Below are 57671 nucleotides of genomic sequence, written 5' to 3' on the forward strand. Positions count from 1 at the left end.
GCGCTACGACAAGCTGGCGGCCACCTTCATGGGCTTCGTAACCCTCGCCGCCATCATGCTATGGCTCAAATAGCTAAATCGTCACCACAGCCTAGTCCCTGCCCTGGCTACTTGTGCGCCGCCCTTTCACAATCGGCCGGTTGCGCTCCGATCCCGTAAATGGGAATTTATTCCAACAAAGACGGCTCAGAAAGTCGCACCCAAATGTGGGAAAATATTCCTATCGAGTTGCCGCAACGATTGAGGCGGCGACAGGATTTGTCTGTCGGTCGTCGCGGTCTTTGCCAGTGTCCCCGCCTTCTCGCGGCCATAGTTGGCGGCGCTGCACCGCCGCTGATGTGGTCCAGCGAGGCGAACTGGCAGGCGACGTTGAACGGCTCGCCGTAGCTGACCGTCAGGGTCGCCACGAGCCCGGCTTCAGTTGACGCTTGTCGGTCATGGGATGTCTCCGATCTATTCGGCGGGAACCAGGGTAATGTCGCGGACGGCTTCGAGGACGGGGTCCGCCTCGGTGCGGACCAGCCAGTCGGGGCTGACGTCGACGAAGCGCACGACCCGCTCGTGGTCGATGACGACGACGGCGGGCTGGGGCAGCTCCCAGGTTCCCGTGCCGGTCGTGTCGCCGATGAAGCCGCCCTTGACGCGCTGGGCTGCCTGGCTGGCCTCGTCGGCCGTGTAGAGGATGCCGAATCGGCGGCCGAGGGCGTTATCCGGGTCGGAGGCGACCTTGAACGACAGGCTGTGGCGGGTCTTGATCTCGCCCAGGCGCTCGGGGACCTGCGGACTGACCGCCACCAGAGTGGCGCCGAGATCTCGCAGACCGGGGGCCAGCGCCTCCTCGTAGTATGGCAGGGCGATGTTGCAGGCCGGGCAGCCGGCGAAGCGGAAGAACACCAGCACGGCCGGACCGCGCTGGATCAACGCCTCCAGCGGCAAGTCGCCGCCCTCGACGTCGCGCAGCACGAACGGATCGAGACGGTCGCCGACCTGGACCCATCGAGCGGGGTCGGCGGTCTCGACCAGCGTGCGTCGCTGGTCGATATTGATCTTCAGCGCGGCCGGGTCCCAGGTGCGCACGCGCTCGGCGTGCAGGTCGGCCAGGCGGTCCTTCAGGCTCTTGCGGTTCATGTGGAGCTTCCTTCCTCGGTGCGAGCGGCCTTGGCGGCGGCGAGTTCGATCGCCTGCAGGCGGGCGCGCTCGAAGATCGCCCCCATCCGCCAGTGTTGATTGGTGCGGTTCGCCGCGTGCTCGCCCCAGCCGTGGTCGCGCCGGAAGGCGCCCAGCTGGCCGGACGCCAGGGCCTGCTGCGCGGTCACGCCCGCGACCCGCTCGGTCTCGGGCCAGACGAACAGGGCGTCGGCCGGGCAGTAGAGCTCGCACAGCAGGCAGGTCTGGCAGTCGGCCTGGGCGGCGATCACCGCCTTGCCCCCCTCCCCCAGCGCCAGCACGTCGCTGGGACAGGCTTCGACGCAATCGCCGCAGCCCGAGCAGCGGTCCTCGATGACGACCTCGATCATCAGGCCACCTCCGCCCTAAGCGGGTCTGGGGCCGGCGCGGGCTCGAAACGGGTGAAGACGCGGTCCAGCCCCTGCGCCCGCTGGCGGCAGGAGAGGCGTGGATCCAGGCCCGGCGCGTCCTCGCGGCGGTGCATGCCCCGGCTCTCGCGCCGCGCCAGGGCGGCCGCCTTGCTCCAGCGCCCGGCGGCGACCAGGGCGGCGGCCTCGCGCAGCCGCAGACCCGCGCGACCTTCGGCCCGGCCATGGTCGGCCAGCTCTTTCCAGATCCCGTCCAGCCGCGCCAGCGAAGCCTCAAGCGCCTCGCCCTGGCGGAAGATGTTCTTGTCGTAGGCGTTCAACTCCTCGCGCACGGCCTGGACGGCGCCGGCTGTGTCGACGGGCCGAACGTCGCGCCGCGGGATCAGGCCGGCCCGGCCCGTAGTGATCGCCAGGTCGGTCGCCCGCGCCCCGGTCGAGCGGGCGCGCCGCGCAGCCGCCGCGCCCGCCCACTGGCCCGACGACAGGGCCCAGGACGAGTTGACCGCCCCGCCGCCCGAGATCGCGCCGGTCACCAGCTCACGACTGGCGTTGTCGCCCGCGACATAGAGACCGGGCACGGCGGTCTGGCAGTCCTGGTCGTCCACGCGCAACCCGCCGATCCCGCGCACCGTGCCCTCCGCGTGCAGAACGACCTCGAAGCGCTCGCCATAGGCGTCGATCCCCAGACGCGCAAAGGGCAGCACGAAGTTGGGCTGTACCTGCGGCATCACCGCTCGAATGTCGTCGGGCACGCGATCCAGCCGGCAGAACAGCGGCCCTTTCAGCAGCGCTCGCGCCAGGTGCGGGGTGACGTCCGGACCGTTCGGGATGTCGAGCTCGCGGTCGTCGGCGTCGAACCAGCGGGCGAAGCTGTAAGCCATCGAGCGAGCCATGTTCGTACCAGCCAGGGCGGGCGTATAGTAGTTGGTGAACTCCATGCCCGAGAGATCGGCGCCGGCCTCGGCGCCCATCAGCAGGCCGTCGCCAGTATTGGTCGCCGAACCCAACAGGCGCGAGGCGAAGGCTGTGCCGCCCGCCGCCAGCACCACGGCGCCCGCCCGGATGGTCCACGGCCGCTCGCCGCGCAGGGCGATCCCCGACGCGCCGGCGATCGAGCCGTCGCCGTGGCGCAGCAGCTGCAGCGCCGGATGGTGGTCCAGAATCCGGGCGCCCGCCGCGACCGCGTACGCGCGCATGGCCCGCATGTATTCCGGGCCGCGCAGCGCACGGTGCTGGATCTCGCCCCGATCGTCGGTCGAGAACGCGTAGTGGTCGGCCAGGCCCGGCAGGCTGGTCCAGGTCAGGTCCAGGATCCGGCCCATCCAGTCCGGATCGCCGAGGCCCAACGAGCGCTGCAGTCGGTCGGCGACGGCGGTTTCACGACGGTCCGGAGGCACCCACCAGTGGCCGGGACCGGCCGTGGCGGTGACGCCGCTGGTCCCGCAATGGCCCTTGTCGACCAGTACGACGTCCGCGCCCTCCCGCGCCGCCGCCACGGCCGCCCAGGCGCCGGCAAGACCGCCCCCGATGACCAGGACCTCGGTCGCCAGGGTCAGCACCTCGCTCACGCCAGCGCCCCGTTGAACGAGGCGTCGAAGGCGCCAGCGGGATCGCGCGTGGTGTTCACCCCTCCGACGGACCGGAAGCGGTCGAGTACAGCGCGGCCCTCCTCGATCGCGACGGCGTCGATAGGAACAGGCCGGAAGCGGTAGCTGCGGGCCGTGTAGAGCGCCACGTCGTCGGAAAGGCCGGTTTCCCGGGCCAGCACCTTCGCGAACGTATCGGGATTGTTCAACGCCCAGCGGCGCGCCTTGGCCAGCCGTTTCAGAAAGTCCTCGATCTGCGGCCGCTTGGTCGCGATCGCCGTCTCGCTGGCTGCCTCATAGCCATAGCCGCTGAGCAGTCCGTCGCCGTCGACGAGGACCCGCGCGGTGTCGTGCAGGGTGGCCAGGCCGATGTACGAGCCCCAGGTCACCCATGCGTCGATCGAGCCGGCCGTGAAGGCCGCCTTGGCGTCTCCTGGATTGAGGAAGACGACCGAAACGTCGTCGGCCTTGAGGCCGGCCTTCTCGAGCACACGCAGCAGCAGGTAATGGCCGATCGATCCCTTGCCCGTGGCGATCCTCTTGCCGCGCAGGTCGCCAGGCGACCGGATCGGAGAATCCTTGCGCACCAGGATGGCCGTGGCGGAGCCGCCGCTGCGCCCGGCCTGCACGGCCTTGATCCTGGCTCCGCCGGCATAGGCGAACAGGAACGGCGCATCGCCGGCCTCGCCCAGGTCGACCGCGCCGGCCGACAGGGCCTCCAGCAACGGCGCGGCGGCCGGGAATTCGCTCCACTCGATCTTGTAGGGAGCCCCCTCCAGGACCCCTGACGCCAGCAATACGGCCTTGGTGCTGCCCCTTTGGCTGCCGACCTTGAGGACGGTTAGCCCCCCCGTCCTTGAGCAGGCGGCGAGACCCGCGAAGGCCAGGCCGGCGACGAGAAGCTGGCGTCGATCCATCCCGCCCTCCCTCAGAACTGCTGGGTCAGGCGGGCGTAGTAGTAGCCGCCGGTGATGCCGAAGGGCGAGAAGATGCCGAACTGGCCCGTGCCCAGGTCGGCGTTGACGATTCCGATCTTGTCGGGATGCTTGTCGAACAGGTTGTTGGCCCCGATGGCGACGTTGGTGGACGGACGGACCTGCCAGGCGATGTCCAGGTCGGTGACCCACTTGGGGCTGAACGTCCGGTCCAGGCTGGCCGACGTGCCGGCCTCGGTGTAGCGGCCATAGCGGGTGTTGCGCAGGCTGGCGCTCCAGTCGCCCAGCGACCACTGGGCGCCGACGATGATCTTCTCGCGCGGGGTGCCGATCGTCAGGTCGGCGATCTTCTGGCGGTCGAACAGGACCAGGTTAGGATTGACCGCCGTCAGGACTGCTGGCGTGGCCTTCAGCTTGGTGACCTTGGTCTTGTTAAAGGTGTAGGCGGCGTTCAGGTTCAGACGCCCGAACTCGCCCAGGCTGAAGCCGTACTCGCCGACGAAGTCCAAGCCCGTCGTCCGGGTGGAAACCGCGTTGGTGTAGTAGGTCGCCGTCAGCCCCTGCGGGAACCGTACCAGCAGCGGCGCCAGGTCCGCGCGCGACGACAGCTGCGCCACCGACAGGTCGAGATTGCTGGTGTCGACGATGCGGTCGTCGATCTGGATCTCGTAGGCGTCCAGGGTCAGGCGCAGGCCGGCGAGCGGCTCGGCGGTGACCCCGAAGCTGTAATTGGTCGAGGTTTCCGGCTTGAGCGTCTCCGCGCCCAGCGCTTTCGCCTCAGCGCTGTCGGTGCGCAGCACCTTGGTTGGGAAGGTCAGGTACTCGCCGGCTGCGCAGGGCGCGCCCCGGAAGATGTTGTTGGGCGCGGCCGGGCACAAGCTGCCGTTGATGGTCGAGGTGGCGAACAACACCTGGCCCAGCGATGGGGCGCGGAAGCCGTTGCTGACCGTGGCCCGCACGGCGTAGCCCGGCAGGAACTCCCAGCGCGTGGTCAGCTTGCCGCTGAAGGTGTCGCCCACTCCTTTGCCGTATTTCTCGTACCGGCCGGCCAGGCCGACGTACCAGCCGTCGGTGACGTTGGTCCCGACATCGACATAGGCCGCGCCGCTGTGGCGATGGGTCGAGCCGGCGTCTTCCGGCGCGGTGCCGGCATAGGAGGCCAGGCCTGGGTTCGGGCGCAGGCCGGCGAACGGCTGGCCGGCCGGGATCGCGTAGTCGCCGACGACGTAGGAGGCCGCGTCCCCCGCCTCGATCAGGAAACGCTCGTAGCGATGCTCCAGTCCCCAGGAGACCTGCAGCGGATGCGGCAGCCAGCCCGGCGTCACCTCGCGGGTGACGTCCAGATTGTTGGTCCACTGCCGGAACTCGTGGGTCGACAGGTGGAAGTAGGTCGGACTGGACGGGCCCAGCGTGGCGTTCAGGGTGTTCTGGCCGTCCAGCTGGGCGTGGTCCTGGGCCAGGGTCGTCGACAGGTCCCACGCCCAGCCGGCCTTCTCGCCGCGCGCGCCGAAGCTGGTCTGGAAGTCCAGCTCGAAGATCCTGCGCTGGGCGTTGAAGCCGTTCGGATAGACCTCGGGCAGCGAATTTCGGTTCAGCGGCCGCCCCGCCGTGACGCCGGCGACGGGCGCCAGGTTGGGCAAGAAGCTGCCGGTGACCTTCCGCGACGAGCGGTGGCTGAGCGTGCCCGACGAATAGAGCTTTAGATCTCGCCAGGGCAGTTCGGCGTTGTACGAGGCCGCCAGGATGTCCTCCTCGCCCGGCCCGTAGCTCTGCCCCCAGAAGTAACGGTCGGCGGTCGCGTCGCGTGGGTCGGGCGTCACCGTGGTCACGCCGCCCACACTCGTGACGGTCGGTTGATAGATGTATTGCGCACGCGAGGGCACGGCGCGGCTGGCCGCCTCGTTGTTCTTCCAGTTCAGGGCCAAGCTGAGGAAGCCGCCATTCTCGCCCAGCGGCCGACCCCAGTTGAGCGTGGCGGCGCGGGTGTCGCCGTCGCCCAGATAGTTCTGGCCGCCGGTGTAGCTGAACGAACCGCCTTCGGAATCGTCCTTCAGGATGATGTTGACCACGCCGGCGATGGCGTCGGAGCCATACTGGGCCGAGGCTCCGTCGCGCAGCACCTCGATCCGCTCGATCGCCGAGGCCGGGATGAGGTCGAGGTCGACCGGCGCCCCGCCCCGGCCGACGCGGGCCAGGTTGTTGATCAGGGCGGTGCCGTGTCGGCGCTTGCCGTTGACCAGGAACAGGGCCTGATCGCCGTTCAGGCCGCGCAGGGTGATGGCCCGCACTGTCCACGAGGTGCCGCCACCGTTGACGCCCGGCAGGTTGAACGACGGGATCAGGGTGTTGAGCACCTCCTTCAGGCCCACCTTGCCGGTGGCCAGCAGTTGCTCGCCGCTGATCACATCGACGGGCGCGGGGCTGTCGGCGACGGTGCGGCGCACACCCCGCACGCCGGTGACGATGACGCTGTCGAGCGCCGTCACGCCTTCGTCGGCGGTCGGCGCCGGCGTCGTTTCGGCCGCATGAACGGCGCCGCTGCTCAACGCCAGCACCGAGGCGCAGGTCAGCAGCGTCAACTGGAAGCTCAGCTTGAAAGGATTCAGTCGGACCGCGGTCCGCGCTGGAAGCAAGGTCAAAGGTCTACCCCCGCGCTCGGTCACGCCGGGCGTCGTCTTGTGGTCTTGAAGTTGGAAGCCCCGTTCCCGGAGCGACTTGGATCGGACGCGGCGACCATGGCGACCGGGCCGCCGCTGCGCGATCGAGTATTTCTCTGAATAAATTCAGAGTTTTATATATCGCGTCGGGCAATAAGCGACATTTGCCGCACGCATAGCGTCAAGGCGGCTTGCGGGATGTCGAGCGATGGTCGAGAAAATCCTATTCTTCTTATAGAGTTTCCCCATGCCCCCTAGACCAGCACCTGTCATCGCCGTGGTGGGCGCGGGGTTCAGCGGGGTGACGACGGCCCTGAACATCCTCAAGCGCTCGGCCGACGCCAAGGTGATCCTGTTCGAGCGGCGTTCGCCTGTCGGCCTTGGGGCGGCCTACGCTTCACACAATCCGGGTCATCGCCTGAACGTGCGGGCAGGCAACATGAGCGCCTGGCCGGACGATCCCGAACACTTCGTCAGATGGCTGAGCCGTGAGCGGTTCGCCCTCGGCCCGGCGGACTTCGCCACGCGCGCGGACTATGGTCGCTATATCCAGCAGCAGGTCGTCGAGATCGTCGAAAGGGCCGCCGGCGCCGCCCGCCTGGTGGTCGCGCCAGACGCGGTGATCGGGATCGAGCCAGGCGGCGACGGCTGGCGGCTGCGGTGCGCCATGGGACGGGCGGTCACGGCCCATGCCGTCGTCCTGGCCCTGGGCAATCCGCCGCCGGCGCGACCGCCGGGGATCGACGAGACCTTCGCCGCCTCGGAGGCCTATGTCGCCGATCCCTGGCGTTGGAACGCGACCGATCTGCCGGCGGGGCCGGTTTTGCTGATCGGCACGGGCCTGACCATGGTCGACGTGGCGCTGTCGCTGAACGACGCGCAACCGGGCCGCCCCATGCTGGCGTTGTCGCGGCGCGGCCTGGCGCCGCTGGAGCACGACGGCGCGCCGCCGCTGATCCTCCCGACGCCGCCGGCCAACGATCTGTCGCCGCTGGAGGCGTTCGGCTGGCTGCGCGCCGCCGCCGCCGACCACGGCTGGCGTACCGCGATCGACGCCATTCGGCCGGCGACCCAGGCCTTGTGGCGCGGCTGGTCGACAGCGCAGAAACAGGCCTTCCTGCGTCACGCCCGTCCGTTCTGGGACATCCACCGCCACCGCCTGGCCCCGCTGGTCGCCCGCAGGATCGGCGCCCTGCGCGGCACTGGCCAACTGGTCCTGGCGGCCGGCAAAATCCGCAGCCTGAAGCTCGAAGCCGACGGCTTCGCCCTGTGCCGCTGGCGCGGGCGGGGTCAGGAGACGGGCTACGCCTTCCGCGCGGCCAGGGTCATCAACTGCACCGGTCCGACCGGGGACGTACTGACCTCGTCCGATCCGTTGATCCAGGACCTGGTTCAGCGCGGCCTGGCCCGGCCCGATCCGTTGCGCCTTGGCTTCGATGTCGACGACGACAACCGCGTGCGCGACGTCTCCGGCCAAGCCTCGCCGACTCTGCTGGCCGTCGGCCCGGCGACGCGCGGAACCTCGTGGGAGATCACCGCCGTGCCGGACATCCGCATCCAGGCCGCCGCCGTGGCCGAGGGGGTGCTCGCGGCGCTAGCCTAGAGGTCCAACGCCGCGGCATGGATCAACTGCCCCAGCTTGACGATGGACGCGTGCGGGGTGTCGTTGATCCGCTGGACATAGGCCACGTCAGGCAGCGACGGCAGATGGTTGCTGGCCAGCGGCGCGCGCTCGGGCAGGAACAGGGCGGTGCGGCAGGTGACCGCCAGGCCCGCCTGCACCGCGGCGCGCAGGGCCGAGAGGCTCGGCGTTTCCAGGGCCACCCGGAACGGCCGCCCGTCCCGCTCCAGCGCGGCCAGGGCGGCGTCGCGAAAACGGCAGGGCGATTCCAGGATGGCGACCGGCAGGACATCGCTCTCGGCCAGGGCGGCGTCGCCATGCCACGCCATCGGGACCACGCGCGCGGCGCGCGGATCGTCCGCCGCGCCCATGCACAGGACCACGTCCAGCCGATCGGCCTCCAGCAGGCTCAGCAGTTCCGGCGATCCCGCCACCCGCACCTGCAGCTGAGTGTCGGGATTGAGTTGGGCGAACCGCGCCAGTACGCCCGACAGCAGGGTCTCGGCGAAGTCCTGCACGAGGCCGACGCGCGCCGGCCCGGCCAGGGCGTCACCGGTCAGGGCCACGACGGCGCGGTCGTTCAGCGCCAGGATCTCCCGCGCCCTCGGCAGCAGGGTCTGGCCCGCCGGCGTCAGGACCAGGCGCCGCCCCTCGCGATGGAACAGCGGCGTCAGCACCGTCTCCTCCAGGCGCTTCATCTGCAGGCTCAGCGCCGACTGGGTGACGAACACCCGCTCGGTCGCCCGCAGCATCGAACCGGAGTCGACGATCGCCACGAAACTCCGCAGCAGTTCGGTCGGCAGGTTGGTCACCATGGGCGTCCCCTTGAGAAATGCTAATAAGGCGTGTGAGGATAAGTCTATTGATCAGATAGGAATTCAACGTCCTTCTTTCTGGACCCGCGGCGCTTGCGTCGCAACGGTTTCCGACGAGAGAGGGCCGCAGTGTCTCTGGCGACGACCTACAGAAATTCTGAAACTTGGCCGTGGCGCTGGCCCAGTCTGGCCCGGGCGCGCTGGCTGTCTCCCCTCTTGTTGCTGGCCTTGTGGGAGCTGGGCGCACGCACGGGCGTGATCCCGCCGCGTGTGCTGGCCGCACCGTCCACCGTGCTGGAGACTTTCTGGGACCTGACCGTCTCTGGCGAGCTGCCTCGTAACCTCCTGGTCTCGCTGGCCCGCGCCGGTGCGGGGCTCGGCGTCGCCCTGGTCCTGGCCACCACCTTGGGCTTGATCTCGGGCCTGTCGCGTTGGGGCGAGACGCTGGTCGACCCGCTGATGCAGATCAAGCGGACCATTCCGGTCCTGGCCCTGACGCCGCTGTTCATCGTCTGGTTCGGCATCGGCGAGACGCCGAAGATCCTGCTGATCACCGTCTCGGCGACCTTTCCGCTGTACCTGAACCTGTTCGCCGGCATCCGCGGCGTCGACGTACGCCTGGTCGAGGCCGCCCGCAGCTTCGGCCTCAGCGGCTGGAGCCTGGTGCGCGAGGTGATCCTACCCGGCGCCCTGCCCTCGTTCTTCGTCGGCCTGCGCTACGCCCTGGGCGTGGCGGTGCTGGTGCTAGTGATCTCCGAGCAGATCAACGCCCAGGCCGGGCTCGGCTACCTGGTCAACAACGCCCGCGACTTCATGCGGACCGACATCATCGTCGTCTGCCTGGTCGTCTACGCCCTGCTCGGCCTCGGCGCCGACGCTCTCGTCCGCACGCTGGAGCGCAAGGCGCTGGCGTGGCGCCCCAGCCTCGTGGAGCAATGATCATGGCCGTATCGCAACCGCGCCTCCCCCGTCCCGTCGTCACCCGCCCGCCTCAGCAGGCCGCCGAACCCGCCGTGCGGCTCTCGAACTTCGTCCGCCGCTTCGGCGACAACACCGTCATCGACGGCCTGAACCTGTCGATCGCCCCGGGCGAGTTCGTCGCCCTGCTGGGCGCCAGCGGTTCGGGCAAGACCACACTGCTGCGCACCCTGGCCGGCCTCGATCCTGCCGGGGGGCAGGATGTGAAGACCCCCGACGCGAGGGCGGTCGTGTTCCAGGATGCGCGCCTGCTGCCGTGGAAGAAGGTCTGGCGCAATGTCGCGCTGGGCCTCTCCGGTAGCGACGTCCGGGCTCGCGCCGAGGCGGCGCTGAAGGAGGTGGGCCTTGGCCATCGCCTCGACGCGTGGCCCGGCACCCTCTCGGGCGGCGAGGCTCAGCGCACGGCCCTGGCCCGGGCCCTGGTCCGCGAGCCGGGCCTGCTGCTGCTGGACGAACCGTTCGCGGCGCTGGACGCCCTGACCCGCCTGAAGATGCACGAGCTGGTGCTCTCGCTGTGGCGCGAGCACGCGCCGGCCGTCCTGCTGGTCACCCACGACGTCGACGAAGCCATCGCCCTGGCCGACCGGGTGCTGGTGCTGGACAAGGGCCGCATCGCCGCCGAGGAGCGCATCACCCTGGAGCGCCCGCGCGCGGCCGACGTCCGCTTCCAGGCCATTCGGCGACGGCTGCTGGGTCATCTCGGCGTCGAGGCCGCGCCGGTCCATGGCGAAGGCCATCTGGTCGCCTTCCCGACCGGCGAGGTCGTGCTGTGAACGCCCCCCTGCGTCGCTTCCAAGCCGGGGCTCGCCTTCCTGATCTCGACACGATCCTGCCCCGCCTGACCCAGGCCTTCGCCGAGACCGCCGCCCTGCACGACCGCGAGGCCAGTTTTCCGACCGACAACTTCCGGCGACTGCACGAGGCGGGCTTGCTGGCCCTGACGGCGCCGGCCCGCCTGGGCGGCCTCGAAGCCGACCTGCCGACAGCGCTGAAGGTGGTCTCGGCCGTCGCGCGCGGCGAGCCGGCGACGGCGCTTGTCCTGGTCATGCAGTACCTGTTCCACGCCTCGGTCGAAGGCCGTTCCGGCTGGCCCGAACATCTCAGGGCCCGGGTCATCGGCGAGGCGATCCAGCAGGGCGCGCTGATCAACGCCCTGCGGGTCGAGCCGGACCTCGGCACCCCCGCCCGCGGCGGCCTGCCCGCCACCATCGCCCGCCGCACGCCCGAAGGCTGGCGGATCAGCGGTCGCAAGATCTACTCCACCGGTTCGACCAACCTGACCTGGTTCGTGGTCTGGGCCCGCAGCGACGACGCTGACCCGCTGGTCGGTGGCTGGCTGGTCCGGGCCGACACGCCCGGCATTTCGATCGAGGAGACCTGGGACCACCTGGGCCTGCGCGCGTCGGCCAGCCATGACGTGGTGTTCGAAGACGTGCTGGTCCCGCTGGACCACGCTTTGGATCCCCAGCCCGTCGGCGCGCCGCCGCCCTATCCGGCCACCTTCGCCACCTGGTCGGCGGTGCTGACCTCGGCCATCTATGACGCTGTCGCCCGCGCGGCGCGGGACTGGCTGGTGCAGTTCCTGGCCAACCGCAAGCCGGCCAACTTGGGCGCGGCCCTGTCGACCCTGCCCCGCTTCCAGGAGGCCGTCGGCGAGATCGACGGCCTGCTGCTGTCCAACCGCATCCTGCTGGACACCGCCGCGCGCGGCGAGGTCGACGGTGTCGAGGCCAGCCTCGTCAAGCACCTGGTCACCGAGAACGCCATCGCCGCCGTCGAAAAGGCCCTGAAATTGACCGGCAATCCGGGCCTGACCCGCGCCAATCCACTGGAGCGTCACCATCGGGACGTCCTGTGCGGCCGGGTCCACACGCCGCAGGCCGACGTGGTGCTGACCAGCGCCGGCCGCGCCGCCTTCGCGGGACTGGCCGCATGAGCCGCCTCATCGTCGCCAGCCAGCTGCCCGAGGTGTTCAACAGCGTCTTCGCCCAGCATGTCGCCGACGCCGAGATCGTCGCCGTGCCGCCGGGCTTGACCACGCCTCTGCCGCCGCAGGCCAAGGTCCTGGTCGCCGCGCCGTTCCGCAAGGCGGGCGGGGTCCTGCCCGATCGTCCGCCGCCCGGTTGGCCCTTCGACGTGCGCTGGGTGCAACTGGTTTCGGTCGGCATCGACTTCTATCCGGACTGGCTGTTCGACGGACCGGTCGTGACCTCGGCGCGCGGCTCGTCCGCCGTGGCCCTGGCCGAATTCGCCCTGGCCGCCATCCTGGCCGAGGCCAAGCGCCTGCCGGACATCTGGATCGACGCCGCCAGCCGGTGGGCCCCGCAGCAGCTGAAGCTGGTCGCCGGCTCGACCCTGGGCCTGGTCGGCTTCGGCGCCATCGGCGAGGCCCTGGCCCCGCGGGCCCAGGCCCTGGGGATCAACGTCCTGGCGGTGCGCCGCTCGGACGCCACGATCCCGGTCCCTGGCGTCGAGCGCGTGGCCGACCTCAAGACCCTGTTCGAACGCAGCGACCATGTCGTGCTGGCCGCGCCCGCGACGCCGCAGACCGAGCGGATCATCAATCGCGACCTCCTGCTGCACGCCAAGCCGGGTCTGCACCTGATCAACATCGCCCGCGGCGCCCTGATCGACGACGAGGCCTTGCTGGCGGCGCTGGACGAAGGCCGCGTCGGCCGCGCCAGCCTGGACGTCACCTTTCCTGAGCCCCTGCCGGACGGCCATCCGTTCTACGCCCACCCCAAGGTTCGCCTGTCGCCGCACACCTCGGTGCACACGCCCGACACCCGCCTCAACCTGGCGACCCAGTTCGCCGAGAACCTGGCCCGCTTCCGGTCCGGCGCGCCCCTGGCCGGCGTTGTCGACCTGTCGCGCGGCTACTGAGAGATCACCGCCATGACCGCCTTCCCCTCGGCGCGGGGCTTCACGCCCGCCGCGCCGCATCCCGCCAAGATCGAGACCGTCCTGCCCGAATTCGGGACCCGCGAGATCCCGCGGCAGCCGACGGTCGAGGCCGAGCGCCTCTATCGCAAGCAACGCCTGGCCGCCTCGTATCGCCTGTTCGGCCGCTACGGCTTCGATATGGGCGGGGCCGGCCATATTACCGCCCGTGACCCGGAACTGACCGACCATTTCTGGGTCAATCCGTTCGGCGTTCACTTCAGCCGCATCAAGGTCTCGGACCTGATGCTGGTCAGCCATGACGGCCGCATCGTCGAGCCGCCGGCCAAGGTTCCTGCCCGCCTGAACCGCGCCGCCTTCGCCATCCATTCGCAGTTGCACGAGGCCCGGCTCGACGTGGTCGCCGCCGCCCACTCGCACTCGCTGTACGGCAAGGCCTGGTCGGCCCTGGGGCGTCTGCTCGATCCGCTGACCCAGGACTCGGCGGCGTTCTATGACGACCACGCCCTGTTCGAGGAATTCTCGGGGGTCGTGCTCGACACCAGCGAGGGCCAGAAGATCGCCCGGGCGCTGGGCGCGAAGAAAGCGGTGATCCTGCAGAACCACGGCATCCTGACCGTGGGTCAGTCGGTCGAGGCCGCCGTCTGGCGCTACCTGGCCCTGGAGAACGCCTGCCAGACCCAGCTTCTGGCCGAGGCCGCGGGTCCGACCAAGCCGATGCCGCCCGAAGTGGCCAGGCATACCGCCAGCCAGGTGGGCGGCGAAGCTGGCGGCCTCTGGGCCTTCCAACCCTATTGGGACGTCGTCACCGAGGAAGAACCGGACCTGTTCGACTGATGACCGGTTTCTCGATGTCCAGGCGCGCCCTGATGGTCGGTGGTCTGTCGATCGCCGGCCTCGCCGCCTGCTCGCCCAAGCCTGGCGCCAAGACAGGCTCGCCGGAACTGACCCTCCGGGTGGCCACCTACCGCGGCAATCCCGAGAGCTTCTTTACCGAGGCCGGGATCGCAGAACCGCCCTACAAGCTGGCTCGCACCCAGTTCGCGGGCGGCAACCTGATCACCGAAGCGATCAACGCCCGGGCGCTCGACTTCGGCGGCATGAGCGAGATCCCGCCGATCTTCGTGGCCGGGCATCCGGGCAACCAGGTCCGTATCGTCGGCGTGCTGCAAGGCGACGTGAACAACCAGGTCGTGCTCGTACCCAAGGGCTCGCCGGCCCAGGACTTCAAGGCGCTGAGAGGCAAGCGCGTCGGCTATGTGAAGGCCACGACCTCGCACTACATCCTGCTACGGCTGCTGGAGAAGGCCGGCCTGACCTGGGCCGACATCACCCCGGTGGCGTTGTCGCCGCAGGACGGCCTGGCCGCGTTCCAGAGCGGAGCGCTGGACGCCTGGGTGATCTACGGCGTCATCGTCTACCAGGCCCGCGAGGCTGGAGCGCGGGTGCTGACCACGGCGCAGGGGATCCTGTCAGGCAACTACCTTATCGCCGCCGCCGCCGAAGCGCTCGACGATCCCGAGCGGCTGAAGGCCATCGGCGACTACGTCCGGCGCTATCGCCAGGTGTTTGACTGGATCAACGCCGACGGCGTCCGCTGGGCCAGGGTCCGCGCCGCCGCCACCGGGGTCAAGCAGGCCTATTACGAGCAGGAATTCCGCGAGCGGAGCACGCCCTCGATCCTGGGCCCGATCAACGAGGCGGCGATCACCTCCCAGCAGGCTGTGGCCGACACCTTCGCCGCCGCAAAGGTCATACCGAGCGCCGTTCAGGTCAAGCCGTTGTGGGATGACCGGCTAACACCGCTCCTGAAGTGAGTTTTGCATCGTAAATATAGAACTATAGTATTTTTGATATGAGTAAATCTATCGATTTCGAGATTTTATATTCGTTGGGAAAAGATCGCGCAGATGACAAATCCCGACAAGATAATTCGGGGATAGATCGAATGCCTAAGTTTCGCTTGCGACATCTTTTGCTCTTGAGTTCCAGCGTTGCGGTAGCCGGCGCGGCCCAGGCGGCCGAACCGGCGTCCAGCGCCGATGGCGCCGCGCCCGCGGTCGAGCAGGTGATCGTCACCGCCGAGCGACGCGCCACCGACCTGCAGAAGACCGCCATCGCCATCTCGGCCTTCGGCCAGCAGGTCCTGGCCGACCGCAAGATCGACAACATCCGCGACCTGTCGGGCCAGATCCCCAACCTCAGCATCAGCCGGGTCACGATCAGCCACACCACCCAGACCTACGCCCTGCGCGGCGTCGGCGAGGCTGATCCGATCCAGGAACCGGTGCTGGCCGTCTATGTCGACGACGTCTACATCCCGCGCCAGATCGGCTCGATGGTCGAGTTCAACGACCTGGAGCGCATCGAGGTGCTGCGCGGCCCGCAAGGTACGCTGTACGGCCGCAACTCCAGCGCCGGCGCCCTGCGGATCATTATCCGGGACCCGGGCCAGAAGCTGCGCGCCAAGGCGGAAGTCGGGCTGGGAAACTATGGCGCGGTCGATGTCCGCGCGCTGATCGAGGGGCCCCTGGTCGCCGACAAGCTGTCGGGCAGCCTGTCGTACATCCATCACGAGCGCGACGGCGTCACCTTCGACCCGACATTGAACCATGACGTCAACCGCATCGACCTGGACGCCCTCCGCGCCAAGCTGCGCTGGACGCCGACCGAACGCCTGGACGCCCAGCTGACCCTCAACGCCCTGCGCGACCGCAGCGACACGCGCAGCTACGTCCCGGTGAACCAGCCGGGCGGGACCTTCCGCAACGATCGCTCCTATTCCGAGGTCGAGCCCGTTCAGGATCTGGACCAGATCAGCGGCTCGCTGCGGGTCCAGTACGAGCTTTCCGAGCACCTGAAGCTGAAGTCGATTACCGCCTATGGCGGCTTCAACCTCAATCCCGTCGCCTATGACAACGACGGCCAGGCGGCGCTGATCCAGAAGAACCTGATCCACTACAACGACCAGTACGCCACCCAGGAAGTCCAGCTGAACGGCGACTTCGGCGACGTCACCTTCACCAGCGGCCTGTTCTATCTGCACGAGCGGTTCTTCGTGCAGCGCGACGGCTACAGCCGCCGCAACGCCCAGAACACCGATCCGGTGACCACGCCCGGCAACTACGGCTTCGCCCGGGCCCACAACATCACAAACACCGACGCCTATGCCGTGTTCGGCGAAGCGACCTGGAAGGCGACCGACCGCCTCTCCCTGACCGGCGGCTTGCGCTGGACCAACGAGGAGAAGGACTTCGTCTTCGACAACAAGGTGCTGAACCTGTCCGGCCAGGTGGTCGGCCAGTCGATCGTCGGTCAGGCCGACAAGACCTTCTCGGCGATCACGCCCAAGGTCTCGGTCCAGTATCAGTGGACCGACGAGGTCCTGCAGTACGCGACCTGGTCGAAGGGCTTCAAGTCGGGCGGTTTCGACAACCGCGCCACACGGCTGGATCTGGCCACTCGCCCCTTCGCCCCCGAGAACGTCGACAGCTACGAAACAGGCCTGAAGACGGAGCTGTTCGACCGCCGGGCGCGGCTGAACCTGGCGGCTTTCTACAACGACTACAAGGACCTGCAGGTCAGCTATAGCGACCCGGCCTATCCGGGTAATTCGATCCGCGGCAACGCCGGCAAGGCCCATACCTACGGCGTCGAGCTGGAGAGCGACGTGCGCGCGACCGAGCGGCTCGGGCTGCAAGCTTCCGTCGGTTATCTGTTCGCCGTCTACGACAAGTACCGCAACGCTGGCGGGGTGGGCGTCAACGCCGACGGTCATCGCCTGTTGAACTCGCCGCGCTGGAGCCTTTCTGGCGGGTTGACCTACGACGTGCCGATCGAGATTCCGGGCTCCGTGCGCCTGGGCCTGAACGCCCAATGGCAGGGCAAGGCCCATTTCAATGCGCTGCAACGTCCGCAGGACGAGGCGCCGGCCCAGGGCTTCCTGAACGGCTCGATCACCTGGAACACGCCCGATCCGCGCTGGGCCGTACAGCTTTCGGGCCGCAATCTGCTCGATTCCGACAAGCCGGTCAGCGCCACCTACACGCCGTCCACGGGGGTCTACTATCGCAACTACCCCGACCCGCGAACCTTCCTCCTCACCCTCAAATACGCGCTGTGACCCGATGAGCCAGCACCACCTCTCCGACTTCGTGGCCGACTTTTCCAACCTGCTGGACCAGACCGGCGACGAAGCCGTGATCCTGCGAGAAGGCGGCGCCCTGCTGGCGCAGCTGGTCGCCGCGGACGACTGGCTGCCCGAAGCCCAGAGCCGGCCGGATCCCGTGCGCTACCAGCAGTACCTGCTGCATCGCGATCCGGCCGGCCGCTTCTCGGTCGTCAGCTTCGTCTGGGGACCGGGTCAAGCGACCCCGGTTCACGACCATACTGTCTGGGGTCTGGTCGGCGTCTTGCGAGGGGCTGAACTGTCGCAACCTTACGAGCGGCGCGGCGACTCCCTGGCCGCGTCAGGCCAGGTTCATCGCCTGGAGGCCGGCCAGGTCGAAGCTGTCTCGCCGACGATCGGCGACATCCACCGCGTCGCCAACGCCTTCGAAGACCAGGTCTCGATCAGCATCCACGTCTACGGCGCGGACATCGGGGCGGTGCGGCGCTCGACCTACGGCGCCGACGGCCGGCCCAAACCCTTCGTGTCCGGCTACGCCGACGTCCCGCCGCCCCTCCTGTTCGACCGCGCCAGCGCCCTGGCCTACGGAGCCGCCGAATGACCCTGTCTGTCGTCAAGCCTCAAGAGGTCCGCCGCGACCTGATCGCCCGACGCGAGATCGCCCTGCTGGACCTGCGCGAGGAAGACCCGTTCGCCAAGAGCCACCCGCTGTTCGCCTCGCAACTGCCGCTGAGCCGGCTGGAGGTCGAAATCCTCGACCGAGTCCCGCGCCTTGACGCCAAGATCGTCCTCTATGACGACGGCGAGGGCTTGGTCGCGCCGGCGGCCGAGCGGCTGGCGGCCCTGGGCTATACGAACGTTCACGCGCTGGCCGGCGGCGTCGCCGGCTGGCGCGCCGCCGGCTACGAGCTGTTCCAGGACGTCAATTCCTATAGCAAGGCGTTCGGCGAACTGGTCGAGGCGCGCCGCCACACTCCGTCCCTGCCGGCCCAGGAGGTCCAGGCCCGGATCGACGCCCGGGCCGACCAGGTGATCCTCGACGCCCGCCGATTCGAGGAATACGCGGTCATGAACATTCCCGGCGGGATCAGCACGCCGGGCGCCGAGCTGGTGCTGCGCGCCCGCGAACTGGCGCCCGATCCTTCGACCACGATCATCGTCAACTGCGCCGGCCGCACCCGCAGCCTGATCGGCGCCCAGTCGCTGGTGAACGCCGGCCTGCCCAACCCCGTCTTCGCCCTGCGCAACGGCACGATCGGCTGGACCCTGGCCCAGCAGACTCTGGAACATGGCCAGGGCCGCAAGTTTCCCGAGGTTCGTGAGCAGACCCTGGTCGAGGCTCGCACGCGCGCCCGCGACGTCGCCTATCGCGCCGGCGTCCGTCGCCTGGACCCGGCGGGCCTGACCGACCTCGGCAAGGACGGCGATCGCACGCTCTACCGCTTCGACGTCCGCACGCCCGAGGAGTATGCGGCGGGCCACATCCCCGGCTTCCGCTCAGCCCCTGGCGGCCAGCTGGTGCAGGAGACCGACGTTTTCGCCCCGGTTCGCGGCGGCCGCATCGTGCTGGCCGACGATCTAGGGCCTCGCGCCGACATGACCGCCTCGTGGCTGGCCCAGCTGGGCTGGGAGGTCTACGTGCTGGACGGCGGTTTCAAGGGCGGGCTGGAGATCGGAGCCTGGGTCCCTCGCCTGCCCGTCCTTCCGGCGGTCGAGGCCCTGTCGCCCGACGATCTGGCTCAGGCCATCGCCGACGAGACCGTGGTGGTGATCGACCTCGCTCCCAGCCCGCGCCATCGCAAGGGTCACGTGCCCGGCGCCTGGTTCGCCATCCGCGCCCAGTTGCCCGAGGCGCTGGACAGGCTGCCGAAAGACAAGGCCTTCGTCCTGACCTCGACGGACGGTGTCCTGGCCGCCCTGGCGGCGCCAGAACTGGAGAACCTGACCGATCGCTCCGTCCGCGTCCTGGCCGGTGGGACCGAGGCCTGGATCGCCGCCGGCCGCGCCGTCGAAGGCGGTCTGACCCACGCCGCCAACGCCCCGACCGACATCTACAAGCGTCCCTACGAGGGCACCGACAACGCCGCCGAGGCCATGCAGGCCTATCTCGATTGGGAGTTCGGCCTGGTCGATCAATTGGCGCGCGACGGCACGCACGGCTTCTACGTGATCTGAACCATGACCCTGCAGCTCTATTTCGCACCCGGTTCCTCGTCCCTCGCCCCTCTGGTGGCGCTGGAGGAGATCAGTATTCCCTACGGCGCCCACCGCCTGGATCTCGCGGCCGGCGACCAGCACAAGCCCGACTACCTGAAGGTCAACCCGCGCGGCCGCGTGCCGACCCTGCTGGTCGACGGCCAGCCGGTGACCGAGGTCCTGGCCATCCTGACCTATCTGGCCCACCGCTATCCGCATAGCGAACTTCTGCCCCTGGCCGACCCGCTGAGGCTGGCCAAGGCCTATGAGGTGATGAGCTGGTTCGCCAGCACGGTGCACGTGGCCTTCGCCCAGATCGCCCGCCCGGAACGCTACGCCGATGACGAGGCGGTGAAGGCCGCCTTGGCCACGCCCGGCGAGGCCCGTTTCGCGCGCACCCTCACCGACATCGAGCGCCTGGCTCAGGCGCCGGGGCCCTGGTTGCTGGGCGAGAGTTTCAGCGTCGTCGACGCCTACGCCCTGGTGATCTGGCGCTGGGCCGAGCGGCGGCAGATCGACACCGGACGCTATCCCGCCTGGAGCGCCAAGGCCGCTCGCGCCTTCGCACGCCCCTCGGTGGTCCGCGCCCTGCGCAGGGAGGCCGCGCCCGTAACGGCCTGATGAGCCGCCCGCATAACGCGCTTGAAAACTCCTCGCTCATCGCCGGGCGAGGTCGTCCCTAGGATCGTCCACCTAAATTGGAGCCCGCCATGAGCGTCGAATTCATCGGTTTCATCGGCACGCAGCATGCGTCCGAGATCCACCCGCCATCCGGCCCCGCGATCGATGTGGCCTATGTCGAGAAGACCGCCCGCGTGCACGAGGACGGCGGCTTCGACCGCGCCCTGGTCGCCTTCCACTCGACCGGGCCGGAAAGCCAACTGGTCGTGGCCCACGCGGCTTCCGTGACCAAGAAGCTGAATTTCATGATCGCCCACCGTCCGGGCTTCACCCAGCCGACCCTGGCCGCCCGCCAGCTGGCGCCCCTGGACCACTTCACCGGCGGTCGCGTCGCCGTCCACATCATCACCGGCGGGTCTGACGAGGAACTGGCCAAGGATGGCGATCACCTGACCAAGGACGAGCGCTACGCCCGCACCAGCGAATACCTGGACATCGTCCGCGCCGAATGGACCGGGGGCAAGCCGTTCGACTACGAAGGCCGATACTACAAGGTCGACCAGGGCTTCGGCGCGGTAAAGCCGCTGCAGGCCCCGCACATCCCGATCTATTTCGGCGGCTCGTCCGACGCGGCCATTCCCGTGGCGGGCAAGCATGCCGACATCTACGCCCTGTGGGGTGAAACCCAGGCCCAGGTGCGCGAGACCATCGCGCGCGTCCGCGCCGCCGCCGCCAAGCACGGCCGCCAGGTGCGGTTCTCGCTGTCGCTGCGCCCTGTGATCGCCGACACAGAAGAAGCCGCCTGGGCGCGCGCCGACGACATCGTCGCCCGCGCCAAGGCCCTGCGCGAGGCCGCCGGCCTGTCGACCAGCGGCCACCGCCCACCCAACGCCGGTTCGCAGCGCCTGCTGGACGCAGCAGCGCAAGGCACGCGCCTGGACAAGCGTCTCTGGACCGGGGTGGCCGCCGTCACCGGCGCCCAGGGCAATTCCACGGGCCTGGTCGGCACGCCCGAGCAAGTCGCCGCGAGCCTGCTCGACTACTATGATCTGGGCGTTTCGACCTTTCTCATCCGGGGTTTCGATCCGGTCGAGGACGCCGTCGCCTACGGTCGCGACCTGATCCCGCTGGTCCGCCAGCGGGTCGCCGAGCGCGACCTTCGCCTGGCGCGGGCCGCGAGCTGAGCCGTGGCGCCCTACGACGCCGCCTCGCCCCCATCCACGGACGCGACCTCCAAGGTCGCGTTCAAGGAGGTGCTGGCGCACCTGGCGAGCGGCGTCGCCATCATCTCCTGCTGGGACGGCCAGACGCCGCGAGGCCTGCTGGTCAGCTCGATCACCGGCCTGTCGGTCGAGCCGCCGCGCTTCCTGTTCTGCGTTCGAAAGGAGGCGGCCAGCCACGACGCCCTGCTGGCGTCGCGCGAATGCGGCGTCGCCCTGCTGGGCGCGGCTGACGAAGACGAGGCGCTGCGCTTCGCCAGTTCTTCACGCGCGACCGAACGCTTCGCGTCCGATCGATGGCGGCTGGCGGCGCCGACGCCCCCCGCCTACCGCGGTGGCGTCGCCAGTATCCGCTGCAACGTCGAAAGCGTCACCGACGCCGGCAGCCATTCCATCATCATCGTCTCGGCGATCGACAGCCTCCTGACGCCCGGTCCGCCTCTGGTCGCCTGGAACCGAGGGTTTCTTCGCGTGAGCCAGTAGCGCCATGTGGAAGATGGTCGTCACCCGCCGCCAGCCGCAGCGCCTGACTTGAGCGCGCCTGCCTCCTTGGCGCCTCCAACCTCGGAAAATCACCCGCCATACGCCGCCGCGGACGTTGCTCAGACGATCCGGCGGCCAAATACGCTGTCAGGACATGGCCCGTTTCGCGCGCTTGGTCCTGGGCGACGCGATATCCAGCGGCATGTGAACGGGATTCCGCGCACCCGCGTGCTGACCGACAAGCCGTTCGGCGTCAACCTAACCTTCCTGCCGTCGGTCAAGCAGACCGACTATCCCGGCTATGTCCGCGTGATCGTCGAGGCCGGGATCATCGGCGCGAACGTCAACTTCCCGCTCCTGGAAACGACAGCGCGGGTGTTTCGCAAGGTGTGGGAAGGGGCCTGCTTCGGCGGGTTCCTGACGGGCCGCGAGGGCGCGCGGGTGATGCTCACACGCGGCAAGGGGTCGATCTTCTTCACGGGGGCGACGGCCGGCTTGCGCGGCGGATCAGGCTATGCGGCCTTCGCCAGCGCCAAGTTCGGCATCCGGGCTGTGGCGCAGGCCGCCGCCCGCGAACTTGGCCCAAAGGGATCCACGTCGCCCACCTGGTCATCGACGCCGGCGTCGACACCGAATGGGTGCGCGAGCGGATGCGGGCGGCGGGCGTCGGCGAGGACCGGGCCCTGCTCCAACCGGCATCGGTCGCCAACGCCTACTGGGCGCTCCACCAGCAGACCAGCGACGCCTGGATCTTCGAAACCGAAATCCGGCCCTCCGTCGAGCCCTGGTGATCGCCGGAGCGCGCCAACGCCTTGGGATGACTTCCAGGGCGCGGTCCCCGTAAGAGCCTTCAGCCCCTTCGCGCCACCAGCCCAGCCATCGGCGGCAATGTCCCCTGCCCCGTCAAGTTGACCTGTTCGACGATCCGCCAGCCGGCCGGCAGGTCCCAGGTCACGGGCTCAAAACCCAGGTTGAAGGCGCACAGCACCTGGTCGGCGCCGTCGCCACGCAGGAAGATCAGTAATGGTTCTGGCGCTTCGACCAGGGTCATGGCGCCCGCCCTTAGACCCGGCAACCGGTGGCGCAGGGCCACGACGCGCCGGGCGACGTTCAGCGTTGAGTCGGTGTCGCGCTCCTGGCGGTCGACGGCCAGGTCGATGTGCGACGGATCGATCGGCAACCAGGGCTCGACCTTGGAAAAGCCTGCGTGGGCGGCGACGGCGACCCAGGGCATGGGCGTACGCGCGCCGTCGCGACCCAAGGTCTCGGGCCAGTTGGCGATCGCCTCGGGATCACGCAGCCGGTCGTAGGGCACCTCGGCCTGGGGCAAGCCCAGCTCTTCGCCCTGGTAGATGAAGACGTTGCCGCGCAAAGACACCAGCAACAGCAGTGACATGTCGGCGAAGGCCTTGGGGTCTCGGCCCCCGGCCCAGCGAGACACCGCCCGCGGCGCGTCATGGTTCGAGAATGTCCAGGAGGGCCAACCCTCTCCCTCCCCGCCCGCCCACATGGCCGCGCCCTGCCGGACCAGAGCCGTCGCCAGGGTGTCGGCGTAGAGATAGAGAAAGCCGTAGGCGCTGTGCAGGCGGTCGGGGCCCTGCGTGTACAGCTTCATCTCGCTGTCGGCCCGCTCCCCCCCGACCTCGGCCACCATGAAACGCCCGCCGTACGACTCGCCCAGCCGGCGCAGGCGGGTCAGGAAGGCTGGGATGTCGTCATGCGACTGGTTGTGGAAGTGGTGCTGGAAGTCGAACGGCCGGGTGCGCTTGCCGCCGCCGTCGAGGTTCGGCGGATTGTCGGTCAGAGCCTGGTCGTGCATGGCGAAATTGATCGCGTCGAAGCGAAAGCCGTCGACCCCGCGGTCCAGCCAGAACCGTGACGTGGCGACCAGGGCGTCCTGCACCTGCGGGCTGTGGACGTTGAGGTCGGGTTGGGCCGAAAGGAAGTTGTGCAGGTAGTACTGGCGACGGCGCGCGTCCCAGGTCCAGGACGGCCCGCCGAACACCGACTGCCAGTTGCTGGGCGGCGAGCCGTCCGGCTTGGCGTCGGCCCAGACATACCAGTCGGCCTTGGGATTGGTGCGGTCCTGGCGACTGGCCTTGAACCATGGATGCTCGTCGGAGGTGTGCGAGAACACCTGGTCGATGATCACCTTCAGGCCCAGGGCGTGGGCCCGCTCGATCAGGCGATCGAAGTCGGCCAAGGTTCCGAAGATGGGGTCGACGTCCTCGTAGTTGGAGACGTCGTAGCCGAAGTCCTTCATCGGCGAGGTGAAAAACGGCGACAGCCAGATGGCGTCAACGCCCAGCGAGGCGACATACTCCAGGTGGGCGGTGATCCCCGGCAGATCGCCCACCCCGTCGCCGTTCGAGTCCGCGAAGCTGCGCGGATAGATCTGGTAGATCACCGCGCCACGCCACCAGTCGCGGTCGTGGGCCGGGTCGATGGACGGCTTTGAAAGGGTCTCGACCGTCACTGGCCAACCTCCGAAACGCAAATCATGTAGTCGAGCGGGCCGACCTCGACGCGGTAGCTGCCGGACGCCGTGGCGGCGGCCGCGCAGGACCCGTGGGCGGATCGCCAGATCCTGGAAGTCGCATCGACCTCGACCTGGGCCACGATCGGCGTCAGGCCGGTGTTGAACGCCACCAGCACCTCGCCGGCCTCGGTCATACGCGAGACGGCGAACAGGCCCGGCTTGTCGCCGGCGGCCCGCACAACCTGGCGCCCGCGGCGCAGAGCCGGCTCCGTGGTCCGCAATCGCGCCATGGCCGAGATCGCCTTGTAGAGCGGCGCGTCGGTCCTGAAGTGATCGCCCCCGACCGCGCCACCGTCGACCAGTCGATCGGCGGCGTAGCTGGCGACCCGGGTCGCGAACATGTCCTGGCGGGAGTCCTTGTCGCCGCCCGCCCCGGCCAATCCCTGCTCGTCGCCGTAGTAGAGAACCGGGATGCCGCGCGTGAACATCAGGAAGGCGTGAGCCAGGATCACCCGCCGGGTGATCTCGTCATCCGAAGCGTCCGGATGGGCGGCGCGCACGAAATGACCAATCCGGCCCATGTCGTGATTGCCCAGGAAGGTCGGCAACCGCAGCGCCGCCACCTCTCCGCCCTCGTATAGCGCGTCCTGCGAGAACAGGTGCGCCAGGACGTCGGTCCCGGCCTTGCCGTTGACGACATCGGCCACGGCGCCCTGGAAGGCGAAGTCGAGTACGGCGGGGTAGCCGTCCACCCGCGTGAACCTGGCCAGCATGCCGGGTTCGGTTTCGGCGACCTCGCCGAAAATGTGGAAGTTCGGAATCCCTCGCGCCTTGGCCCGGGCCAGCATGGCCGGCACGAAGGCTCGCCAGAACTCGGGGTTGACGTGACGGGCGGTGTCGATCCGGTAGCCGTCGATCCCGAAATCGTCGATCCACCGACCGTAGATCTCGATGAAGCCCTTCACGACGCGCGGGTTTTCGGTGGCCAAGTCATCCAGGCCGGCGAAGTCGCCGTAGGTCGAGCTCTCGCCCGTGAACCGGCTGTTTCCGCGGTTGTGGTACCAGATCGGATCGTTCAGCCAGGCCGGTTTCTTGACCGCCGTTTCGTCCTTGGCGACGTAAGGCGCGTAGGCGAAGTCGGGCCGCGTCAGCTGCGCGAAGTTCTCGGCTGTCTGTCGAGCCGAATCGTCGCCCAGAAAGCCGTCGTTGATCGCCGCGCCGCCGACGCCGCCCTGGCGGACGAACGGATAGTCGGCCTTGGAGCGGTAGTCGCAGCCGGTCGCCGGGCAGCCGCGATACTGGATAATGTCGGCGGTGTGGTTGGCGACGATGTCCAGATAGACCTTGAGGCCGCGTGCATGGGCGGCGTCGACGAAGGCCTTCAACTGAGCCCGTGTGCCGAAATGAGGATCCACGTCGGTGAAGTCGGTGATCCAGTATCCGTGATAGCCGGCGGACTCCTGACCTGGAGGTCCCTGCACCACCTTGTTGCGGAAGATCGGACCCAGCCAGATCGTCGTCGCGCCCAGGCCCTGGATATAGTCGAGCCGAGCGGTCAAGCCGGCCAGGTCGCCGCCGTGGTAGAAACCCTTGTCGGACGGATCGAAGCCGGTCTTCAGGCGGTCACCGGCGAGCCCCCCACGATCATTGGCCGTGTCGCCGTTGGCGAACCGATCGGGCAGGACGAAATAGATCACCTCGTCCTGCGGCGGGCGGTCGAGATAGGCGGCGTGAGCGGACGGCGCAGCCTGGGCGAAACCGGCGCTCATCGTGGCGGCGGCGACGAGCGCGGCCCACGCTGATCGACTCGCCCATGCCCTCCGAAGTTTCAAGCGCCCGCCCCTCTGAATGTGCACAAGATCGGTCGATTTAGCGCCGATCATTTGATTTGCAATAATTTGCAGAAACCCCCTGGAGCTGTCAATCGCCCTCGTGGCGCAACCGGTAGCGCTGTTTTCTAGGGCAATTCCGAAAGCCATGCTCACCTGCTTCCACTCGACGGATGCCATCCACGGCGCCTCATCCATTTTTCCAGTTGCAATTGAAGGCGTTTGTTTGCAGTAATTTGCACAACGAAGCTGGATCACCGCAGCGAAACTGCGGGAGCCGATTGGGAGGGAGCCTCTGATGACGACCAATTCCATGCCGCGCCGAACGCGACTGATGAGCGGAGCCGCCACGGGCCTGGCCCTGCTGCTGATGGCCGCCGGCGCCGCCCACGCCCAGGACGCCGCCGCGCCGGCCCCCGACACCGTCGAGGAAATCACCGTCACCGGCATCCGCGCGGGCATCGAGAACGCCATCGCACTGAAGAAGTCCTCAAGCTCGATCGTCGAGGCCGTGTCGGCCGAGGACATCGGCAAGCTGCCCGACACCTCGATCGCCGAATCCCTGGCCCGCCTGCCCGGCCTGACCGCTCAGCGCCTGGACGGCCGCGCCCAGTCGATCTCGATCCGCGGCCTGGGTCCCGACTACAACACCGTGCTGTTGAACGGCCGCGAACAGGTCTCGACCGGCGATAACCGCGGCGTCGAGTTCGACCAGTACCCTTCGGAAATCCTCAGCGGCGTGCTGGTCTACAAGACCCCCGACGCGGCCCTGATCGGCCAGGGCCTGGCCGGCACCGCCGACCTGCGGACCATCCGGCCGCTGAAGTACGGCAAGAAGGTCCTGTCGGCCAACGCCCGCTACGAATTCAACAGCGAAGACAAGCTGAACCCGGACGGCAAAGACAGCGGGCATCGCCTCAGCGCCACCTTCGTCGACCAGTTCCTGAACGACACCCTGGGTGTCGCCATCGCGGTCTCGGACATTTCAAGCCCGACCCAAAGCCGCCGCTTCAACGCCTGGGGCTACCCCACCACCGCCTCCGGCGACGTGGTCATCGGTGGCGCCAAGCCGTATGTGCAGTCCAACAACCTCAAGCGCACCGGCGTGATCGGCGTGCTGGAATACAGCCCGACCGACAAGTTCCGTTCTTCGCTGGACCTCTACTATTCGAAGTTCCGCGAAAAGCAGATCCTGCGCGGCATCGAGCTGCCGCTGTTCTGGAGCTCGGCCAGCCTGCAGCCGGGCTACACCGCCCAGGACGGCCTGATCACGCAAGGAACCTATACCGGCGTGAAGGGGGTCATGCGCAACGACCTCAACACCCGCCACACCACCCTGAAGTCGGCCGGCTGGAACATCGCCTACGACACCGACAACGGCTGGACCCTGGCCGCCGACCTCAGCCACTCGGACGCCAAGCGTCGCGACGTGATCTTCGAATCCTATTCGGGCACAGGCCCGTCAGGCGTCGGCGCCACCGACACCCTGACCTTCAACACCACGCCGGGCGCGGGCACCACCTTCGGTTCGAGCCTGGACTACACCAACTCAACCCTGTTCGTGCTGACCGACCCTCAGGGCTGGGGCGCTGGCGCCAACGGCGGGGCCGCCACAGGCGGCGCCGTGACCCAGGCGGGCTTCTACAACACGCCGGCGATCAAGGACGAGCTGAACGCCGTCCGTCTGAGCGCCAAGCGTGACCTGGCGTGGGGCCCTATCAACAAGGTCGAGTTCGGCTATAACGCCAGCCGTCGCGAGAAGTCCAAGGAAGTGCACGAAAGCTTCCTGACCTTTGGCGGGACGATCGCCCAGGGTGCGCCGCTGAGCCGGCCGATTCCCAAGGAAGCGCTGATCGGCACGGTCAGCCTGAACCTGATCGGCATCAAGGCGATGCTGGCCTATGACCCGACCTACCTGCTCGACAACGGTGTCTACACGCTGGTCGCCGATCGGAGCCCGGCGGTCCAGACCCGCAACTGGGCGGTCAAGGAAGACGTGCAGGTCGCCTACGCCAAGTTCGACGTCGACAGCACGGTCGGGTCGATCCCGGTCACCGGCAACACCGGCCTGCAGGTGGTCCATACCGACCAGTCCTCGACCGGCACGCGGGTCAATCCGGCCGATACGGCCAACCCGACCAGCAACGACGGCGGCGACAAGTACACCTACGTCCTGCCGAGCCTGAACCTGACGTTCGACCTGAGCAACGAGACCTTCCTGCGGTTCGGCGCGGCCCGTACCCTGGCCCGGGCCCGGATGGACGAACTGCGCGCCAGCCAATCGTTCAACCAGAATCTGTCCAACCTCACCTCGACCGATCCCAACACCTCCTATTTCAGCACCGAAGGCGGCAATCCCCAGCTGCGGCCTTACATCGCCGACGGCGTTGACGTGTCGCTGGAAAAATACTTCGGTCGTTCGGCCTATGTCTCGGCCGCCGCCTACTACAAGAAGCTGTCGAACTTCGTGAACTCCGGCGCCTCGACGATCGAGGACTTCTCGCCCTTCCTGTCGCTGCTGACACCGACCCAGCAATCGCAGCTGGGCACGACCAAGGGTCTGGCGAAGGCGCCGCAGAACGGCAAGGGCGGCTATATCCGCGGCATCGAACTGTCGGCCTCGATCCAAGGCGACATCTTCTTCGAGCCGCTGCGCAACTTCGGCCTGATCATCAGCGGTTCGTACACCGACAGCTCGGTCAAGCTGGAGGACGACACCGCGCCCATCGACATGCCGGGACTGTCGAAGACGGTGATCAACACCACATTCTACTACGAGAACAATGGCTTCAACGCCCGGATCAGCAACCGCTATCGCAGCAAGTTCCTGGGCGAGGTCGCCGGCCTCAGCGCCGCGCGGATCTACCGGACCGTCGACACGGAATCCGTGCTCGACGCCCAGATCGGCTATGAGTTCCGCCAGGGTCCGCTCAACGGCCTGTCGATCCTGCTGCAGGCCAACAACATCACCGACGAGCCGTTCAAGACCTACCAGAGCGGCGACCCTCGCCAGACCATCGACTATCAGAAGTACGGAACCACCTACATGGTCGGTGTCTCGTACCGGTTCTAAAAGGCGTCCCCCTCCCTGCAGCTCCCCGCCGGCCCGTCCGGCGGGGATTTTCTTTTTGGGCATCGACCACACCGACTCGGGAATGGCCGACGCGCAGCTAGCTGAACACCGCTCCATGAACGCCGCTTGCCATAATGATAGTTATAACTACTATCTCCTGGCAAAAGCAGTGACGGGGGTATGGAATGCGAAAGCTCCAGGTGCTCGCGGGGGTCGCCGGCGCGACGATGATGGCGGCGGCGGCGGGACGGGCCGGCGCCCAGGAGGCGACCGCGCTCGACGAGATCGTCGTCACCGCCCAGAAACGCGCGGAAAACCTCCAGGACGTGCCCGTCTCGGTGACCGCCCTGACCGCCGACCAGCTCAAGGACCAGCGGGTGGGCGACGTCCTGGCCCTTTCGGGTCTGTCGCCGGGCCTACAGATCAAGACCGACGACAACGCCGCCAATCCACGCATCTTCATCCGCGGCATCGGGGTCAACGACTTCAACCCCAGCACCGCCAGCGCCGTCGGGGTCTATGTCGACGGGGTCTATGTCGCCTCTCCCTTGGCCCAGATGGCCGGCTTCTACGACCTGCAGCAGGTCGAGGTGCTGCGCGGGCCGCAGGGCACGCTCTATGGCCGCAACACCACCGGCGGGGCGATCAATGTCACCACCAGGAAGCCGAGCAGCACGCCCCAGGGCGACCTGGCCGTCGACTACGGCCGGTTCAATTCGCTCAACGTCCAGGGCGGCTTCGGCGGCCCGGTGGCCGACACCCTGGCCTTCCGGATCGCCGGCCTCTACGACAAGAGCGACGGCTACACCCTCAATCGCCTGACCGGGAACAAGGGCAACGACGCCGACCGCAAGGCCGTGCGGGGGGCCCTGCGCTTCACGCCCGACGACAAGCTGACCGTCGACGTCTCGGCCAGCTACAGCAAGTCCAGCGGCGGCTCGATCCTGACCTACAACCGCTCGCTGGTGGCCCAGACGGCCGAGGCGGCCAGCACCGCCGATCCGGATCCGACCTTCGGCTACATCTTCTGCAAGCCGGCCTACTACACTTCGGGCCAGTGCACGAACGTCGCCGGCTACGCCAACACCAGCAGCAACAAGTACGAGGGCGACTACCGCTTCGAAGGTAAGGACATCGTCAAGCTGTTCGGGGCGACCAGCGCCATCAGCTACGACTTTGGCGGGATCACGCTCTATTCGATCACCGGCTACCAGAAGGCCAAGCGCGACGACTACGAAGAAACCGACGCCAACCCGATCTCGATCTTCGACGCCCGCTACATCGCCGAGCAAGATACCACCAGCCAGGAGTTCCGTCTGCAGTCGAACGGCGCAACCGCCCTGCGCTGGGTCGCCGGTCTCTACGCAGCCCGCGACAATCTGGACAACAACAGCCACTACAACGTTCTGGAAGTGCTGCGCGCCCCGGATCCGGTCAACAATCCAACCGGCATGGATCCGGCCAACAGCATCGGCGTGTTCGGCTGGCCCCTGCACCAGAAGACCACCAGCTACGCCGCCTTCGGCCAGGTCGACTACGACCTGACCCCGAAGCTGACCCTGACCGGTGGCTTGCGCTGGTCGGAGGACAAGAAGACCTTCCACTATGTCAGCGACGTCGACTACGGCCTGCTGACCTTGTTCGAATACGACAACCAGAAGACCTTCAGCTCGATCTCGGGCCGCCTGGGCCTGCGCTACGCGATCAGCGACGACGCCAACGTCTACGCGACCTACAATCGCGGGACCAAGAGCGGCGGCTTCTTCAGCGGCCAGACCACCGATCCCGCCGACCTGGGCCCTTATCGCGACGAAACCGTCAACGCCTACGAGATCGGGGCCAAGAGCGAGTTCCTGGACCGCCGCCTGCGGGTGAACGTCTCGGCCTTCTATTATGATTACAAGGACCTGCAGGTCTACACGGTGATCCAGCGCAACGGCCTGCCGGTGCAGCTGTTCACCAACGCCTCCAGGGCCCGGGTCTATGGCGGTGAGGCCGAGATCGAGGCGCGGCCGATGACGGGCCTATCCCTGACCCTGGGCGCGTCGCTGCTCAACGCCGAGTACAAGGACTTCCAGTCGCTGGGCGACGACTATTCGGGCAACACCCTGCCCTCCGCGCCCAAGGCCAGCCTGAACGGCGCGGCGCGCTACGAGCACACGGTGGGAACCGGCAAACTGATCAGCCAGCTGGACTTCACCTATCGCGGCAAGGTCTATTACGACACGGCCAACACCGAGCGGCTCAGCGACAAGGCCCGCGCCTATGTCAACGGCCAGGTCGGTTGGGCCTTCGCCGACGGACGCTACGAGCTGGGCGTGTGGGGCAAGAACCTGGCCGACACCACCAACATCTCCGACATCACCCCGATCGCCGCCTTCGGCTTCGACGTGTTCAGCATGGGCCTGCCGCGCACCTACGGCGTCTATCTCCGGGCGAAGTATTGAGCGCGGCCGAAATGTCGGTTGCCGAGACCCCGCCTCCCGCGGTCTCGGGCGTCTGGATCGGCGCGCCGCCCAGCCTGGCCCAGCGCCTGACGGTGTTCTGGGTCGGTCTGGTTGGGGTGCTGTTTCCCGGGGTCGGACCACTCCTACTGGGCGGGCTGGAGGGCGCCGGACGGTTGACCGCCAACCAGCTCGGCCTGGCGGGCATGGGCGAGCTGGTGGCGATGGGGATCGGGGCGGCCGTGCTCGGCCCGCTGTTCGGTGAGCGGCGGCTTCGACTGGCGGCGATCACCAGCGCCCTGGCCCTGGCGGCCCTGGACCTGTTCACCACTCGCGTTTCGGGCGTCCCGCTGATCCTGGTGCGCGCCGCGGCGGGCCTGCCGGCCGGCGTGATGATCTGGCTGATCACCGGCATGATCGTCCGCTCCCCGCGCCCGGAACGCTGGGCTGGCCTCTACCTGACCATTCAGACCCTGTTGCAGCTGGGCGTGGTCAGCGCGATCGGCGCCTTCGTCGTTGGACCGTTCGGTCCTGACGGCGGCTTCGTGGTGCTGGCCGCGCTCGCCATCTCGGCCGCCCTGGCCGGCCTGGCGATCCCCCGCGCCTATGCGCCCCTGGTCGAGACCGAGGACAATCCCAAGGGCTTGCCCAGCGCCCGCGGCTGGATCGCCCTGGCCGCCGTCTTCTGCTTCCAGGCCTTCATCCTGGCCGTCTGGATCTATGCCGAGCCGTTGTCGCGTCAGGCCGGACATCCGGCTAGCGTGGCCAGCGCCGCCTTCGCCGTATCGCTCGCGGCCCAGGTCGCGGGCGGCGCGGCGGCCACGGCCCTTGCCGGCCGACTGTCGTGGTTCTGGTCGCTGGCGGTCGCCGTGGTCCTGGCGATCGGCGTCCTGTTCGTGATGGCCAGCCTGCCGTCGGCGGCTGTATTTCTGGTCGCGGCGGGCGTATTCGGCTTCGTCTGGCTGTTCGCCTCGCCCTATCTGACCCCGCTGGCCATCGAGGCCGATCCCAGCCGCCGAGCCGCGCTGTTGGGTCCTGGCGCCAGCCTGCTGGGCTGCGGCGCGGGCCCCTTGCTGGCCTCGTTCGTGGTCAGTGGCGGGGATGTGCGGCCAGCGGTCTGGCTCGGCGTCGGCCTAGCCCTGGCCACCCTGATGATCGTGGCCTTCCTGCACCTGACAAGGTCGCGCTAAGACATCGAGGTGATTGGCTTCTTCCTCAATGCGCTCTAGTTCAGAACGAGCTTGAAGGAGAGACCGCATGCCGAAGGCGACGGCCCGGAAGACCGCCAGCCCCGACATCGCGCTGGACGCCAAGCTGCAACCGACCCAGGCCCGCGGCCAGGATACCTACGAGATCGTGCTGGCCACCGCTGGCGAAATGCTGGGCGAGATCGGCTTCGAACAGCTGACCACCAACGCCATCTGCAAGCGCGCCGGCCTGACCCCGCCCGCCCTCTACCGCTATTTCCCCAACAAGTACGCGATCCTCAAGGAGCTGGGCGACCGGCTGATGAAGGCTCAGGACGACATGGTCTTCGCCTGGATCGAGAGCGGCGGGCTGGAAGGCGATACGGCGGCCGAGCGCATCGACAAAAACGTCGCCATGTTGACCGAGATGATCGAGATGACCCGCCGGTTCCCCGGCGGCGCGGCGATCGGCCGAGCACTGCGCGCCGTGCCGATGCTACAGCAACTGCGCTTCGCGTCGCGCGACATGGTGGCCGGGCAGTTCGCCGAAATTCTCAAGGCGCGCCACCCGGCCGCGCCAGACGGCCGGGTTCGCCTGGCCATGCGGATGATGGTCGAGCTGACCTATTCGGCCACCGAAATGGCCGTCGAGGAGCCGGACCAGGACGCACTGACGCTCAGCCGCGAAGTCTGCCTGCTGTTCGAGCGCTATTTCGACACCTTCGGCGATCCGTCGCTGGTTCCATGGAACGACGCCTTGCAAGGTCAATAGTTTTTACTATCATATTTGTATCGCGGACGGAGAGATCCGAATGACGGGGTGGAGCAACTGGTCAGGCAGCGTCGCGGCCTCCCCTCGCCGGATCGCCAAGCCGCGCGACGCCGGTGAACTGGCGTCGCTGATCGACCAGGCCGGCAAGGTCCGCGTAGTTGGGGCTGGCCACTCCTTCATGCCGCTGTGTGAAACCGACGACCTGCTGCTGAACCTGTCCGACTACCAGGGCGCGATCGAGATCGCGACTGACCGCAAGACCGTCTGGGCCCCCGCCGGCTGGAGCCTCAAGCGGCTGACGGCGGCCCTGTGGGACCAGGGCCTGTCGCTGATCAATCAAGGCGACATCAATCCCCAGTCTCTGGCCGGCGCCATCTCGACCGGCACGCACGGCACGGGCGCCGAGCTGGGCAGCCTGTCGACTCAGGCCTGCGGTTTCCGGCTGATGACGGCCGACGGCGCGATCGTCGAATGCGGCCCCGATCACAACCCCGAGCTCTACCAGGCCCAGCGCCTGTCGCTGGGGCTGCTGGGCGTGGCGGTCGAGATCCGGATCCATGTCGTCCCCGCCTATCACCTGGAGGAGCGGGTCGAGCGTCGGCCGCTGGCCGAGGTCGCCGAGCAGCTGGACGAGCTGGCCGCCGCCACCCGCCATATGGAGTTCTTCGTCTTTCCCTATTCCGACCAGGTGATCTTCAAGACCCTCCATCCCGTCGAGGCCGAGGTCTCCGACCGGGCGGCCAAGGAGATCGGCGAGGACAGCGAGGCGACCTTCAAGACCATCTGCGACATCTGCGCCGCCGTCCCGATCCTGACGCCGTCGTTGCAGCGCCTGATGATGCGGATGATGGGCAAGGCCAGCCGCCGCGTCGGCCCCGCCTACGCGATCTTCCCGTCCGAGCGGAACATCCGCTTCGAGGAGATGGAGTATGAGTTGCCGCGCGCCGCCGGCCTGCCGACCCTGAAGGCGGCCATGGCCTATATCCGCAAGCGTCGCTTGCCAATCACCTTCCCGTTCGAGTTCCGCCTGGCGGCCGGCGACGACATCTGGATGAGCCCATTCAACGCTGGTCCCGGCGCTTCGATCTCGTTCCACCAGTACGCCCGGATGCCCTGGCGACCGGCCTTCGCTGAGATGGAGGCTGTGCTGCGCGACGGCGCGGGCCGTCCGCACTGGGCCAAGCGCCACACCCTGACCACGGTCGACGTCCACCGGCTCTATCCCCGGGCCGGCGATTTCGTCGCCGCGTGCAAGGCCTGGGACCCGGCCGGCAAGTTCGCCAATGCTCACCTGACCCAGCTCTTTGGCCTCTGACGGGAACCGCCATGACCGACCAAGACCTCCACGCCGGCCTGATCGGCGCCCATGGCTCACGCCGCGCCCTCAACACCCCGGTGCTGGTGATCGACCGTCCCGCCCTGGAGCGCAACATCGCCCGTATGGCGGACTTTGCAGCGAGCAAGGGCGTCAAGCTGCGGCCCCACGCCAAGACCCACAAGAGCGTCGATGTCGCCAAGCTGCAGATCGCCGCCGGCGCCGTAGGCCTGTGCTGCGCCAAGATCGGCGAGGCCGAGGTCCTGGCCGGCGGCGGGGTCACGACCGGCCTGCTGATCACCTCGCCCGTAGTCTCGGCCCCGGCTGTCGCCCGGCTGGTCGCGCTGAACGGCAGGACCACCGAGCTGATGGCGGTCGTCGACCATCCGGCGAACGTCGCGGCCCTGGGCGCGGCGGCCGAGGCGGCTGGCAAGGCGCTGAAGGTGATCATCGACCTGGATCCCGGCATCCATCGGACCGGCGTCGCTTCGCCCGAGGCGGCGGTCGCCCTGTTTCAGGCGATCCAGCTCCAGCCGGGCCTGATCTATGCCGGCCTGCAATGCTATTGCGGGATGCAGCAGCACATCGAGGGCTTCGCCGACCGCAAGGCCAATCTGGAGGATCGCGGGGCCTATATCCGCTCGGTGATCGACGCCCTGACCGCCGCCGGCGGCCCGCCGCCGATCATCTCCGGCTCGGGCACCGGCTCGCACCGGATCGACGCCGAACTGGGACTCTTCACCGAGTTCCAGGTCGGCTCCTACGTGTTCATGGATGGCCAGTACCTGGTCTGCGACATCGCTGGAAACGGCGCGGACCACAGCCCCTACGAACCCGCCCTGCTGATCGACGCGAGGGTGGTCAGCGCCAACACGCCGGGCATGGTCACCATAGACGCCGGCTTCAAGGCCCTGTCGACCGACGCCGAGCCGCCCACGGTGCTGGGCGGCGCGCCCGACGGGTCGCGCTACTTCTTCATGGGCGACGAGCATGGCGCGATCCTGCCGCCGCCCGGCGCCACGCCGCCCGGCCTGGACGATCGGGTGATCCTGGGCGCGCCGCATTGCGATCCGACCGTGAACCTCTACGACACCTACCACGTGGTCGACGGCGACACCCTGGTGGCGCTGTGGCCGGTCTCGGCGCGGGGGCGTTCGCGTTAGGCGCTTTCCGGCCGAAACATCTGGAACTTCCCCGCCTCGTCGATCCCGAAATAGTCGCCCGCGCCCCCGCCGCGCAGGATCGGCTCGGCGGCCACGGTGTCGTAGACGCCGTCGATCAGCAGCGCCTGGTCGATATGGACCATCAGCACCTCGCCCAAGGTCAGCCAGGCGTCGACCGGTGCGCCCTCGACGTCGTTGAGCCGGACCATCTGGGTCAGGCGGCATTCGAACGCCACGGGGCTTTCAGCAACGCGCGGCGCCTGGACCCGTTGGGAAGCCGCCGGCGTCAGGCCGGCCAGGGCGAACTCGTCGACATGGTCGGGAACGATCGCCGAGGTGGCGTTCACCGCCTGGGCCAGCGGTCGCGTCGCCAGGTTCCAGACGAATTCCCCGGTCTCCTCGATGTTGCGCACCGAGTCCTTCCAGCCGGTGCTGCAGAAGCCGATGATCGGCGGCTTGTAGTTGAAGAGGTTGAAGAAGCTGTAGGGCGCCAGGTTGCGGACGCCGGCCGCGCTCGTTGTCGAGATCCAGCCGATCGGCCGGGGCGCGACAATGGCGTTCAGCGGATCATGCCGCAGGCCATGGCCCGTCCTGGGGTCGTAGGAGTGGATCTCGGTCATCAACGCCTCGCTTGGTCGAGGCTCCTCTTAGGGCGACGCGCCGTGATCCGCCAGCCGCCGCTCAGCCGGCGCGCGCCTCGGACCGGGTCGACAATTCGGTCAGGATCAGGTGAGCCGCCCGCGAGGCGGGTTCAGCGTCTTGGTCCACCTCGCCGTGATCCAGCAGCGAGACCAGCTTGGCGCGGGCGCGACAGACGCGACTTTTCATCGTCCCCTCGGGCACGTCGCACATCTCGGCGGCCTCCCGATGGGAAAAGCCGCCCGCCCCGACCAGGATCATCGCCTCGCGCTGCTCGTCGCTCAGAGTGTTGAGGGCGTTACGCAGGTCGTTGAGGATCAGCGACTGGACCTGGGCGCCGCCGACACCTGGAATCTGGGCGCTGGTGGCGAGATCCAGAGGCGTCTCTCGCCACCCGCGCCGGCGTTGCGAATAGAAGTGATTGCGCGCGATCTTCAGCAGCCAGCCCTTGAGGTTGGTGCCTGGTGTGAACTGCGCCCGGTGCCGCCAGGCCTTCAGCAAGGTGTCCTGCGCCAGGTCATCCCCCATCGTCGCGTCCCCGCAAAGGCCGCGCGCGAAGGAACGAAGGACCGGGATGCTCGCCACGACCTTTTCCCTGAAATCATCTTCGTCGAGCGTTGTCGAACCGTCCGACGAGGGCACGAAGCTGCGCGCCTCCTTCGAAAGCGCGGCCTTCGCCCCGCTCCAACGGGCGGAGGTCTCAAGAAGCTTCGCGGTCGGGCTGATATCCGTCATGGGAACTCCGAAAGGTCAGGCCGCAGGCGGCGTTCGAACTTTCCGCCGAGCGCGTGCTCGCCTCAATCGGGTGAAACCCTGACCATGGAGGGGCATGGCGGAATTCGGCGAAGCTTGACGCGGATCCGGCGCACAAATCAGGGTCGAAAGGACCTCCTGGGTCGTCGTCGCGCCATGATCCCGTCCATGACGTGCAGGTGTTGGAGCAAGCAACTATAAGTCTTTAGGCGAGTCCTCCTCAACCTCGCGCGGAAAAATTCAGCAAGCCTTTCCCTGAAAAACAGACAATCATGCCACCGCCGCCCCCGGAGCGAGAATCGAAGATGCCCTTGCCTGCCGCGCCGACCATTCTGCTCGCCGACGATCATTCGATCGTGCGGGCAGGACTGCGCGAGGCTCTGGAGTCACAGCCGGGCTGGACGATCTGCGGCGAGGCGTCCAACGGGCGCGACGCGATCCGCCTGGCTGGCGAATTGGGTCCCGACGTCATGATCCTCGACATCAGCATGCCTGACCTGAGCGGCGTGATCGTGGCCCGCGAGGTGCGCAAGCTGAAGACCCAGACCGAGCTGCTGATCTTCACCATGCACGACAGCGAGCAGCTGGTGCGCGAGGTGTTCGGCGCCGGCGCGCGAGGCTTCGTGCTGAAGTCGGCCTCGACCGACCACATCATCGCCGCCGTCGCCTCGCTGCTGAACCACAAGCCCTACTTCTGTCCGGGCATTACCGACGCCGTGCTGCGCGGCTATCTCTCGCCCGGCGTTCACGGGCTGAGCGAATTGATTGAAGGGGCCGAAACCCTGACCACGCGCGAGCTGCTGATCGTCCAACTTCTGGCCGAGTCCCGCAGCAACAAGGTCATCGCCTCGATGCTCGACATCAGCGTCAAGACCGTCGAAAGCCATCGCGGCAACATCATGCGAAAGCTCGGCGCCCATTCGCTGGCCGACATTGTACGGTACGCCATCCGCAACAAGCTGATCGAAGCCTGATCGGACGGGAGGAGAGCCGGCCCGACCCATGCGTCGGGACATGGGGGCCGGCTCTCGGCCCGCGACCACGGGCGTGCTCTTGGGGGGTGAGCGCGCGATGGCTTGCCAAGGGAAATCGGGGGTGACGCCTTGGCGAGCGAGCGGCGCCAGATTGAGGCCGCAACCGCCCGAGCGCCATCAGGTCAAACCCTAGGCCCCTGCGAGAAAACCCTTACGACCCGGGCATCAGGCCAAGTGGATCGAGCTCTTGATCGCGCCGGGCGCGACCTGCTTCTGGCGAGCGCGCTCGATAGCGTCGTCCAGCAATTTCAGGAACTCGGTCTGCATCTGGATCGACTCGACATCCGTCGCCCTCACCCCATCCAGCGTCGACTGCCGGATTTCCTCAAGCTGCTCAAGCGACAGCGCTGCACAGAGGCGCAGGCTGAGGAACTGAAGCGCGGCGACTCGGATCTCAAGATTTGTCATCGGCATGTCGTTGCGAGAACAAGGTGCGAGCAGAACGGACGGGGCGCGGCCGTCGAATGTCGACACGGGACAGCCGTAGCCATTGGGTTCAACCATCGCCATGGCGAACTCCCCAAAGGCGAATCCCGCGATGCGCGAGAGTAGAACGGACGAAACGCGGTTTGGCCTGCCTTAATTGTTAACTAATGCAAATGGAGAGCAGGCGAAGCCCAGGCCAATCCTGCGGACCGAGCTACCGTTCGCGCACGGCGCAAATCGAAAGAATTGCAAAGATCCTTCAGTAGAAGATTGAATTTTCTGCGGTATGCCGCTGTGGATTCACATCAATCGCCGATGAAGCGATAGCCGATACCGGGCTCGGTCAGGATCATGGTCGGGGTTGAGGGATCATCTTCCAGCTTCTGGCGCAGCTGGCCGACGAACACCCGCAGGTACTGGGTGTCGTGGGCATGGGCCGGACCCCAGACGGCGGTCAGCAGATCCTTGTGGGTCAGCACCTTGCCCCGAGCCTGGGCCAGGCGGGCCAGGACGTCGTACTCGCGGGGCGAGACCTTCACCACCGCGCCGCCACGGGTCACCAGGTGTTTTTCCAGGTCGATCTCGACGGCCCCGGCCCGGATCGGGACCAGCGGCCCCTGGGCCTGGCCGCGTTGGCGCAGCGCCACGCGAAGACGCGCCAGCAACTCCCCGACCCCAAAGGGTTTTTCCACATAATCGTTGGCGCCGAGATCCAGGGCCTGGATCTTCTCGGCCTCACGGTCGCGGGCCGAAAGGATGACGATCGGACCTTCGTAGAAGGCGCGCGCCTTTTCGAGCACCGCCTTGCCATCCATGTCCGGCAGGCCCAGGTCCAGCACCACGGCGTCGGGCGACCACAGGGCGACGCCCCGCAGCCCTTCCTGGCCGCTGTCGGCGCGCAGGGGCTCGTAGCCGGCGGCGTCCAGGGCCGGCCCGAGGAACCGGTGGATCTGCGGCTCGTCGTCGATGATCAGGATGCGCTGGCGCATTCCGGGGGTCTTGGCGGCGCTCATGGCTTGGTCATAGCAGATGATGCGGAGTCGCGATCGCCTTGGGCAGGCTGATCAGGATCCGCGTTCCCTTGCCGTCGTGGATCGGGCTGGCGGCGGCGATCCGGCCGCCCATGGCGTCGACGAAGCCCTTGGAGATCGACAGGCCCAGGCCCGCGCCCTGGTGGCGATCGGTGGGCTCCTCCATGCGGCGGAACTTTTCGAACACCTGCTCCAGCTCCGCCGTGGGTATGCCCCTGCCCTCGTCCTCGATGCTGATCACCACGTTGGAGCGGTCCTCGTAGGCGGCCATCTCGATCCGGGCGCCGTCCTGGCTGTAGGCGATGGCGTTTTCCAGGATATTGACCACGGCCTGTTCCAACAGGCTTGAGTCCGCCCTCACCAGGCTGAGCTCGACGGGAAAGTCGCGGGCCAGGACCCGGCTCTCCAGGCGGCGCGAGACCCGCTCGGCCGCCGCGCCCAGCACGTCGCGCACGTCGGTCCAGTCGGTGCGCAGCCGCAGCGCGCCCCCCTCCAGCCGGGTCATGTCCAGCAGATTGCCGACATAGCGGTTCAGACGCTCGGCCTCCTCGCGGATACTGAGCAGCAGGTCGTCGCGCACCGCCGTGGTCATGCCCTTGCCGTAGTCCAGCAAGGTGCTGGAGGCGCCGAGCACGGTCGACAGCGGCGTGCGTAGATCGTGGCTGATCGAGTTCAGCAGGGCCGAGCGGAAGCGGTCGGCGCGGCGCAGGGTCTCGGTCTCGACCGCCTCCGTCGCCAGCTCGGCCCGCTCCAGGGCCACGGCGCCCTGTTCCAGCAGCGCCAGCAGCAGCCGTTCGTCCTCGGAGCCGGCGACCATCGCACCCGCCTCCACGCCCGCCACCCCGGCCCGCGAGCGCACGCCCTCGAGCGGCCAGAAGGTCCAGCGGGTCTGCGGCAGGGTGCCGGTCCCGAAGCCGGCCGCCTCGCCCTTCTCCCAGGCCCAGCGGGCGGCGGCCATCGGCGCGGCGTCCAGGTCTTCCAACGCCGGCGCGCCGGCCGTGGGCTGGAGCTCGCCATGGACCGGAAGCAGCACCACGGCCTTGGCGCCGGCCGCCGCGGCCGTCTGCTCGGCCAGGGCCTTGGCCGCCGCCTCGCGCCCCGCGGCGGCCGAGAAGGTCCGGCTGGCGGCCAGCAGCGCCGAGACGGCCGAGGCGCGACGCTGGGCGTCGCGCCCCTGATCGCGCACTCGCCCCGCAAGGCCGCCCGCCGCCAGCGCCACGGCCCAGAAGACGATCAGCGTCAGAAAGTCGGTCGGCGTCCCGATCGCGAACGAATGGCGCGGCTCCAGGAACATGTAGTTGTAAACCAGGAAGGCTACTGTCGCCGCCGCCAGGGCCGGCCGCAGCCCGCGCAGCACTCCGGCCGCCAGCACGGCGGCCAGGAAGATCATCCCGAGGTCCACGCGGTCGAACGCCACGTCCAGGCCCCAGGCCACGACGGTCGCGGCGGCCACGCAGCCGGCGGCCAGCAGGTAGGCGGTCCAGTCGACGATCCGCCGACGCGCGGGCGCCTCGACGACCGCCTCGTGCGTGGCCTCGGTGACCACGTGGATCGCCGCGCCCCGCGCTTCGCGCAGCAACGCCGCCGCCAACGACCGGCCCAGCAGCTCGCGCCAGCGGCTATCGGCCGACTTGCCGATGACGATTTGGGTGACGTTGTTGCGCCGGGCGTAGGCCATCACCGTGGCGACGATGTCGGCCCCGCTGAGCACCACGGTCGAGCCGCCCAGCTGTTCGGCCAGCTTCAAGGCGTCGCGCAGCCGGGCCGCCGCCGCCGCCCCCTTGGCGGGCTGGTCCAGGCGGTCGACATGGGCCGCCGTCCAGGGGGCGTCCATCATCATGTCCGACAGCCGCCGGCCGGCCCTCACCAGGCCCGAAGCCATGGCGTCGCCGCCGACCAGCACCAGGATGCGTTCGCCCGCCGCCCAGGGGCCCTCTACCCCCTTCTCGCGCATGGCGGCGACCAGCTGGTCGTCGACCGTCTGGGCCGCGCGGCGCAGGGCCAGCTCGCGCAGGGCCGTCAGGTTCTCGACCTTGAAGAAGTTCTCCGAGGCCAGGCGGGCGGTCTCGGGCACATAGACCTTGCCCTCGGTCAGGCGCTCGCGCAGCTCGTCGGGGGTGATGTCGATCAGTTCGATGGCGTCGGCCCGCGACAGGGCGCTGTCGGGCACCGTCTCGCGCTGGCGCGCGCCGGTAATGCGCTGGACGACGTCGACCAGGCTTTCCAGGTGCTGGACGTTCAGGGTGGTCCAGACGTCGATCCCGGCCGCCAGCAGTTCCTCGACGTCCTGCCAGCGCTTGGGATGGCGCGAACCGGGGGCGTTGGAATGGGCGTATTCGTCGACCAGCAGCAGGGCCGGCTTGCGGGCCAGGGCCGTGTCGAGGTCGAACTCCATCATCACGTGGCCGCGGTGGTCGATCGGCTTGCGCGGCAGCACGTCCATGCCGCGCAGCAGGCTTTCGGTCTCGCGGCGGCCGTGGGTCTCGACCAGGCCGATCAGCACGTCCTGGCCGTCGGCCTTGCGGCGGCGGGCGGCGCGCAGCATTTCGTAGGTCTTGCCCACGCCCGGCGCCATGCCCAGAAACACCTTCAGGCGCCCCCGGCTCGCCTTCGCGGCGGCGGCCAGGAGCGCCTCGGGATCGGGTCTTTTCGGATCGTCAGCCGGCAATCGCTAGCCGTCCTTCCTGTCGTGGACCGGGAAGCGGGCGTCCAGCGCCCGGTTGACCGCCAGCACATTGACCCGCGGCTGGCCGACGAAGCCGAACAGCCGGCCCTGGGCCTGGCCGTCGATCACCGCCTGGACGGCGGCGACCGGCGCACCTCGCGCCCTGGCGACGCGCGGGGCCTGAAAGCGGGCGTATTCGGGCGAGATGTCCGGATCCAGGCCCGAGCCCGAGGTGGTCACGGCGTCGGCGGGAATGGCCGCGCCCGGATTCTCGGCGCGCAGGGCGTCGGCCTCGGTTTTGACCCGCTGGGCCAGCGCCGGGTTCAGCGGGCCCAGGTTCGAGCCGCTGGAGGCCGAGGCGTCATATCCGTTGGCGCCGGCCGCCGAGGGGCGCGGGTGCAGATAGCCCGGCTGGGCGAAGGCCTGGCCGATCAGGGCCGAGCCGACGACCGCGCCCTTGGCGTCGCGCACCAGGCTGCCGTTGGCCGGGGCCGGGAACGCCGCCTGGGCGACGCCGGTCACGGCCAGCGGATAGGCCAGGCCCAACAGGACCGTGAACAGGCCCATTGAGACGACGGCGGGACGAAGGTGGGAGAGCATGAGCTTCGAGTCTCCGAGAATTGCAGCTTAGGCCAAGCCGAGGCCGGATACGATCAGGTCGATCAGCTTGATGCCGACGAACGGGGCGACCAGGCCGCCCAGGCCGTAGATCGTCAGGTTGCGCGACAGCAGCTTTCCGGCCCCGACCGCCCGATACTTCACGCCTTTCAGCGCCAGCGGGATCAGGGCGACGATGACCAGGGCGTTGAAGATCACCGCCGACAGGATGGCGCTTTGCGGGCTGTGCAGGCGCATGACGTTCAGCGCGCCCAGGGCCGGCAGGGCGACCACGAACATCGCCGGAATGATGGCGAAGTACTTGGCCACGTCGTTGGCGATCGAGAAGGTGGTCAGGGCGCCGCGGGTGATCAGCATCTGCTTGCCCACCTCGACGATCTCGATGACCTTCGTGGGATCGCTGTCGAGATCGACCATGTTGCCGGCCTCGCGGGCCGCCTGGGCGCCCGTCTGCATGGCCACGCCGACGTCGGCCTGAGCCAGGGCGGGCGCGTCGTTGGCGCCGTCGCCGCACATGGCCACCAGCCGGCCCCTGCCCTGCTCCTCGCGGATCAGCCGCAGCTTGTCCTCGGGGGTGGCCTCGGCCAGGAAGTCGTCGACCCCGGCCTCGGAGGCGATGGCGGCGGCGGTCACCGGGTTGTCGCCGGTGATCATCACCGTGCGCAGGCCCATGCGGCGCAGGTCGGCGAAGCGTTCCTTGACGTTGGGTTTGACCACGTCCTTCAGGTGGATCACGCCGACCAGGACGCCGTTCTCGCTGACCGCCAGGGGCGTTCCGCCCGAGCGGGCGATGCGGTCGACGGCGGCGGTGATCTCCGCCGGGACCAGTTTGGGATCCAGGGCCAGCGAGCGGTACACGGCGTCGACCGCCCCCTTTCGCCAGGACATCCCCCCCGCGTCCAGGCCGGACTGGCGCGTCGAGGCGCTGAAGGCGATCGAGGTCGCGCCTTCGGGCGCCTCGATGACGATCCCGGCGTTGCGGCCAAGCTCGACGATCGAGCGCCCTTCCGGGGTCTCGTCGGCCAGGGAGGCGCTGACGGCGGCGCGCAGGGCGGCGTCGGGTCGCACGCCGGGGGCGGCGATCACCTCGGTGGCCATGCGGTTGCCGAAGGTGATGGTGCCGGTCTTGTCCAGCAGCAGGGTGTCGACGTCGCCGGCCGCCTCCACCGCCCGGCCGGAGGTGGCCAGGACATTGTGCTTCATCAGCCGATCCATGCCGGCGATGCCGACGGCCGAAAGGAGCCCGCCGATCGTTGTAGGAATAAGCGTGATGAACAGCGCGCCCAGCACCAGCGGGTCCAGCGCGACGCCCGAGAACCGCCCCAGGCCCAGCAGGGTGACGACCGCGATCAGGAAGATCAGGGTCAGGCCGGCCAACAGCACGGCCAGGGCGATCTCGTTGGGCGTCTTGCGGCGGTCCGCGCCCTCGACCATGGCGATCATGCGGTCGAGGAAGGTACTGCCCGGCGAGGCCGTGACCCGCACCTTGATCCAGTCCGACACCACGGTGGTGCCGCCGGTGACGGCCGAGCGGTCGCCGCCGCTCTCGCGGATCACCGGGGCGCTCTCGCCCGTGATGGCCGCCTCGTTGACGCTGGCCAGGCCTTCGATGATCTCGCCGTCGGTGGGAATGACGTCGCCGGCCTCGACCAGGATCACCTCGCCCGGAACCAGCTTGTGGGCGGCGGTCGGGATGATCGTGCCGGTCTTGTCGTCGATGATCAGCTTGGCGTTGGTGGTCACGCGGGTGGCGCGCAGGCTGTCGGCGGCGGCCTTGCCGCGGCCCTCGGCGACGCTCTCGGCCAGGTTGGCGAACAGCACCGTGGCCCACAGCCAGGCCGCCACCTGGATGGCGAAGCCGGCCGCCTGGTGATCGGCCACCGCCGCCGCAGCGGAGACCGTCGACAGCAGGGCCACGATCCAGGTGGCGAAGATCACCGGATTGCCGGTCAGCTTGCGCGGGTCCAGCTTGAGGAAGGCGTCCTTGGCCGCGCGGCCCAGGATGGCCGTGGACAGGCCGCCGGTCAGGGCGCTGGCCTTGCGGCGGCCCTCCCCGGCATGGGTTTCTAGGGTCGTCATCTTCAAATCGCCTTTGCGATCAGTGCAGGCCGGCGACCGCGGCGAGCACCTGGAAGTGCTCGACGATCGGTCCCAGCGCCAATGCGGGGAAGAACTGCAGGCCGCCCAGGATCAGGATCACGCCGACCAGCAGGCCGATGAACAGGCCGCCGTCGGTGGGCAGGGTGCCGGCGGAAGGAGCCAGCTTGGGCTTGGCCGCCAGCGAGCCGGCCATGGCCAGCACCGCGACGATCGGCAGGAACCGGCCCAGGGCCATGGCCACGCCCAGGGTCGCGTCCCACCAGGGGGCGTTGGCGGTCAGGCCCGCGAAGGCCGAGCCGTTGTTGGCCGTGGCCGAGGTGTAGGCGTAGAGGATCTCCGACAGGCCGTGCGGCCCCGTGTGCATCAGGCCCTTCAGCGCCTCCGGCAGGACGGCGGCGATAGCCGAGAAGCCCAGGGTCGAGACCGGGATGGCCACCACGGCCAGGATCGACAGCTGCACCTCGCGGGCCTCGATCTTCTTGCCGAGATATTCCGGCGTGCGGCCCACCATCAGGCCGGCGACGAACACCGAAAGCACCGCCATGACCACCATGATGGCGATCCCCGATCCGATGCCGCCAGGCAGGATCTCGCCCAGGTGCATCAGGAACATCGCCATGCCGCCGCCCAGGGGCATCAGGCTGGAATGCATGCCGTTGACCGAGCCGTTCGAGGCGCCGGTGGTCATGGCGGCCCAGGCCGCCGTAGCCGGTGCGCCGAAGCGGGTCTCCTTGCCCTCCATGTTGATGCTGGCGTCGATATGGGCGGCAACCAGGGCCGGCGCGGCCTGGGTTTCGGTCACGTAGATCGTCGCCGCGCCGGCCGACAGCAGGACCATGCCCGCGACGACCAGGGCCCGAATGTCCTTCTTGGCCAGCACGCTACGGCCGAAAGCGAAGAAGGCGGCCCAGCCCAGGACGTTGATCGAGACGGCCGTGATCAGGTTGGTCAGCGGCGTGGGGTTCTCGAACGGATGGGCCGAGTTGGCGTTGAAGATCCCGCCGCCGTTGATGCCCAGCATCTTGATCGCCTCCTGCGAGGCGGTGGCGTAAAGCGAGATCTTCTGGTCGGCGCCCTCCAGGGTATGGGCGGTGACGCCGGCCGCCAGGGTCTGGGGCAGGCCCAGGGCGACCAGGACCACGGCCAGGACGAACGACAGCGGCAGCAGCACATAGAGCGTGGTGCGCACCAGGTCGGCCCAGAAGTTACCGACGCCCTCGCCGCGATTGGCGACGAACGCCCGGGCCAGGGCCGCGGCGATGGTCGCGCCGGTGGCGGCCGAGACGAAGTTCTGCGTCGTCAGCACCAGCATCTGGCTCAGCGTCGACATCGTCGACTCGCCGGCGTAGCTCTGCCAGTTGGTGTTGGTGACAAAGCTGATGGCGGTGTTGAACGACAGATGCCCCGAAAGGCTGGGAAAGCCTTGCGGGTTCAGCGGCAGCACGCCCTGCAGCCGCAGCACCGCATAGACCAGCAGGAAGCCGACCAGGTTGAACGCCAGCAGGGCGCCGGCATAGCCGTACCAGCTCTGGCTCTTGGCTGGATCGACGCCGCAGGCCTTGTAGAAGACGCCCTCGACGGGGCGCAGCACCGGGTCCAGCCAGGTGCGCTCGCCGTTCCAGACCCGCGACATGTACGAGCCCAGCGGCCAGCCGATCGCGACCGCCAGGCCCAGCGTCAGGGCGATTTCCGCCCAGCCTTGCCAATTCATGGAAGAGGTTCCGTCAGAACTTGTCGGGTCGCAGCAGGGCCACGACCATGTACGCGGCGACGACGAGCGCCCCGGCGGCCCACAGCACGTTCACCAGCATGGTCACACGCGCCTCAGGGCGGCGGCGAAGGCGGCGAAGGCCAGGAACAGCCCGCCGCCCAACGCCAGATAGATGAGATCAGCCATCCTCGGCCTCCAGCTAACTTGGCCGGCAGAGGACCATGGGGACGCGTAAGGGCTCCATGCGGGATGGCGCGGACGGGCGTAAGGGGAGCGTAAAGGCGGGCCGTGCGTCCTTCGAGGCCCGCTGCGCGGGCGCCTCAGGATGAGGACCTTTCGCTGACTTCCTCATCCTGAGGTGCGAGGCGCAGCCGAGCCTCGAAGGACGCACGGTGGCTCAGACCTCGAAGCGCATGCCGTCAAAGGCCGGCTCGACGCCGGGCGGAAGTTTCGCCGCCAGGGCGTTGAAATCCAGGTCGATATGCAGGTTGGTCAGGATGGCCCGGCGCGGCCTGGCGCGGGCGATCCACTCCAGGGCCAAGCCAACATGGGCATGGGTCGGATGCGGTGTCCAGCGCAGGGCGTCCACCACCCAGACGTCGAGGCCGCTCAGCGCCGCCCAGCTCTCCTCGGGAAAGCCGATGGCGTCGGGCGTGTAGGCGACATCGCCGAACCGATAACCGACGGCGCGGATCTCGCCGTGATCGACGTCGAAGGTGGTCACCGGGATCGCGCCGCTGGGACCGTCCACGGTCCAGGGCTGGCCGTGTGGTGGAATGGGATGGGCGTCGCAGATGGCCGGATAACCGCCGCGGCTCTTGAAGATGTAGTCGAACCGCCGCCCCAGGCTCTCGGTCGTATAGGCGTCCATATAGGTCGGCACACGCCGGCGATGGTTCAGGAAGAACGGCCGCAGGTCGTCGACGCCATGGGCCTGGTCGGCGTGGTCGTGGGTGAACAGACAGGCGTCGACGCGTCGGACCCCCGCCCTCACCGCCTGCAACCGGAAGTCCGGCGCGGTGTCGACCACGACGGTGGTCTCGGCGGTGGGATCGCCGCCCCGCCGCCTCACCAGCATCGAGCAGCGGGTGCGCAGGTTCTTCGGTTCGGCCGGGTCGCAGTCGCCCCAGTTGCCGTCGGCGCGCGGCACGCCGCCCGACGATCCGGAGCCCAGGATCGTGAACTCCAGCTTGCCGCCCGTCATTTCCGTGGAATCCGGTCAAACAGGCTAAAGAAGGCGTCCTCGGTGCGCTGCTCCGCCTCGGCCCGGGTCCAGCCGCGGATCTCGGCCAGCTTGTCCAGCACGTGCGGCAGATAGGCCGGCTCGTTGCGGCGGCCGCGCATCGGCACGGGCGCCAGATAGGGGCAATCGGTCTCCAGGATGATCTTGTCGGCCGGCATGTCGGCGATGATGTCGCGGACCTCCTGGGCCTGCTTGAACGTGGCGATGCCCGAGACCGAGAACCACGCCCCCAGCGCCGCCATCCGTCGGGCCAGCTCGGCGCCGCTGGTGTAGCAATGCATCAGGATCTTGAACGGGCCCCTGGCGTGTTCCTCCTCGAGGATCTCGCCCGTCACCGCGTCGGCCTCCCGCGTATGGACCACCAGCGGCAGGCCGGTCTGCCGCGCCGCCGCCACGTGGGCGCGGAACACTTCGGCTTGCACCTCGCGCGGGCTGAGGTCGTAGTGGAAGTCCAGCCCCGTTTCGCCGATGCCGATCACCTTGGGCCGCCCGGCCAGATCAACCAGCCGCTCGGTCGTCAGATCGACATGGTCCTTGGCTTCGTGAGGATGAGCCCCGACCGTGCACCAGATGTCGTCATGGGCCATGGCGAGGGCATGGACGGCCTCGAACGACGGGATCTTGTCGCAGATGGTGACCATCAGCTCGATCCCGGCCGCGCGGGCGCGGTCGATCACCGCCTGGCGATCCTCGTCGTACTGATGGGCGTGCAGATTTACGTGGCTGTCGATGAGCATGCGGTCACATGGCCGCCCGGGCGGCGGCGCGCAAGTCCATGATCGCGGTCCAGAAGACGTCGGCGCGGTCGAGATTCACCGCCTCGGCCTCGCCCGGCGCGCGGATGATTTTCTCCCAGGCCGCCACCCAGCGGTCCAGACCGGCCGGCGTGCGCTCACCGGCCATGCCGGTGGCCATGGCGTGGATCTGGTCGCCCAGGCGGTCGAACAGCAGCTCGAAGCGCGCCGCCCCCTCGGCCCCCTTGAAGGTGTCGGCCATGGCCAGCAGCGCGCCTTCGTCCAGGTCGGGCAGCTTGCGCAGGATCTCGCCGGCCGCGTCGTCGGCCTCCAGCGCCCCGGCGGCGGCCAGTTGCAGGGCCCGGCCTGGCGCGCCCTTGGCCATCCGCGCCAGGCGGTCGGCTTGATGGGCCGAGACCCCGGCCCGGTGCTCGACCATGGCGGCGGCCTTGGACAGATCCGGCGCGGGCACCACCAGCCGGCGGCAGCGCGAGCGGATGGTCGGCAGCAAGCGGCCCGGCGAATGGCTGATCAGCAGGATCACCCCGCGCGGCGGCGGCTCCTCGAGGGTCTTCAGCACGGCGTTGGCGGCGTTGACGTTCAGGTCGTCGGCCGCGTCGATGATCGCCACCCGATAGGGCGAGACGGCCGGCGAATTGGCGAAGAAAGCCGGCAGCAGGCGGGCCTCGTCGACCGGGATCGCCTTGCGGGCCTTGCCATCGTCGGTGGCCCGCTCCAACACCATCAGGTCGGGGTGCGAGCGCGCGGCGACCTGGCGACTGACGAAGTCGCTGGGGGCCGAGCCCAGGGCTCCGAACGCCGGATCGGGCCGCGCGCCCAGCAGGCGGCGGGCCATGCGGTAGGCCAGGGTCGCCTTGCCCACGCCCTCCGGCCCGGTCAGCAGCCAGGCGTGGTGCAGCCGGCCGCGATCCAGGGCGTCCAGGAAGGCCAGCTCGGCGGCCTCGACGCCATCGATGGCGAACACGTCGCGGGGATGGGGCGGCGCGTCCATGGTCCTAGAGACCCAGCCGGGTGGACACCGCGTCCCAGACGTCGGCCCAGACCGCGTCGATCGCGTCGTCGGCCTCGATGACCACGCAGCGCTCCGGCTCGCGGCGGGCGATCTCCAGGAAGGCCTCGCCCAGGCGCCGATGGAAGGCCAGGCCCTTGGACTCGAAGCGCGCCTCGCCGCCCCGGGCCAGGGCGCGTTTCAGGCCGACCTCGGCCGGGATGTCGAAGACCAGGGTCAGGTCCGGCGTCGTGCCGCCCAGGACCTGCTCCTCCAACGTCCTGATCAGGCTGGTCGGAGCCTCGCCGCCCGCGCCTTGGTAGGCCCGGGTGCTGTCGGCGAAGCGGTCGCACAGCACGATGGCCCCGCGATCAAGGGCCGGCCGGATCACCCGCTCGATATGATCGCGGCGCGCGGCGTACATCAGCAAGGTTTCGGTGACCGGCGACCAGCGGTCGGCGTCGCCGTTCAGGATCAGGTCGCGGATCTGCTCGGCGCCGGGACTGCCGCCCGGCTCGCGGGTCAGCACAATGTTGAAGCCCTCCGCCTTCAGGCGGTCGGCCAGGCGGCGGATCTGGGTCGACTTTCCAGCCCCCTCGCCGCCCTCGAAACTGATGAAGGTTCCACGCGTCACGGGCTTCAAATCGGCCGTAACGCCCCTCTTGTCCAGAGGGGATCTCGGTGCTGGCTAGGGCCGCAGCACTGTCGCGTCGGAAAAGCCCAGGGCGGCGACGCGATCGCGCACGCCGAAGGCTTCGGCCTCGTCCGGACCGGCCTGGACCAGCACGCGATAGAGCACGCCCTGGGCGCGCTGGATCGGCTCGATCGAGGTCTCGCCGGCCTCGCCCAGCTGGGCCATGGCGCGTTCGGCGTTGCTGCGGTTGGAGAACGAACCCGCCTGGACGCGATAGGCGCTTGCGCCGCCGCCGCTGGCCGTCTCGGCGCTGGCGAGAACCGGCGCGGGCTCAGCCGCGATGACGGGCGCCGGCGGCGCGGACGGGGCATAGTCCGGGTCGGCGGCCTTGGGCGGCGGCGGCGCGTCATAGGCCGGCTGGGCCGGCGGCAGGCCCGAATTATAGACTCGGGTCTTGGCCGGCGGAGCGTAGCGCGCCTGGAACCGGGGCTCGGCGGACGGCGGGGTCGAGGCGATCATTCGCGGCTGGTCGAACGGGGTCTTGCCGGCCGGGCCGACATAGCGGACCCGGACATGGGCCACGCCCGCCCGGCCGTAGCCCAGCTGTTCCGCGGCGGCCTTGGAAAGGTCGATGATGCGGCCATCGACGAATGGCCCGCGATCATTGACCCGCACCTGCAGCTTGCGGCCGTTGTCCAGGTTGGTGACCTCGACGATGCTAGGCAGCGGCAGGGTCTTGTGGGCCGCTGACGGCACGTCCATGTCGAAGATCTCGCCATTGGCCGTGCGGCGATTGTGGAACTGCTCGCCGTACCACGAGCCGATCCCCTTCTCGTCATAGTCGCGATCGGCCTTGGGATAATACCAGATCCCCTTGATCTGATACGGCTTCTCGGTGCCGCGCAGGCCCGCGGTCGAGCCCGGGGCGGGCGGTCCCGAATACGGCCTGGCGGTCGATTGGGACGAGGCCGTCGGCGGCAGCCGGGTCGGCATCGGCGTGGCGCAGGCGGCGAGGCCCGCGCAACCGAGCGCCGCCACGGCCAGTCCGCGCAGCGGGCGGCCCGCGCCCCGCGTTTCGCATGCCTGGTCCAAACGCCTGCTCCCGGTCACTCTAATCTCGAGCGAAAGGGTCGTTCAGGAGGCTTGAGGTCTGGTTAATGAAAGGTGCGACCGAAACGCGCCGGAAACGACTGGAGCGGGCGGGCGACCGCTGATATAGGCCCCTGCTCCGGGCAGGTGGCCGAGTGGTTTAAGGCAGCGGTCTTGAAAACCGCCGTGGGTGAAAGTCCACCGTGGGTTCGAATCCCACCCTGCCCGCCAGCACTTCGGGTACGCCCTTGGATGCTCCTTCAAGCCTCTTGCCCCGCCGCGCCAATCACATTTTGATGGACGCATGGGACGCCTCCCCGAAATCCTGTCGGACAAGCGGTTGGAGCGGGCCGCGGGGCCCGGGGCTTTCGCGCGGGGCGCCGCCTATCACGCGCAAAATCGCGTGGACCTGCTGTCACTAGACGATCACCAGGCCGTCGCCCGGGTTCTGGGGACGGAGATCTATCGGGTAAGGCTAGGCTGGCGTGGCGGTGTCGCGGCGGGAACCTGTGACTGCCCCGCCTTCGACTCCACCGATTTCTGCAAGCATATGGTGGCCGTCGCCCTGACTGCTCGCGAGCGGGTCGACGAGGGAACGAGGGTCGACCGGCGCGCGCGGCTGGTCGAGCATCTGCGTCAGCAGGGCCTGGACGCAGCGATCGCTCGCCTCCTCTCGCTGGCCGAGCGCGATGCGAACCTGTGGGCCGAGATCGAGGCGGACGCCCAGGACGCCCTCGAAGGCGACCAGGCGCTTGTTCGCCGATACCGGTCAGAGATCGACGCCGCCTGCCATGTCTCTGGAGATCTCGGCTACTACGCCGTTGGAACCTATGCCGACGGCTTGTCCGCCCTGCTTGATCGGGTGGAGCGGTTGAACGCCAGCGGCCGGGCGACCGCCGTCGCGGCGCTGATGACGTACTTTCTCGAGGCCATGCAGGACGTCTTCGACGCCGTCGACGACTCCGAGGGCGAGGTGAGCTCCGCCGTCCAGCGGGCCCTGGAGATTCATCTGGCCGCCTGTGAGCAGACCGGGCCCGATCCCCTGGATCTGGCCCAATGGCTGTTCGCCCAGGAAGTGAACAGTCCGTGGCCCGCGTTCGAGGGCCTGCGCATCGACTATGCCGAGGTGCTGGGCAAGGCGGGGATGGCCGAGTACCGGCGGCTGGCGGAGGAGGCCTGGGCGGCGACGGCGGCCAAGGACCGGGCGGAACGCTACGCCCTGCGCGAGATCCTCGACCAGTTCGCGCGTGAAGACGGCGATCTCGACGCGCGGATCGCCCTGCGCAGCGCGAATCTCACCGGCCAGTACGCCTATCTGGACATCATCAAGATCTGCATGGAAGCCGAGCGCCAGGACCTGGCCCTGAAGTGGGCGCGGGACGCCGTCTGGATCTTCGAGGATGCTCCCAACGTGAATTTGGTCAGCTTGGCGGCGAAACTCGAAGCCCAGGCCGGCCGAACCGACGAGGCCCTGGCGCATCTCTGGCGCGCCTTCGAGCGGGCGCCCCATCTGGCCCTTGTGAACGACCTGAAGCGCCTCTCGCCGACCGAGGTCGTCGATCGCGCCGCCGAGATCCTGACCGCCAAGGGCCTCCTGGCGATGCTGTTCGAACTGCAGCTGGCAGAGGGACGGCTCGACGCCGCCTGGGAGATCGCCGATCGGCACGCGATTGGCGATTGGCGGTTGAAGGCGCTGGCCGAGGCCAGCCATCAGACCCATCGCTCACAGGCCCGCGCCGCTTACGAGCGTCTGGCGGAATCCAGCGTTAGTCTCGCCAACGCCGGCGCCTATGACACGGCGATCAAGTTCATTCGCCTTCGGGGGCAGCTCTGCGACGACCCCGCCGCCCAAGCCGCCTACATCGCCGACCTGGCCCTGCGCCACAAGGCCAAGCGGACTTTCATCCAGCGCCTGAACACTCTCGGCTAGGCGTTCGCGAGCCGCGAAACTTGATAAGACGGCGCGAAGGTCTACTGAAGCCGCCTGTTCCTTGCCGCCGAGACTCGATCCCATGTCCGATGCCCCCCGCGCCGCCGTCTATGGCTTTCCGCCCTTCGACGTGGTCGAGGTTCCCGGCGGGGCGGTCCAGGTTTCGCCGCTGGTCGTCGGCGCGACGGATATGGCCGACATCGCCGAAGGCTCGCTGGACGAGATCGTGATCCTGGCTCCGGCCGGGGTCGCCGAACGGCGCTACGTGCTGGCCCAGGCGCTACGGGCGCTGAAGGTCGAGGGGCGGCTGACCGCCCTGGCGCCCAAGGATCGCGGTGGCCTGCGGATGAACAAGGAACTGGCGGCGTTCGGCTGCACGATCGGCGAGAGCGCCAAGCGCCACCATCGGATCTGCGTGGCCCTGAAGCCGGCGAACCTCACCGGCCTGGAGACCGCCATCGCCGAGGGTGCGCCGCGCCGCCTGGATGGCGACGGCCTGTGGTCCCAGCCGGGCGTGTTCAGCTGGGACCGTCTGGATCCCGGCTCGGCCCTGCTGCTGAAGTCACTGCCGCCGCTGAGCGGGATCGGCGCCGACCTCGGCTGCGGCGTCGGCGTGCTGGCCCACGCGGTCCTGGCCTCGCCGAAGGTGACCAAGCTGACCCTGGTCGATCTGGACCGCCGGGCGGTCGAGGCGGCCAGACGCAATATCGACGACGCGCGCGTCGAGGTCGTCCAGGCCGACGCCCGGCGCGGTGCAGACCTGGCGACGGGTCTGGACTTCGTGGTCACCAATCCGCCATTCCATGAAACCGGAAACGAGGACAAGGGCCTGGGCCAGGCGTTCATCACCTCGGCCGCCGGCATGCTACGCAAGGCCGGGGTGCTGTGGATCGTGGCCAACCGCCATCTGCCCTACGAGGCGGTGCTCAACGAGCACTTCAAGGCCGTACGCCCGGTCGCCGACGTCGGCGGCTTCAAGGTCTACGAGGCCCGCAAGTGACAAAAGCCCTGATGGCGCGGCTGGATCGGCTGCTGGCCAATCTCGGCTACGGCAGCCGGCGCGACGTCCAGGCCCTGGTCTCGGCCGGCAAGGTCACGCTGGACGGCGTCGCCATCAAGGACGCCGGCCTGAAGATCGCCGTCACGGCCGACTTGCCCGGGCGCCTGAAGATCCGGGGCGTTCCCGTCGATCCGCCGGCCCCGCTGGTGCTGATCATGCACAAGCCGCTGGGCGTGGTCTGCTCGCATCGTGAGGACGGCGAGCGGATCTACGACCTGCTGCCCCGGCGCTGGCAGATCCGCGATCCGGCCCTGTCCAGCGTCGGGCGGCTGGACAAGGACACCTCGGGCCTGATCCTGATCACGGACGACGGCGACTTCCTGCACCGGGTGATCTCGCCCAGGCGCCATGTGCCGAAGGTCTACCGCGCCACGCTGGACCGGCCGCTGGACGGATCGGAGGGCGCGGCCTTCGCCAGCGGGACCCTGATGCTGGAGGGCGAGGAAAAGCCCCTGCTGCCGGCGACCCTGGAGGCGCTGGGCGAGCGCGAGGCGCGGCTGACCATCACCGAGGGCCGCTATCACCAGGTGCGCCGGATGTTCGCCGCCGTGGGCAACCACGTGGTCGCCTTGCATCGCGAGCGTATCGGCGGCCTCGCCTTGCCCGACGACCTGGCGGCGGGCGAGCACCGCATTCTGACCGCCGCCCAGGCCGAGGCCGTGTTCGATGTCTGAAGAACGCCTGATGGACGCCCGCGGTCATCGCTGTCCTGTCCCCACCCTGCGCCTGCGCCGGGCCCTGGAGGAATCGCCCCCCGGCGGCTTGGTGCGCCTGCTGGCCGACGACCCGCTGGCCCGCATCGACGTGCCGCATTTCGCCGCCAGCGCCGGGGCGACCGTGCTGGAGATTATCGACGCCCCGAACGGCGCGATCAGCTTTCTGGTGGCGAAGGCGCCTTGAGCGGGATCGGCCTGGGGCCTTCCAGCAGAGCCCGGGGCCGCTCGTCCAGCGCGATCTCCATCTCGGTGGCCAGGGCGCCGCCGAAGAACACCGCGTTGACGCTCCACGACAGCCAGATCAGGAAGATGATCACCGCCGAGATCGAGCCGTAGGTCGCGCCCAGATGGGCCACTTGCTCGACATAGAAGGCGCTGGCCCAGGACATGAACACGCACATCACCGCCGCCGCGAAGCCGCCGGCGATCGAGGCGCGCCAGCCGACCGGGGCGCGCGACATGGCGTAGCGGTAGATCAGGGTCATGCCGACCAGCAGGCCCAGGCTGGCCCAGGTCCACTCGCTCTGGATCCACGGCACGCCGGCCAGGGGGCGAAGGTTCACGGTGCTGGCCAGCAGGCGGAAGGTCAGGAACACGCCCGACATCACGAACAGCAGGGCGAAGGCGGCGACCAGCACCACCAGGGCCATGAAGTTGAAACCGAAGAAGCCGCGCTGGTCCTCCTCGTCATGGATGAAGGACAGGCCGGCCAGCAGGGCCTTGAAGCCGCGATGGGCGGCGTAGAGGCCGATGACCAGCACCACGGCGCTCTGGGCCGAGATCGCCTTTTCCGGGGCGTGGACCAGGCGGGCCAGCTCGCTCTGGAAGATCGGCCGGGCGCCGGACGGCATCAGGAACGACAGCTTGTCGGCCTGGTAGGCGGCCTGTTCGGGAGTCAGCAGCACGCTGAACAGGCCGATCAGGATCGCCAGGCCGGGAAACACCGCCAGCAGGATGAAGAACGACACCCCGCCGACGTACAGCATCACGTCGCGGCCCCACAGGCGCTGCAGGGCCAGGCCCAGGACGCGCAGGATCTCTCTCACCCAATGGATCGGATCGAGATCGAGGTCTCGAAAGCGAATACGGTCCTGGGGGGAATTCATGCGGCGGAAACTGGCCTCGGCGCCGCTTCGACGCAAGCGCGCCGCCAAAAAAACATCGGATCGCAGATACAAAGACCCGCCGCTTCAGGGAAAGCGGCGGGTCTCCGCAGGACGAACCTGAACCGGTCGCCGCATCGAGGGACGGGTGGCGCGACGGCCGGTTACAGGATCAGGTTTAGACCCTCGCGGCTGAACCGGACCTGAATGATCTCGTCAGGTGAACGGAGGCTACAGCGCGCCCTCCTCCTTCAGCGCCGCGATCGCCTCAGCCGAGAAGCCCCAGTCCGCCAGCGCGGCGTCGTTGTCGGCCCCGATCTTCGGCGGTGGTCCCTGGATCGCCCCGGGGGTGGCCGAAAAGCGCGGCGCCGGGGCCGGCTGGGTGACGCCGGCCACTTCGACGAACGTCTGGCGGGCGGCGTTGTGGGCGTGCGCCGGGGCCTCCTCCATGGTCAGGACCGGGGCGAAGCAGACATCGGTCCCGTCCATCAGGGCGCACCAGTCGTCACGGGTCTTGGTCGCGATCACGGCGGCCAGCTTTTCGCGAAGCGCCGGCCAGTCCTCGCGGCTCATCTGATGCTGGAACTGAGGATCGGTGATCCCGGTCTTGTCCAGTAGCAGCTGGTAGAACTGCGGCTCGATCGAGCCGATCGAGATCCAGCGGCCGCAGGCGCACCGGTAGGTGTCGTAGAAGTGCGCCCCGCCGTCCAGCAGGTTGGACCGCCGCCCCTCGCCCCACAGGCCGCTGGCCTTGAAGCCGTAGAACATCGCCATCAGCGAGGCCGCGCCGTCGCTCATCGCGCAGTCGATCACCTGGCCCTGGCCCGTCGACCGCGCATGGATCACCCCGGCCAGCAAGCCGAAGGCCAGGTACAGCGCCCCGCCGCCGAAGTCGCCGACCAGGTTCAGCGGCGGCACGGGCTTGTCCTCCGTGCCGATCGCCGCCAGGGCGCCGCTGATGGCGATGTAGTTCATGTCGTGGCCGGCGGCCTTGGCGTAGGGTCCCGTCTGGCCCCAGCCGGTCATGCGGCCGTAGACCAGCCGAGGATTGCGGGCCAGGGCGACATCGGGACCCAGGCCCAGCCGCTCCATGACGCCGGGCCGAAAGCCTTCGATCAGGCCGTCGGCGCCTTCCATCAGCGTCAGGCAGGCCTCGACCGCCGCCGGCGACTTCAGGTCCAGCGCCACCGAACGCCGCCCCCGGGCGGTGACCTCGGCGGGCGAGCTCCGGCCGCCG

General features: G+C 68.6%; 49 protein-coding genes, 1 tRNA gene and 1 pseudogene (1 of these 51 running past the window's edge). 27 read left to right on the forward strand and 24 right to left on the reverse strand.

The features are described 5' to 3' along the window. Window positions 1-453: 453 nt before the first annotated feature. Genes EV278_RS19850 through EV278_RS19870 form a run of 5 tightly spaced genes read right to left on the reverse strand, consistent with a single transcriptional unit; the run spans window position 454 to window position 6635 of the window. The gene (locus tag EV278_RS19850) at window positions 454-1128 is read right to left on the reverse strand and encodes a peroxiredoxin-like family protein (protein WP_132095269.1); all 675 of its coding nucleotides are present in this window, start codon (window positions 1126-1128) and stop codon (window positions 454-456) included. Beyond that, entirely contained in the window at window positions 1125-1517 is a 393-nt protein-coding gene (locus tag EV278_RS19855) for a ferredoxin family protein (RefSeq protein ID WP_132095271.1), read from the reverse strand. The genes EV278_RS19850 and EV278_RS19855 overlap by 4 nt, the downstream gene beginning before the upstream one ends. Further along, a complete protein-coding gene (locus EV278_RS19860) occupies window positions 1517-3103 on the reverse strand; it encodes an FAD-binding protein (protein ID WP_132095273.1) in 1587 nt (528 codons plus the stop codon). Before EV278_RS19860 ends, EV278_RS19855 begins: the two co-directional genes overlap by 1 nt. Continuing rightward, window positions 3100-4038, reverse strand: a complete 939-nt coding sequence (locus tag EV278_RS19865) for an ABC transporter substrate-binding protein (RefSeq protein WP_132095275.1) — start codon at window positions 4036-4038, stop codon at window positions 3100-3102. Before EV278_RS19865 ends, EV278_RS19860 begins: the two co-directional genes overlap by 4 nt. 11 nt (window positions 4039-4049) lie before the next feature. After that, the gene (locus tag EV278_RS19870) at window positions 4050-6635 is read right to left on the reverse strand and encodes a TonB-dependent receptor (protein WP_243692279.1); all 2586 of its coding nucleotides are present in this window, start codon (window positions 6633-6635) and stop codon (window positions 4050-4052) included. A gap of 325 nt (window positions 6636-6960) precedes the next feature. Between EV278_RS19870 and EV278_RS19875 the strand changes: the two genes are divergently transcribed. Beyond that, window positions 6961-8316, forward strand: a complete 1356-nt coding sequence (locus EV278_RS19875; RefSeq protein ID WP_132095277.1) for an FAD/NAD(P)-binding protein — start codon at window positions 6961-6963, stop codon at window positions 8314-8316. Here the strand turns inward: EV278_RS19875 and EV278_RS19880 are convergent. Beyond that, window positions 8313-9149, reverse strand: a complete 837-nt coding sequence (locus EV278_RS19880) for a LysR substrate-binding domain-containing protein (RefSeq protein WP_132095279.1) — start codon at window positions 9147-9149, stop codon at window positions 8313-8315. The two genes, EV278_RS19875 and EV278_RS19880, sit on opposite strands and share 4 nt — an antisense overlap. 129 nt (window positions 9150-9278) lie before the next feature. On the opposite strand from EV278_RS19880, the gene EV278_RS19885 reads away from it, so the two are divergent. The 14 genes and pseudogenes from EV278_RS19885 to EV278_RS24530 all read left to right on the forward strand — a co-directional run bounded on the left by EV278_RS19885 (window position 9279) and on the right by EV278_RS24530 (window position 22468). After that, the gene (locus EV278_RS19885) at window positions 9279-10088 is read left to right on the forward strand and encodes an ABC transporter permease (RefSeq protein WP_132095281.1); all 810 of its coding nucleotides are present in this window, start codon (window positions 9279-9281) and stop codon (window positions 10086-10088) included. Continuing rightward, the gene (locus EV278_RS19890; RefSeq protein WP_207905536.1) at window positions 10085-10900 is read left to right on the forward strand and encodes an ABC transporter ATP-binding protein; all 816 of its coding nucleotides are present in this window, start codon (window positions 10085-10087) and stop codon (window positions 10898-10900) included. The genes EV278_RS19885 and EV278_RS19890 overlap by 4 nt, the downstream gene beginning before the upstream one ends. Continuing rightward, on the forward strand, window positions 10897-12063 hold the full coding sequence (locus tag EV278_RS19895) for an acyl-CoA dehydrogenase family protein (protein WP_132095283.1): 1167 nt from the start codon (window positions 10897-10899) through the stop codon (window positions 12061-12063). The genes EV278_RS19890 and EV278_RS19895 overlap by 4 nt, the downstream gene beginning before the upstream one ends. Continuing rightward, window positions 12060-13010, forward strand: coding sequence for a D-isomer specific 2-hydroxyacid dehydrogenase family protein (locus EV278_RS19900; RefSeq protein WP_132095285.1), 951 nt, complete (start codon window positions 12060-12062; stop codon window positions 13008-13010). Before EV278_RS19895 ends, EV278_RS19900 begins: the two co-directional genes overlap by 4 nt. 12 nt (window positions 13011-13022) lie before the next feature. Then, entirely contained in the window at window positions 13023-13865 is an 843-nt protein-coding gene (locus EV278_RS19905) for a class II aldolase/adducin family protein (RefSeq protein ID WP_132095287.1), read from the forward strand. After that, the gene (locus EV278_RS19910; RefSeq protein ID WP_132095289.1) at window positions 13865-14845 is read left to right on the forward strand and encodes an ABC transporter substrate-binding protein; all 981 of its coding nucleotides are present in this window, start codon (window positions 13865-13867) and stop codon (window positions 14843-14845) included. Before EV278_RS19905 ends, EV278_RS19910 begins: the two co-directional genes overlap by 1 nt. Before the next feature lie 164 nt (window positions 14846-15009). After that, window positions 15010-17151, forward strand: a complete 2142-nt coding sequence (locus tag EV278_RS19915; protein ID WP_243692281.1) for a TonB-dependent receptor — start codon at window positions 15010-15012, stop codon at window positions 17149-17151. Window positions 17152-17155: 4 nt separating this feature from the next. Further along, a complete protein-coding gene (locus EV278_RS19920) occupies window positions 17156-17758 on the forward strand; it encodes a cysteine dioxygenase (RefSeq protein WP_132095293.1) in 603 nt (200 codons plus the stop codon). Then, on the forward strand, window positions 17755-19332 hold the full coding sequence (locus EV278_RS19925) for a rhodanese-like domain-containing protein (RefSeq protein ID WP_132095295.1): 1578 nt from the start codon (window positions 17755-17757) through the stop codon (window positions 19330-19332). The genes EV278_RS19920 and EV278_RS19925 overlap by 4 nt, the downstream gene beginning before the upstream one ends. A gap of 3 nt (window positions 19333-19335) precedes the next feature. After that, window positions 19336-19974 carry a glutathione S-transferase family protein gene (locus tag EV278_RS19930; protein WP_132095297.1) on the forward strand — a complete coding sequence of 213 codons (639 nt, stop codon included), beginning with the start codon at window positions 19336-19338 and terminating at the stop codon, window positions 19972-19974. An 89-nt stretch (window positions 19975-20063) separates the two neighbouring features. Further along, a complete protein-coding gene (locus EV278_RS19935) occupies window positions 20064-21158 on the forward strand; it encodes an LLM class flavin-dependent oxidoreductase (RefSeq protein ID WP_132095299.1) in 1095 nt (364 codons plus the stop codon). 3 nt (window positions 21159-21161) lie between these two features. Beyond that, window positions 21162-21677 (forward strand): flavin reductase family protein, encoded by a 516-nt coding sequence (locus tag EV278_RS19940; RefSeq protein WP_132095301.1) that lies wholly within the window; start codon window positions 21162-21164, stop codon window positions 21675-21677. A gap of 309 nt (window positions 21678-21986) precedes the next feature. Continuing rightward, window positions 21987-22250, forward strand: a pseudogene (locus tag EV278_RS24525) (SDR family NAD(P)-dependent oxidoreductase); the annotation flags it as partial. Window positions 22251-22315: 65 nt separating this feature from the next. Continuing rightward, window positions 22316-22468 (forward strand): hypothetical protein, encoded by a 153-nt coding sequence (locus EV278_RS24530; RefSeq protein ID WP_243692283.1) that lies wholly within the window; start codon window positions 22316-22318, stop codon window positions 22466-22468. A gap of 59 nt (window positions 22469-22527) precedes the next feature. Here the strand turns inward: EV278_RS24530 and EV278_RS19950 are convergent, their stop codons facing one another. Beyond that, window positions 22528-24153, reverse strand: coding sequence for an alpha-glucosidase (locus EV278_RS19950; protein WP_207905537.1), 1626 nt, complete (start codon window positions 24151-24153; stop codon window positions 22528-22530). Continuing rightward, entirely contained in the window at window positions 24150-25925 is a 1776-nt protein-coding gene (locus tag EV278_RS19955; protein WP_165916716.1) for an alpha-amylase family glycosyl hydrolase, read from the reverse strand. Before EV278_RS19955 ends, EV278_RS19950 begins: the two co-directional genes overlap by 4 nt. A 358-nt stretch (window positions 25926-26283) precedes the next feature. On the opposite strand from EV278_RS19955, the gene EV278_RS19960 reads away from it, so the two are divergent. From EV278_RS19960 to EV278_RS19985, 6 genes are all read left to right on the forward strand, one after another. Next, complete coding sequence (locus EV278_RS19960) at window positions 26284-29058, forward strand: TonB-dependent receptor (protein ID WP_132095305.1); 2775 nt, start codon at window positions 26284-26286, stop codon at window positions 29056-29058. Window positions 29059-29243: 185 nt separating this feature from the next. Then, window positions 29244-31505, forward strand: a complete 2262-nt coding sequence (locus EV278_RS19965; protein WP_132095307.1) for a TonB-dependent receptor — start codon at window positions 29244-29246, stop codon at window positions 31503-31505. A gap of 11 nt (window positions 31506-31516) precedes the next feature. After that, the gene (locus tag EV278_RS19970) at window positions 31517-32692 is read left to right on the forward strand and encodes an MFS transporter (protein WP_132095309.1); all 1176 of its coding nucleotides are present in this window, start codon (window positions 31517-31519) and stop codon (window positions 32690-32692) included. A 67-nt stretch (window positions 32693-32759) separates the two neighbouring features. After that, a complete protein-coding gene (locus EV278_RS19975; RefSeq protein ID WP_132095311.1) occupies window positions 32760-33461 on the forward strand; it encodes a TetR/AcrR family transcriptional regulator in 702 nt (233 codons plus the stop codon). Between the two features lie 40 nt (window positions 33462-33501). After that, window positions 33502-34776: a D-arabinono-1,4-lactone oxidase gene (locus tag EV278_RS19980; RefSeq protein WP_132095313.1), complete on the forward strand. Its 1275-nt coding sequence runs from the start codon at window positions 33502-33504 to the stop codon at window positions 34774-34776. An 11-nt stretch (window positions 34777-34787) separates the two neighbouring features. Further along, the gene (locus EV278_RS19985) at window positions 34788-35939 is read left to right on the forward strand and encodes a DSD1 family PLP-dependent enzyme (RefSeq protein ID WP_132095315.1); all 1152 of its coding nucleotides are present in this window, start codon (window positions 34788-34790) and stop codon (window positions 35937-35939) included. Here EV278_RS19985 and EV278_RS19990 read toward each other — a convergent pair. Together EV278_RS19990 and EV278_RS19995 are read right to left on the reverse strand one after the other, a co-directional pair. Continuing rightward, on the reverse strand, window positions 35936-36559 hold the full coding sequence (locus EV278_RS19990) for a flavin reductase family protein (RefSeq protein WP_132095317.1): 624 nt from the start codon (window positions 36557-36559) through the stop codon (window positions 35936-35938). The two genes, EV278_RS19985 and EV278_RS19990, sit on opposite strands and share 4 nt — an antisense overlap. A 61-nt stretch (window positions 36560-36620) precedes the next feature. After that, window positions 36621-37313, reverse strand: coding sequence for a sigma-70 family RNA polymerase sigma factor (locus EV278_RS19995; protein ID WP_132095319.1), 693 nt, complete (start codon window positions 37311-37313; stop codon window positions 36621-36623). A 323-nt stretch (window positions 37314-37636) separates the two neighbouring features. Here EV278_RS19995 and EV278_RS20000 point away from each other — a divergent pair, with 323 nt between their 5' ends. Continuing rightward, window positions 37637-38305, forward strand: a complete 669-nt coding sequence (locus tag EV278_RS20000; RefSeq protein WP_132095321.1) for a response regulator transcription factor — start codon at window positions 37637-37639, stop codon at window positions 38303-38305. 225 nt (window positions 38306-38530) lie between these two features. On the opposite strand, the gene EV278_RS20005 is transcribed toward EV278_RS20000, so the two are convergent. From EV278_RS20005 to EV278_RS20060, 12 genes are all read right to left on the reverse strand, one after another. Next, window positions 38531-38875, reverse strand: coding sequence for a hypothetical protein (locus EV278_RS20005; protein ID WP_132095323.1), 345 nt, complete (start codon window positions 38873-38875; stop codon window positions 38531-38533). A gap of 221 nt (window positions 38876-39096) precedes the next feature. After that, the gene (locus EV278_RS20010; RefSeq protein ID WP_132095427.1) at window positions 39097-39780 is read right to left on the reverse strand and encodes a response regulator; all 684 of its coding nucleotides are present in this window, start codon (window positions 39778-39780) and stop codon (window positions 39097-39099) included. Window positions 39781-39811: 31 nt separating this feature from the next. Further along, on the reverse strand, window positions 39812-42490 hold the full coding sequence (locus EV278_RS20015; RefSeq protein WP_132095325.1) for a sensor histidine kinase KdpD: 2679 nt from the start codon (window positions 42488-42490) through the stop codon (window positions 39812-39814). 3 nt (window positions 42491-42493) lie between these two features. Further along, window positions 42494-43087 (reverse strand): potassium-transporting ATPase subunit KdpC, encoded by a 594-nt coding sequence (gene kdpC, locus EV278_RS20020; RefSeq protein WP_132095327.1) that lies wholly within the window; start codon window positions 43085-43087, stop codon window positions 42494-42496. A 27-nt stretch (window positions 43088-43114) separates the two neighbouring features. Next, the gene (gene kdpB, locus EV278_RS20025; RefSeq protein ID WP_132095329.1) at window positions 43115-45184 is read right to left on the reverse strand and encodes a potassium-transporting ATPase subunit KdpB; all 2070 of its coding nucleotides are present in this window, start codon (window positions 45182-45184) and stop codon (window positions 43115-43117) included. Window positions 45185-45203: 19 nt separating this feature from the next. Then, complete coding sequence (kdpA, locus tag EV278_RS20030) at window positions 45204-46916, reverse strand: potassium-transporting ATPase subunit KdpA (protein ID WP_132095331.1); 1713 nt, start codon at window positions 46914-46916, stop codon at window positions 45204-45206. 13 nt (window positions 46917-46929) lie between these two features. Continuing rightward, complete coding sequence (locus EV278_RS20035; protein ID WP_132095333.1) at window positions 46930-47022, reverse strand: potassium-transporting ATPase subunit F; 93 nt, start codon at window positions 47020-47022, stop codon at window positions 46930-46932. Window positions 47023-47313: 291 nt separating this feature from the next. After that, on the reverse strand, window positions 47314-48120 hold the full coding sequence (locus EV278_RS20040) for an MBL fold metallo-hydrolase (protein WP_132095335.1): 807 nt from the start codon (window positions 48118-48120) through the stop codon (window positions 47314-47316). Next, complete coding sequence (locus tag EV278_RS20045; RefSeq protein ID WP_132095337.1) at window positions 48117-48896, reverse strand: TatD family hydrolase; 780 nt, start codon at window positions 48894-48896, stop codon at window positions 48117-48119. The genes EV278_RS20040 and EV278_RS20045 overlap by 4 nt, the downstream gene beginning before the upstream one ends. A 4-nt stretch (window positions 48897-48900) precedes the next feature. Beyond that, window positions 48901-49905 carry a DNA polymerase III subunit delta' gene (locus EV278_RS20050; protein ID WP_132095339.1) on the reverse strand — a complete coding sequence of 335 codons (1005 nt, stop codon included), beginning with the start codon at window positions 49903-49905 and terminating at the stop codon, window positions 48901-48903. Between the two features lie 4 nt (window positions 49906-49909). Next, entirely contained in the window at window positions 49910-50536 is a 627-nt protein-coding gene (gene tmk, locus EV278_RS20055) for a dTMP kinase (RefSeq protein WP_132095341.1), read from the reverse strand. Window positions 50537-50590: 54 nt separating this feature from the next. Next, a complete protein-coding gene (locus tag EV278_RS20060) occupies window positions 50591-51628 on the reverse strand; it encodes a septal ring lytic transglycosylase RlpA family protein (RefSeq protein WP_132095343.1) in 1038 nt (345 codons plus the stop codon). Window positions 51629-51766: 138 nt separating this feature from the next. Here EV278_RS20060 and EV278_RS20065 point away from each other — a divergent pair. The 5 genes from EV278_RS20065 to EV278_RS20085 all read left to right on the forward strand — a co-directional run bounded on the left by EV278_RS20065 (window position 51767) and on the right by EV278_RS20085 (window position 55515). Next, a tRNA-Ser gene (locus EV278_RS20065) sits at window positions 51767-51856 on the forward strand. A gap of 73 nt (window positions 51857-51929) precedes the next feature. Further along, window positions 51930-53555 (forward strand): DUF6880 family protein, encoded by a 1626-nt coding sequence (locus EV278_RS20070; protein ID WP_132095345.1) that lies wholly within the window; start codon window positions 51930-51932, stop codon window positions 53553-53555. An 82-nt stretch (window positions 53556-53637) separates the two neighbouring features. Then, window positions 53638-54555 carry a class I SAM-dependent methyltransferase gene (locus tag EV278_RS20075; protein WP_132095347.1) on the forward strand — a complete coding sequence of 306 codons (918 nt, stop codon included), beginning with the start codon at window positions 53638-53640 and terminating at the stop codon, window positions 54553-54555. Continuing rightward, window positions 54552-55289, forward strand: coding sequence for a pseudouridine synthase (locus EV278_RS20080; protein ID WP_165916717.1), 738 nt, complete (start codon window positions 54552-54554; stop codon window positions 55287-55289). Before EV278_RS20075 ends, EV278_RS20080 begins: the two co-directional genes overlap by 4 nt. Next, window positions 55282-55515, forward strand: a complete 234-nt coding sequence (locus EV278_RS20085) for a sulfurtransferase TusA family protein (RefSeq protein ID WP_132095349.1) — start codon at window positions 55282-55284, stop codon at window positions 55513-55515. The genes EV278_RS20080 and EV278_RS20085 overlap by 8 nt, the downstream gene beginning before the upstream one ends. On the opposite strand, the gene EV278_RS20090 is transcribed toward EV278_RS20085, so the two are convergent. Together EV278_RS20090 and EV278_RS20095 are read right to left on the reverse strand one after the other, a co-directional pair. Then, window positions 55487-56437: a YihY/virulence factor BrkB family protein gene (locus tag EV278_RS20090; protein ID WP_132095351.1), complete on the reverse strand. Its 951-nt coding sequence runs from the start codon at window positions 56435-56437 to the stop codon at window positions 55487-55489. The two genes, EV278_RS20085 and EV278_RS20090, sit on opposite strands and share 29 nt — an antisense overlap. Before the next feature lie 228 nt (window positions 56438-56665). Next, window positions 56666-57671, reverse strand: partial view of a CaiB/BaiF CoA-transferase family protein gene (locus EV278_RS20095; protein ID WP_132095353.1) — the 3' portion only. The gene runs 122 nt beyond the window's last position; the window shows 1006 of its 1128 coding nt (coding positions 123-1128); its start codon lies off the right edge, out of view; the stop codon is at window positions 56666-56668.

Origin of the sequence: Caulobacter sp. BK020, assembly GCF_004342605.1 — a bacterium.
In the GTDB taxonomy this organism is placed as follows: domain Bacteria; phylum Pseudomonadota; class Alphaproteobacteria; order Caulobacterales; family Caulobacteraceae; genus Caulobacter.

What these genes read in the sequence shown, in the direction of transcription:
- EV278_RS19850 (WP_132095269.1), bottom strand. Translation starts at nt 1,128, where the DNA reads ATGAACCGCAAGAGCCTGAAGGACCGCCTGGCCGACCTGCACGCCGAG.
- EV278_RS19855 (WP_132095271.1), bottom strand. Translation starts at nt 1,517, where the DNA reads ATGATCGAGGTCGTCATCGAGGACCGCTGCTCGGGCTGCGGCGATTGC.
- EV278_RS19865 (WP_132095275.1), bottom strand. Translation starts at nt 4,038, where the DNA reads ATGGATCGACGCCAGCTTCTCGTCGCCGGCCTGGCCTTCGCGGGTCTC.
- EV278_RS19875 (WP_132095277.1), top strand. Translation starts at nt 6,961, where the DNA reads ATGCCCCCTAGACCAGCACCTGTCATCGCCGTGGTGGGCGCGGGGTTC.
- EV278_RS19880 (WP_132095279.1), bottom strand. Translation starts at nt 9,149, where the DNA reads ATGGTGACCAACCTGCCGACCGAACTGCTGCGGAGTTTCGTGGCGATC.
- EV278_RS19890 (WP_207905536.1), top strand. Translation starts at nt 10,085, where the DNA reads ATGATCATGGCCGTATCGCAACCGCGCCTCCCCCGTCCCGTCGTCACC.
- EV278_RS19900 (WP_132095285.1), top strand. Translation starts at nt 12,060, where the DNA reads ATGAGCCGCCTCATCGTCGCCAGCCAGCTGCCCGAGGTGTTCAACAGC.
- EV278_RS19905 (WP_132095287.1), top strand. Translation starts at nt 13,023, where the DNA reads ATGACCGCCTTCCCCTCGGCGCGGGGCTTCACGCCCGCCGCGCCGCAT.
- EV278_RS19910 (WP_132095289.1), top strand. Translation starts at nt 13,865, where the DNA reads ATGACCGGTTTCTCGATGTCCAGGCGCGCCCTGATGGTCGGTGGTCTG.
- EV278_RS19920 (WP_132095293.1), top strand. Translation starts at nt 17,156, where the DNA reads ATGAGCCAGCACCACCTCTCCGACTTCGTGGCCGACTTTTCCAACCTG.
- EV278_RS19925 (WP_132095295.1), top strand. Translation starts at nt 17,755, where the DNA reads ATGACCCTGTCTGTCGTCAAGCCTCAAGAGGTCCGCCGCGACCTGATC.
- EV278_RS19930 (WP_132095297.1), top strand. Translation starts at nt 19,336, where the DNA reads ATGACCCTGCAGCTCTATTTCGCACCCGGTTCCTCGTCCCTCGCCCCT.
- EV278_RS19935 (WP_132095299.1), top strand. Translation starts at nt 20,064, where the DNA reads ATGAGCGTCGAATTCATCGGTTTCATCGGCACGCAGCATGCGTCCGAG.
- EV278_RS19955 (WP_165916716.1), bottom strand. Translation starts at nt 25,925, where the DNA reads ATGAGCGCCGGTTTCGCCCAGGCTGCGCCGTCCGCTCACGCCGCCTAT.
- EV278_RS19960 (WP_132095305.1), top strand. Translation starts at nt 26,284, where the DNA reads ATGACGACCAATTCCATGCCGCGCCGAACGCGACTGATGAGCGGAGCC.
- EV278_RS19965 (WP_132095307.1), top strand. Translation starts at nt 29,244, where the DNA reads ATGCGAAAGCTCCAGGTGCTCGCGGGGGTCGCCGGCGCGACGATGATG.
- EV278_RS19970 (WP_132095309.1), top strand. Translation starts at nt 31,517, where the DNA reads ATGTCGGTTGCCGAGACCCCGCCTCCCGCGGTCTCGGGCGTCTGGATC.
- EV278_RS19975 (WP_132095311.1), top strand. Translation starts at nt 32,760, where the DNA reads ATGCCGAAGGCGACGGCCCGGAAGACCGCCAGCCCCGACATCGCGCTG.
- EV278_RS19980 (WP_132095313.1), top strand. Translation starts at nt 33,502, where the DNA reads ATGACGGGGTGGAGCAACTGGTCAGGCAGCGTCGCGGCCTCCCCTCGC.
- EV278_RS19985 (WP_132095315.1), top strand. Translation starts at nt 34,788, where the DNA reads ATGACCGACCAAGACCTCCACGCCGGCCTGATCGGCGCCCATGGCTCA.
- EV278_RS19990 (WP_132095317.1), bottom strand. Translation starts at nt 36,559, where the DNA reads ATGACCGAGATCCACTCCTACGACCCCAGGACGGGCCATGGCCTGCGG.
- EV278_RS19995 (WP_132095319.1), bottom strand. Translation starts at nt 37,313, where the DNA reads ATGACGGATATCAGCCCGACCGCGAAGCTTCTTGAGACCTCCGCCCGT.
- EV278_RS20000 (WP_132095321.1), top strand. Translation starts at nt 37,637, where the DNA reads ATGCCCTTGCCTGCCGCGCCGACCATTCTGCTCGCCGACGATCATTCG.
- EV278_RS20005 (WP_132095323.1), bottom strand. Translation starts at nt 38,875, where the DNA reads ATGGCGATGGTTGAACCCAATGGCTACGGCTGTCCCGTGTCGACATTC.
- EV278_RS20010 (WP_132095427.1), bottom strand. Translation starts at nt 39,780, where the DNA reads ATGCGCCAGCGCATCCTGATCATCGACGACGAGCCGCAGATCCACCGG.
- kdpC (WP_132095327.1), bottom strand. Translation starts at nt 43,087, where the DNA reads ATGCTCTCCCACCTTCGTCCCGCCGTCGTCTCAATGGGCCTGTTCACG.
- kdpB (WP_132095329.1), bottom strand. Translation starts at nt 45,184, where the DNA reads ATGACGACCCTAGAAACCCATGCCGGGGAGGGCCGCCGCAAGGCCAGC.
- kdpA (WP_132095331.1), bottom strand. Translation starts at nt 46,916, where the DNA reads ATGAATTGGCAAGGCTGGGCGGAAATCGCCCTGACGCTGGGCCTGGCG.
- EV278_RS20040 (WP_132095335.1), bottom strand. Translation starts at nt 48,120, where the DNA reads ATGACGGGCGGCAAGCTGGAGTTCACGATCCTGGGCTCCGGATCGTCG.
- EV278_RS20045 (WP_132095337.1), bottom strand. Translation starts at nt 48,896, where the DNA reads ATGCTCATCGACAGCCACGTAAATCTGCACGCCCATCAGTACGACGAG.
- EV278_RS20050 (WP_132095339.1), bottom strand. Translation starts at nt 49,905, where the DNA reads ATGGACGCGCCGCCCCATCCCCGCGACGTGTTCGCCATCGATGGCGTC.
- EV278_RS20070 (WP_132095345.1), top strand. Translation starts at nt 51,930, where the DNA reads ATGGGACGCCTCCCCGAAATCCTGTCGGACAAGCGGTTGGAGCGGGCC.
- EV278_RS20075 (WP_132095347.1), top strand. Translation starts at nt 53,638, where the DNA reads ATGTCCGATGCCCCCCGCGCCGCCGTCTATGGCTTTCCGCCCTTCGAC.
- EV278_RS20085 (WP_132095349.1), top strand. Translation starts at nt 55,282, where the DNA reads ATGTCTGAAGAACGCCTGATGGACGCCCGCGGTCATCGCTGTCCTGTC.
- EV278_RS20090 (WP_132095351.1), bottom strand. Translation starts at nt 56,437, where the DNA reads ATGAATTCCCCCCAGGACCGTATTCGCTTTCGAGACCTCGATCTCGAT.